Annotated in this window: 47 protein-coding genes and 2 tRNA genes (1 of these 49 running past the window's edge); 11 read left to right on the top strand and 38 right to left on the bottom strand. The window is 70.8% G+C overall.

The window, feature by feature from the left end; all coding sequences use genetic code 11:
- The 4 genes from ACZ4XD_RS27680 to ACZ4XD_RS27665 all read right to left on the bottom strand — a co-directional run.
- Positions 1-1,499 carry the 5' portion of a LytR C-terminal domain-containing protein gene (locus ACZ4XD_RS27680; RefSeq protein ID WP_468046455.1) on the bottom strand. 343 nt of this gene lie to the left of the window's left edge, so the window shows 1,499 of its 1,842 coding nt (coding positions 1-1,499); the start codon lies at positions 1,497-1,499; its stop codon lies off the left edge, out of view.
- A gap of 24 nt (positions 1,500-1,523) precedes the next feature.
- A complete protein-coding gene (gene nadD, locus ACZ4XD_RS27675) occupies positions 1,524-2,135 on the bottom strand; it encodes a nicotinate-nucleotide adenylyltransferase (protein WP_042154737.1) in 612 nt (203 codons plus the stop codon).
- Positions 2,136-2,187: 52 nt separating this feature from the next.
- Positions 2,188-2,397, bottom strand: a complete 210-nt coding sequence (locus tag ACZ4XD_RS27670; RefSeq protein WP_468046502.1) for a hypothetical protein — start codon at positions 2,395-2,397, stop codon at positions 2,188-2,190.
- Positions 2,398-2,468: 71 nt separating this feature from the next.
- Entirely contained in the window at positions 2,469-2,618 is a 150-nt protein-coding gene (locus ACZ4XD_RS27665) for a hypothetical protein (protein WP_167352495.1), read from the bottom strand.
- Positions 2,619-2,770: 152 nt separating this feature from the next.
- Here ACZ4XD_RS27665 and ACZ4XD_RS27660 point away from each other — a divergent pair, with 152 nt between their 5' ends.
- The gene (locus tag ACZ4XD_RS27660; protein ID WP_468046452.1) at positions 2,771-3,853 is read left to right on the top strand and encodes a M48 family metallopeptidase; all 1,083 of its coding nucleotides are present in this window, start codon (positions 2,771-2,773) and stop codon (positions 3,851-3,853) included.
- A 27-nt stretch (positions 3,854-3,880) separates the two neighbouring features.
- On the opposite strand, the gene ACZ4XD_RS27655 is transcribed toward ACZ4XD_RS27660, so the two are convergent.
- The 5 genes from ACZ4XD_RS27655 to proB all read right to left on the bottom strand — a co-directional run bounded on the left by ACZ4XD_RS27655 (position 3,881) and on the right by proB (position 9,025).
- The gene (locus ACZ4XD_RS27655) at positions 3,881-5,002 is read right to left on the bottom strand and encodes an SCO2583 family membrane protein (protein WP_468046450.1); all 1,122 of its coding nucleotides are present in this window, start codon (positions 5,000-5,002) and stop codon (positions 3,881-3,883) included.
- Between the two features lie 107 nt (positions 5,003-5,109).
- On the bottom strand, positions 5,110-5,760 hold the full coding sequence (locus ACZ4XD_RS27650) for an SCO2584 family spore wall biosynthesis protein (protein WP_468046448.1): 651 nt from the start codon (positions 5,758-5,760) through the stop codon (positions 5,110-5,112).
- A gap of 61 nt (positions 5,761-5,821) precedes the next feature.
- Positions 5,822-7,090, bottom strand: a complete 1,269-nt coding sequence (locus ACZ4XD_RS27645; RefSeq protein WP_468046446.1) for a glutamate-5-semialdehyde dehydrogenase — start codon at positions 7,088-7,090, stop codon at positions 5,822-5,824.
- A 72-nt stretch (positions 7,091-7,162) separates the two neighbouring features.
- The gene (locus ACZ4XD_RS27640; protein ID WP_468046444.1) at positions 7,163-7,654 is read right to left on the bottom strand and encodes a hypothetical protein; all 492 of its coding nucleotides are present in this window, start codon (positions 7,652-7,654) and stop codon (positions 7,163-7,165) included.
- A 252-nt stretch (positions 7,655-7,906) separates the two neighbouring features.
- The gene (gene proB, locus ACZ4XD_RS27635) at positions 7,907-9,025 is read right to left on the bottom strand and encodes a glutamate 5-kinase (protein ID WP_107070703.1); all 1,119 of its coding nucleotides are present in this window, start codon (positions 9,023-9,025) and stop codon (positions 7,907-7,909) included.
- Positions 9,026-9,459: 434 nt separating this feature from the next.
- Here proB and ACZ4XD_RS27630 point away from each other — a divergent pair, with 434 nt between their 5' ends.
- A complete protein-coding gene (locus tag ACZ4XD_RS27630; RefSeq protein WP_468046442.1) occupies positions 9,460-11,547 on the top strand; it encodes a hypothetical protein in 2,088 nt (695 codons plus the stop codon).
- Between the two features lie 145 nt (positions 11,548-11,692).
- Here ACZ4XD_RS27630 and obgE read toward each other — a convergent pair whose 3' ends face one another.
- The 9 genes from obgE to ACZ4XD_RS27585 all read right to left on the bottom strand — a co-directional run bounded on the left by obgE (position 11,693) and on the right by ACZ4XD_RS27585 (position 24,583).
- Positions 11,693-13,129 carry a GTPase ObgE gene (obgE, locus tag ACZ4XD_RS27625; protein WP_468046440.1) on the bottom strand — a complete coding sequence of 479 codons (1,437 nt, stop codon included), beginning with the start codon at positions 13,127-13,129 and terminating at the stop codon, positions 11,693-11,695.
- 172 nt (positions 13,130-13,301) lie between these two features.
- Positions 13,302-13,559: a 50S ribosomal protein L27 gene (rpmA, locus tag ACZ4XD_RS27620; protein ID WP_018088248.1), complete on the bottom strand. Its 258-nt coding sequence runs from the start codon at positions 13,557-13,559 to the stop codon at positions 13,302-13,304.
- A 14-nt stretch (positions 13,560-13,573) separates the two neighbouring features.
- Complete coding sequence (rplU, locus tag ACZ4XD_RS27615; RefSeq protein ID WP_006605648.1) at positions 13,574-13,894, bottom strand: 50S ribosomal protein L21; 321 nt, start codon at positions 13,892-13,894, stop codon at positions 13,574-13,576.
- 226 nt (positions 13,895-14,120) lie between these two features.
- Positions 14,121-17,933 (bottom strand): Rne/Rng family ribonuclease, encoded by a 3,813-nt coding sequence (locus tag ACZ4XD_RS27610; protein ID WP_468046437.1) that lies wholly within the window; start codon positions 17,931-17,933, stop codon positions 14,121-14,123.
- Between the two features lie 219 nt (positions 17,934-18,152).
- A complete protein-coding gene (locus tag ACZ4XD_RS27605; RefSeq protein WP_468046435.1) occupies positions 18,153-18,953 on the bottom strand; it encodes a TIGR03936 family radical SAM-associated protein in 801 nt (266 codons plus the stop codon).
- A 48-nt stretch (positions 18,954-19,001) separates the two neighbouring features.
- Positions 19,002-20,228: a hypothetical protein gene (locus ACZ4XD_RS27600; protein ID WP_468046433.1), complete on the bottom strand. Its 1,227-nt coding sequence runs from the start codon at positions 20,226-20,228 to the stop codon at positions 19,002-19,004.
- A gap of 54 nt (positions 20,229-20,282) precedes the next feature.
- Positions 20,283-20,837, bottom strand: a complete 555-nt coding sequence (locus tag ACZ4XD_RS27595; RefSeq protein WP_468046431.1) for a GNAT family N-acetyltransferase — start codon at positions 20,835-20,837, stop codon at positions 20,283-20,285.
- Between the two features lie 79 nt (positions 20,838-20,916).
- Positions 20,917-22,842, bottom strand: coding sequence for a TIGR03960 family B12-binding radical SAM protein (locus tag ACZ4XD_RS27590; RefSeq protein WP_042154762.1), 1,926 nt, complete (start codon positions 22,840-22,842; stop codon positions 20,917-20,919).
- An 88-nt stretch (positions 22,843-22,930) separates the two neighbouring features.
- Positions 22,931-24,583, bottom strand: a complete 1,653-nt coding sequence (locus ACZ4XD_RS27585; protein WP_468046428.1) for a CYTH and CHAD domain-containing protein — start codon at positions 24,581-24,583, stop codon at positions 22,931-22,933.
- A 182-nt stretch (positions 24,584-24,765) separates the two neighbouring features.
- Here ACZ4XD_RS27585 and ACZ4XD_RS27580 point away from each other — a divergent pair, with 182 nt between their 5' ends.
- On the top strand, positions 24,766-25,212 hold the full coding sequence (locus ACZ4XD_RS27580) for an ATP-binding protein (protein WP_468046426.1): 447 nt from the start codon (positions 24,766-24,768) through the stop codon (positions 25,210-25,212).
- Positions 25,213-25,219: 7 nt separating this feature from the next.
- On the opposite strand, the gene rodA is transcribed toward ACZ4XD_RS27580, so the two are convergent.
- From rodA to ACZ4XD_RS27530, 10 genes are all read right to left on the bottom strand, one after another.
- Positions 25,220-26,434 (bottom strand): rod shape-determining protein RodA, encoded by a 1,215-nt coding sequence (rodA, locus tag ACZ4XD_RS27575; RefSeq protein WP_468046424.1) that lies wholly within the window; start codon positions 26,432-26,434, stop codon positions 25,220-25,222.
- Positions 26,431-28,581, bottom strand: a complete 2,151-nt coding sequence (gene mrdA / locus ACZ4XD_RS27570) for a penicillin-binding protein 2 (RefSeq protein ID WP_468046422.1) — start codon at positions 28,579-28,581, stop codon at positions 26,431-26,433. The genes rodA and mrdA overlap by 4 nt, the downstream gene beginning before the upstream one ends.
- A gap of 48 nt (positions 28,582-28,629) precedes the next feature.
- Complete coding sequence (mreD, locus tag ACZ4XD_RS27565; protein WP_468046420.1) at positions 28,630-29,340, bottom strand: rod shape-determining protein MreD; 711 nt, start codon at positions 29,338-29,340, stop codon at positions 28,630-28,632.
- A 3-nt stretch (positions 29,341-29,343) separates the two neighbouring features.
- The gene (gene mreC, locus ACZ4XD_RS27560) at positions 29,344-30,276 is read right to left on the bottom strand and encodes a rod shape-determining protein MreC (protein WP_042154773.1); all 933 of its coding nucleotides are present in this window, start codon (positions 30,274-30,276) and stop codon (positions 29,344-29,346) included.
- A gap of 243 nt (positions 30,277-30,519) precedes the next feature.
- Complete coding sequence (locus tag ACZ4XD_RS27555) at positions 30,520-31,539, bottom strand: rod shape-determining protein (RefSeq protein ID WP_003985182.1); 1,020 nt, start codon at positions 31,537-31,539, stop codon at positions 30,520-30,522.
- Positions 31,540-31,833: 294 nt separating this feature from the next.
- The gene (ndk, locus tag ACZ4XD_RS27550; RefSeq protein ID WP_468046418.1) at positions 31,834-32,247 is read right to left on the bottom strand and encodes a nucleoside-diphosphate kinase; all 414 of its coding nucleotides are present in this window, start codon (positions 32,245-32,247) and stop codon (positions 31,834-31,836) included.
- Between the two features lie 112 nt (positions 32,248-32,359).
- Complete coding sequence (locus tag ACZ4XD_RS27545; RefSeq protein ID WP_468046416.1) at positions 32,360-32,725, bottom strand: DUF4233 domain-containing protein; 366 nt, start codon at positions 32,723-32,725, stop codon at positions 32,360-32,362.
- 2 nt (positions 32,726-32,727) lie between these two features.
- A complete protein-coding gene (gene folC, locus ACZ4XD_RS27540) occupies positions 32,728-34,242 on the bottom strand; it encodes a bifunctional tetrahydrofolate synthase/dihydrofolate synthase (protein WP_468046414.1) in 1,515 nt (504 codons plus the stop codon).
- A 153-nt stretch (positions 34,243-34,395) separates the two neighbouring features.
- On the bottom strand, positions 34,396-35,853 hold the full coding sequence (locus tag ACZ4XD_RS27535; protein ID WP_468046412.1) for a peptidoglycan D,D-transpeptidase FtsI family protein: 1,458 nt from the start codon (positions 35,851-35,853) through the stop codon (positions 34,396-34,398).
- A gap of 217 nt (positions 35,854-36,070) precedes the next feature.
- Positions 36,071-38,692, bottom strand: a complete 2,622-nt coding sequence (locus ACZ4XD_RS27530) for a valine--tRNA ligase (protein WP_468046410.1) — start codon at positions 38,690-38,692, stop codon at positions 36,071-36,073.
- A 164-nt stretch (positions 38,693-38,856) separates the two neighbouring features.
- Between ACZ4XD_RS27530 and ACZ4XD_RS27525 the strand changes: the two genes are divergently transcribed.
- Positions 38,857-39,816 (top strand): hypothetical protein, encoded by a 960-nt coding sequence (locus ACZ4XD_RS27525; protein WP_468046408.1) that lies wholly within the window; start codon positions 38,857-38,859, stop codon positions 39,814-39,816.
- Positions 39,817-39,884: 68 nt separating this feature from the next.
- Here ACZ4XD_RS27525 and clpX read toward each other — a convergent pair whose 3' ends face one another.
- From clpX to ACZ4XD_RS27500, 5 genes are all read right to left on the bottom strand, one after another.
- Positions 39,885-41,168 carry an ATP-dependent Clp protease ATP-binding subunit ClpX gene (gene clpX, locus ACZ4XD_RS27520; RefSeq protein ID WP_129279243.1) on the bottom strand — a complete coding sequence of 428 codons (1,284 nt, stop codon included), beginning with the start codon at positions 41,166-41,168 and terminating at the stop codon, positions 39,885-39,887.
- A gap of 170 nt (positions 41,169-41,338) precedes the next feature.
- Positions 41,339-42,016: an ATP-dependent Clp protease proteolytic subunit gene (locus ACZ4XD_RS27515; protein WP_468046498.1), complete on the bottom strand. Its 678-nt coding sequence runs from the start codon at positions 42,014-42,016 to the stop codon at positions 41,339-41,341.
- A 65-nt stretch (positions 42,017-42,081) separates the two neighbouring features.
- Positions 42,082-42,684, bottom strand: a complete 603-nt coding sequence (locus ACZ4XD_RS27510; RefSeq protein ID WP_030283915.1) for an ATP-dependent Clp protease proteolytic subunit — start codon at positions 42,682-42,684, stop codon at positions 42,082-42,084.
- Between the two features lie 288 nt (positions 42,685-42,972).
- Entirely contained in the window at positions 42,973-44,361 is a 1,389-nt protein-coding gene (gene tig, locus ACZ4XD_RS27505) for a trigger factor (RefSeq protein WP_468046406.1), read from the bottom strand.
- 233 nt (positions 44,362-44,594) lie between these two features.
- Positions 44,595-44,671 (bottom strand) — tRNA-Pro (locus ACZ4XD_RS27500).
- 184 nt (positions 44,672-44,855) lie between these two features.
- Between ACZ4XD_RS27500 and ACZ4XD_RS27495 the strand changes: the two genes are divergently transcribed.
- Together ACZ4XD_RS27495 and ACZ4XD_RS27490 are read left to right on the top strand one after the other, a co-directional pair.
- A tRNA-Gly gene (locus tag ACZ4XD_RS27495) sits at positions 44,856-44,926 on the top strand.
- Positions 44,927-45,049: 123 nt separating this feature from the next.
- On the top strand, positions 45,050-45,427 hold the full coding sequence (locus ACZ4XD_RS27490; protein ID WP_468046404.1) for an arsenate reductase family protein: 378 nt from the start codon (positions 45,050-45,052) through the stop codon (positions 45,425-45,427).
- 44 nt (positions 45,428-45,471) lie between these two features.
- Here ACZ4XD_RS27490 and ACZ4XD_RS27485 read toward each other — a convergent pair whose 3' ends face one another.
- Positions 45,472-45,666, bottom strand: a complete 195-nt coding sequence (locus tag ACZ4XD_RS27485) for a hypothetical protein (RefSeq protein WP_026169395.1) — start codon at positions 45,664-45,666, stop codon at positions 45,472-45,474.
- 606 nt (positions 45,667-46,272) lie between these two features.
- On the opposite strand from ACZ4XD_RS27485, the gene ACZ4XD_RS27480 reads away from it, so the two are divergent.
- The gene (locus ACZ4XD_RS27480) at positions 46,273-47,436 is read left to right on the top strand and encodes an acyltransferase family protein (RefSeq protein WP_468046401.1); all 1,164 of its coding nucleotides are present in this window, start codon (positions 46,273-46,275) and stop codon (positions 47,434-47,436) included.
- Between the two features lie 207 nt (positions 47,437-47,643).
- Here the strand turns inward: ACZ4XD_RS27480 and ACZ4XD_RS27475 are convergent, their stop codons facing one another.
- Positions 47,644-48,789 carry a SpoIIE family protein phosphatase gene (locus tag ACZ4XD_RS27475; protein ID WP_468046399.1) on the bottom strand — a complete coding sequence of 382 codons (1,146 nt, stop codon included), beginning with the start codon at positions 48,787-48,789 and terminating at the stop codon, positions 47,644-47,646.
- 126 nt (positions 48,790-48,915) lie between these two features.
- Here ACZ4XD_RS27475 and ACZ4XD_RS27470 point away from each other — a divergent pair, with 126 nt between their 5' ends.
- Positions 48,916-50,145, top strand: a complete 1,230-nt coding sequence (locus ACZ4XD_RS27470) for a GNAT family N-acetyltransferase (protein WP_468046397.1) — start codon at positions 48,916-48,918, stop codon at positions 50,143-50,145.
- Between the two features lie 39 nt (positions 50,146-50,184).
- On the opposite strand, the gene ACZ4XD_RS27465 is transcribed toward ACZ4XD_RS27470, so the two are convergent.
- Complete coding sequence (locus ACZ4XD_RS27465) at positions 50,185-51,006, bottom strand: Fpg/Nei family DNA glycosylase (protein ID WP_468046395.1); 822 nt, start codon at positions 51,004-51,006, stop codon at positions 50,185-50,187.
- Between the two features lie 70 nt (positions 51,007-51,076).
- The gene (locus ACZ4XD_RS27460; protein WP_042154804.1) at positions 51,077-51,562 is read right to left on the bottom strand and encodes a ribose-5-phosphate isomerase; all 486 of its coding nucleotides are present in this window, start codon (positions 51,560-51,562) and stop codon (positions 51,077-51,079) included.
- Positions 51,563-51,772: 210 nt separating this feature from the next.
- On the opposite strand from ACZ4XD_RS27460, the gene ACZ4XD_RS27455 reads away from it, so the two are divergent.
- Positions 51,773-53,227, top strand: a complete 1,455-nt coding sequence (locus tag ACZ4XD_RS27455) for an amino acid permease (protein WP_468046393.1) — start codon at positions 51,773-51,775, stop codon at positions 53,225-53,227.
- A 173-nt stretch (positions 53,228-53,400) separates the two neighbouring features.
- On the opposite strand, the gene ACZ4XD_RS27450 is transcribed toward ACZ4XD_RS27455, so the two are convergent.
- Positions 53,401-53,994 (bottom strand): biotin transporter BioY, encoded by a 594-nt coding sequence (locus ACZ4XD_RS27450; protein WP_468046391.1) that lies wholly within the window; start codon positions 53,992-53,994, stop codon positions 53,401-53,403.
- Positions 53,995-54,324: 330 nt separating this feature from the next.
- On the opposite strand from ACZ4XD_RS27450, the gene ACZ4XD_RS27445 reads away from it, so the two are divergent.
- Both ACZ4XD_RS27445 and ACZ4XD_RS27440 read left to right on the top strand, forming a co-directional pair.
- Positions 54,325-55,773 (top strand): amino acid permease, encoded by a 1,449-nt coding sequence (locus tag ACZ4XD_RS27445; RefSeq protein ID WP_468046389.1) that lies wholly within the window; start codon positions 54,325-54,327, stop codon positions 55,771-55,773.
- A 296-nt stretch (positions 55,774-56,069) separates the two neighbouring features.
- A complete protein-coding gene (locus ACZ4XD_RS27440) occupies positions 56,070-57,512 on the top strand; it encodes an amino acid permease (protein ID WP_468046387.1) in 1,443 nt (480 codons plus the stop codon).
- Positions 57,513-57,671: the final 159 nt, after the last annotated feature.

The following is a 57,671-nucleotide window of genomic DNA, read 5'->3' as shown; positions in this document are numbered from 1 at the left end:
TGGCTGAGCGTCCCGTTCGCCTGTACGGGCAGCAGGGTGGTCCGGTAGGCGCCGGTCTTCGCCAGCTCCGCCCGCTGCGCCAGCGAGCTGCCCAGCTGGGCCTCGGTGAGCGGCGGGTCGAGTACCTGGAGCAGCGTCTTCACCGTGGTGGTGGCGCCGTCGGCGTCGCTGGAGACCTTCTTCAGGGCGGCCTGCATGACCTGGCCGAACCGCTGGAGCTGCTTGGTCTGCGGCTCGCCCGGCTTCAGATAGGTGGCGTAGGCGACGGCGGCCTGGCCGCTGAGGTCCTGGGCGCTGCCCTGTTTGACGACCGGGGAGGCGCCCTTCTTGGCGCCGGGGACGGTGGCGTCGGTGTCCAGGGTGATCCCGCCGATCGTCTCGACGAGGTTCTCCAGGTACGGGGTGTCCAGCCGCCAGCTGGCCTTGAGGTCGGCGCCCAGGAGGCTGTTGAGGGAGTCCCGGGTCGGCTCGGTGCCCTCGTCCTTGACGGACTTGCCGAGCGTCGTGCTGGTGCCGTCGTCCTTGGGGACGAGGAGGCTGTTGGGCAGGAGGACGGTGGTGCCCTTGTGGGTGGTCTCGTTGTCCACCAGCAGGGCCGTCGAGCTGTTCCCGCTCTTGGTGTCCCGCAGATGGACGACGAGGACATCGCGCTTCTGCCCGGCGGCCGCCGCCGCGCCGGACTCCGGTCCGGCCACTCCCGGCAGCTTGCCCGCCCACCACAGATAGCCGACACCGCCGGCGACCAGCAGGGCCAGCACGACGGACAGCGCGACGATCCGGCTGCGGCCGCGCCGCTTGGCCTCCTCGCGCCGCTCGGTGCGGCTCTCGGTGAACTTCAGCCAGTCGATGACGTCTTCGGAGTCCTCGTCCGGCTCCTCGATGAAGGCGAACTGCTCGGTGCCGTAATCGGGGGCGTCGGCGGAGGGCGCGCCGGACCTGCCCGCGGCGTCCGATCCGTCGGCTTCCTCCGCCGGGGCGCGGCGCTGCGCGGGCGGCCGGGGCGGGCCGTCCTGGCGCTGCGGGGCGGCCTCCTCGTAGCGGGGCTGCTCCCCGTAGGAGACCTGCTCGTACGGGGACTGCTGGGCCTGCTGCGGGATCCACTCCTGCTGGTGCGACGGGTCCTGCTGGGGGCTGCCGTACGGGTCGTACTGCTGCGGATGGCCGGGCCGGTCCTGCACCTGGCCGCCGCCGTAGGGGTCGTAGCCGTACTCCGGCTGCGCCTGGTACGGCTGATGGCCGCCCTGGTACCCCTGGGCGGTCTGGCCTGCGCCCTGTTGGCCGCCGTACGGGTCATAGCCCTCATAGGCGGACGGGGCGGCCTGCTGCCCGTAGGCGTCGTAGTGCTGTGGGTACGACGGCTGTGCGGCGTCGTGGTACACCGGCTGCCCGTAGGCGTCGTAGGTGTAGCCCTGCTGACCCTGCTGCCCTTGCTGCTCCTGGGCATACGGGTCGTGGGCATACGGGTCCCGCGGCCCGTACGGATCCTGTCGGTCGCTCACCGGTGCCCCTTTCCGTCAGCCCCGTCAGCCGTCGTTGCGGTACAGCTGCTTTTTGTCGATGTAGCGCACCACACCGTCCGGCACCAGGTACCAGACCGGATCCCCCTGGGCGACGCGCGCCCGGCAGTCGGTCGAGGAGATGGCCAGTGCCGGCACCTCGACCAAGGACACCGCCCCCGCGGGCAGCCCGGGGTCCGCGAGGACATGGCCGGGCCTGGTCACCCCGATGAAGTGGGCGAGTGAGACCAGCTCCGCGGCATCGTGCCAGGTCAGGATCTGGCTGAGCGCATCGGCGCCGGTGATGAAGAACAGATCCGCGTCACGGTGCTCCGTCCGCAGATCACGCAGCGTGTCTATCGTGTACGTCTTGCCGCCGCGGTCGATATCGATCCGGCTGACGGAGAACTGCGGATTCGACGCGGTCGCGATGACCGTCATCAGATACCGGTCCTCGGCCGGGGACACCGTCTTGTGGCTCTTCTGCCACGGCTGTCCCGTGGGCACGAAGATGACCTCGTCGAGGTGGAACTGGCTGGCCACCTCGCTGGCGGCGACCAGGTGTCCGTGATGGATCGGGTCGAACGTCCCGCCCATCACTCCGAGTCGCCGCTTCACGGGCCCTGTGTGCTCTCCCATGCGTGCAGACCCTACTGGGCGACGTGCGATGCCGGGTGCCGGGTGGCGGGGCTCAGCGGTCCCGGTTGAAACGGGTGGTGATCCAGAGCAGGAGAAGCAGGATCAAAAGGGCGCCGCCACCGGTCACGAAGGGGTTGAGGCTGGCATGCCCGCCCTCGTGGCCGGGTTCGGCGGCGAGGGTGGCCAGGGACTGTGCGGTGGTGTGCAGGCTCATCGTCAGCAGGACCAATCCGGGCTGGGGTCGGGCGGAGACTTCCACCACATCGTAAGCGTCAGCTCGGCGGGGGCCCACGGCGACTCCGCCCGGAGGCACCCCGGGCGGCCGGCGGAGGGTCAGTCCTGCCCGTAACCGCGCAACAGGAACCAGGCGAGCAGGGCGGCACCCACGACGCCGACGATGATCACTGCGCGCAGGATCCATCCGGGTCCGCCGTCCCTGGCGGTCTCCTGGGCTGCGGCGAGCAGCACGCTCGGATACGGCATGACGATGCGCTCCCTCTGACGCGGTCCGTGCGGCCATGTGTACGGACCTGTGCGGGTATTGGTGCGATCGCCAGCGTACGCCCGAGCATCCATTCTCCTGTCGGTGGCGTCCTCTACTCTGAACACACGCAGTCGAACAGGGGGAGGCCCCAATGACGGAGAGCCCAGACGGCAGCGCGAACGTACCGAGCCGGGACCGGCGGCGATTCCCCGGCATCTCGTCGCGGTCGTACGAGCACCCGGCGGACCGCTCGGCGCTGGTGGCGTTGCGCAAGCTGAGCGGGTTCGACACCGTCTTCAAGACGCTCAGCGGCTTGTTGCCGGAGCGCAGCCTGCGGCTGCTGTTCCTGTCGGACTCGGTGCGGGTGAGCGACCAGCAGTTCGCGCACCTCAACGACATGCTGCGCGACGCCTGCTACATCCTGGACCTGGAGAAGGTCCCGCCGATGTATGTGAATCAGGACCCGCAGCCCAACGCCATGTGCATCGGTCTCGACGAGCCGATCATCGTGGTGACGACCGGCCTGGTCGAGCTGCTGGACGAGGAAGAGATGCGGGCGGTCATCGGCCACGAGGTCGGGCACGCGCTGTCCGGGCACGCGGTCTACCGCACGATCCTGCTGTTCCTGACGAATCTGGCGATGAAGGTCGCCTGGATCCCGCTGGGCAATGTCGCGATCATGGCGATCGTGACGGCGCTGCGCGAGTGGTTCCGCAAGTCGGAGCTGTCGGCGGACCGTGCCGGGCTGCTGGTCGGACAGGATCTCCACGCCTCGATGCGCGGTCTGATGAAGCTGGCCGGCGGCAATCATCTGCACGAGATGAATGTCGACGCCTTCCTGAAGCAGGCGGACGAGTACGAGTCCGGCGGCGATTTGCGCGACTCCGTGCTGAAGATCCTCAACCTGCTGCCGCGCAGCCACCCGTTCACGACCGTGCGGGCGGCCGAGCTCAAGAAGTGGGCGACCAGCCGCGACTACCAGCGGATCATGGACGGCCACTACCCGCGCCGGGACGAGGACAAGGACACCTCGGTCTCCGACTCGTTCCGGGACTCCGCCGCCCACTACGCCGACTCGATGCGCAACAGCAAGGACCCGCTGATGGGCCTGGTGCGCGATATCGCGGGCGGCGCGGGCGACTTGGGCGGCAAGCTGCGCGACACGGTCTTCCGGGGCGGCGGGCGTCCCGAGGGCTCGGGCGGCGCCAACGGAAGCGGTGGAGCGGGCGCCTAGGTCCCGTCCCGGGACGTCCAGGTCCTCCTAGCGCATCGGATGGCTCGGCTTCGGCTGGGCCGAGGGTGCCAGCTCACCGCAGAGGGAGGGGTTGATCCGCTCCCTGGCGTAGGGGTCGGTGCCCGTGGGCCGGTCGTTGCCGGCGTGCTGTCCCGCGAACAGCGGGCGCAGCGCGTCGGCCGGCTTCGACGAGCAGGTCAGCGGCCCGGCCTGAAGGCTGCTCTGGAGCACCTCCAGGCGGTGGTCGCTGAGGTTGTCGCGGGTCAGCCGGAAGTGCACCTCACGGCGGACGGTGACCAGCGAGGCGGCGCCGGGCGTGGGCTTGCCGACGTCCTGGCCCGATGCCGCGGCCGGCGCACCCGGGGCGGGCCGGACCGCGTAGACGAAGGTGTAGTCGGCGGTCACATCGAGCGCGTCCGGGCTCAACTCCGAGGCGGAGAGCGTGCCGTCGACCCGGACGTTCCGGTCGGCGAGCCGGGTCTGCGGGTCGAAGCGGACCAGCCAACCGGTGGCCGCGTCATGGCCGTTGTTGCCGGGGTGCGCCAGGCTGCGGTCGAACTGGTCGAGTTGGCGGGTGTCGAGCAGCAGCCGCACCGGCCGTACGGATCCGCCGGTGAGGGTGTCCGGGTCCAGCGAGGAGCGGACGAGATAGTCCTTCGCGATGGTCAGCGCGGAGACGATCTGGCCGTCGGAGAAGTGCTCGGTGCGGGCGACGGGGGGCAGATTGACGCCCGCGGCGCCGATCCGGTAATTCGCCGCGGGGCTGTGCGCGAAGAGATCCGCCGGGGTCGCGCCGGGCACCTTCCCGGACGGCGCCAGCGGCACCACCGCGGAGCGCAGCGGCTGCGCCCGGACCGTCTCGGGGGTCTTGTAGGGGTGGCGTACGCCCATGTAGACGGCGGTGCCGAAAGCGAGCACGATCAGCAGCACCAGCAGGATGGCCTGCCGGGAGCCGCCCAGCCGCCGCCAGGCGTGCCGCGTCTTGACGGCCGGCGAATGATGCTCCCCGAGCCGCTCGTCCGCGGAGAACTCCTGAAGCCGCGCAGCCCGAACGAACGATTCGTCGAAGACGACGGATCGGTATTCGTCCTCACCGCCTCCCGGGGCGCCGTTGGGCGTCCCTTCCGGAGGGTCACCAGGCCCGGTCATACAACAAGAGTAGGTCTGCGGGGGCGAACGTAAACGCCGGGAGGCCGGGCAACTTCGCCGGACGAAGCGGTTTCGGGCGCCCGATTTGCGGGAAGTGTGCCGCGCCGTCAGTGCGGTCTGGGGACCGCCGAGAACGACGGCCTCAGGGGCTCCACGGCCGGCGGCGACGGCAGGCCGGGGCGCGCCGTCCCGACGCTGTCCGTACGGCTCGTGACAGGGGCGTCCATCCCGCTGGAGGTGGGCGCCGGGGCCGGGCTCTGGGTCCGCCCGGCGGAGCCCCGGTAGACGGCGCTGAAGGCCAGCGCGACCAGCCCGATGCCCATCACCACGGCCAGCACCCAGGCGACCGGCCGGTGCCAGCGGGTGCTGCTGCGGTAGGGACGCAGCGCACCGCCGTAGGGGCCGTACGGGTCATGCGGCGGATGGTCGCCGTACTCCCCGTCCCCGTACTCTCCGTAATCGGCGTAGCCCTCGTAGTCATCGGCTTCCCGGCCCCGGCGGCGGCCGCGTCCGTCCGGGTCGTCGCCCTCGGGGCCGAAACCGGGCCCGGAGCGGGCCGCCTCGGCCTCGGCGCGCGCCTCGGCGGCGGCCAGCATCCGCTCGACCGCGGAGGGCTCATGAATACGGGCGGACCGGACGAATTCCTCGTCGAAGACCACGGAGGCGAATTCTTCGTCCGCTTTTCCGTGGCTCCCGTGGTGGTGCTCGTCGGGCTCTTCACCGTCCGGGAACGGCTTGCCCCCCACGTCGTCCGGCACCCGTCCAGGTTAGCCCCGGCCGGTCATTTTGGGCAGGGAGAACGGGGAATCCGGGGGACGTTCAGCGGGTGTGGCCGTCGCCCGTGACGATGTACTTCGTGGAGGTCAGTTCCGGCAGTCCCATGGGGCCGCGGGCGTGCAGTTTCTGCGTCGAGATGCCGATCTCCGCACCGAAGCCGAACTCGCCGCCGTCGGTGAAGCGGGTGGAGGCGTTGACCGCGACGGTGGTCGAGTCGACCAACTGGGTGAAGCGGCGGGCGGCGGCCTGCGAGGTGGTGACGATCGCCTCGGTGTGGCCGGAGGTCCAGCGCCGGATGTGCGCCACCGCCGCGTCCAGGTCGGGCACCACGGCGGCCGCGATGTCGTACGAGAGGTACTCCGTCGCCCAGTCCTCGTCGGTGGCGGGGGCCACCAGCCCGGGGCCGGCCTGCTGCCAGACGGCGTCGCCGTGCACGATCACGCCGGCCTGGGTCAGCGCCTCCAGGGCGCGCGGCAGGAACTTCTCGGCGATCCCGGCGTGCACCAGCACCGTCTCCGCGGCGTTGCAGACGCTGGGCCGCTGGGCCTTGGAGTTGACGAGGATCTCGACGGCCATGTCGAGGTCGGCGGCCTCGTCGACGTAGACGTGGCAGTTGCCGGTGCCGGTCTCGATGACCGGGACGGTGGACTCCTCGACGACCGTACGGATCAGGGACGCGCCGCCGCGCGGGATCAGCACGTCCACCAGGCCGCGGGCGCGCATCAGCTCCCGTACGGAGTCACGGCTCTCGCCGGGCACCAGCTGCACCGCGTCGGCGGGCAGCCCGGCGCTCTGGACGGCGTCGCGCAGCACGTCCACCAGGGCGCTGTTGGAGGCGTACGCGGAGGACGAGCCGCGCAGCAGCACGGCGTTGCCGGACTTCAGGCACAGGGCGGCGGCGTCCACCGTCACATTGGGCCGGGCCTCGTAGATGATGCCGATCACGCCCAGCGGGACCCGGACCTGCCGCAGGTCGAGGCCGTTGGGCAGGGTCGAGCCGCGCACCACCTCGCCCACCGGGTCGGGCAGTGCCACGACCTGGCGGACATCGGCGGCGATGGCCGCGATCCGCTCGGGGGTGAGGGTGAGCCGGTCCACGATCGACTCGGCGGTGCCCGCCGCCCGCGCCTTGGCGATGTCCTGGGCGTTGGCGGCGACGATCGCCTCGGTCCGCTCCACCAGGGCGTCGGCGATGGCGAGCAGCGCTGCGTCCCGGGCCGTACGCGGCAGTGGCGCCAGGACGGCGGCTGCCTCCCGCGCGCGGCGGGCGGTCTCGAGGACGGGCGAGGAGTGCGATGCGCTGCTGGTCATGGCCGCAGCCTAGCCGGGTGGCAGGCCGCGGCCACGCCCTATCTCACAGCGCGGGACGCGGATGGCCGGTGGTCAGAACGGGTGGACGCCGACCGGGGAGGCCGGCGGCGGGCCGTACCCCTCCGCGAGGCGCTGGTGATACGTCTCACGGTCGATGACTTCCAGGCCGACGATCTCCCACGGCGGCAGCTTGGCCGTCGAGCGGTGCTCGCCCCACAGCCGCAGCGCGACCGCGGCGGCGTCGTGCAGGTCCCGCGCCTCCTCCCAGTAGCGGATCTCGGCGTGGTCGGTGGCGTAGCGGCTGGTCAGCAGGAACGGATGGTCGTGGGCGAGCTGTTCCAGCGCCCGCCGGACCTCGTTCAGCGGGGCCTTGGCACCGGAGACGCTGAGCGTGATGTGCCACAGCCGGGACGCCTCCCGGCGGCCGCCCTCCGGTGCCTGCTGCGCGGCCCCGGGACGCTCCGCGCCCGGCTCGTCCCGGCCCGCGTCCTCGCCGGTCCCGACGCTGGTCAGTGTGCGCTCCGCCGTCCCTCGGGGCGGTGCCCCTGGGCGCCCTCGTCTCACCGGCGGCCTCCTGTGATGAGAATCGCTCCGCTCTTGGGGGTGCGGAGTCGTCGTACGTCGGCGGGTGCGCGTGCGCGCTGCGGGCGCCGCTCCCCTACGGCGCCCCCGCAACAAAGTTGACCAGCCCGCGGCCCGTCGCGGGGGCGTTTTCCCCAAGGTCTCCATGGAAACGCCGGTCTTCACCCCAGGCCGGAGGGGCGGTTTTCGGCCGCCGGGGAACGTCGCGCCGGGGCGGGCCCAGGAGTACGGCCCTCAGGAGTGCAGCAGCACCAGATCGTCGCGGTGCACGACCTCCCGCTCATAGGCGGGGCCCAGCTCACGGGCGAGATCGCGGGTCGAACGCCCCATCAAACGGGGGATTTCCCGGGCATCGAAATTGACCATGCCGCGGGCCACCGCACGGCCCTCGCCGTCCCGCAGCTCGACCGGGTCGCCGGCGGAGAATTCGCCCTCCACGGAGGCGATACCGGCCGGCAGCAGCGAGGAACGGCGCTCGACGACGGCCCGTACCGCCCCGTCGTCCAGAATCAGCGCCCCGCGCGGGGTGGAGGCGTGCGCGAGCCACAGCAGCCGGTCGGCGGAGCGGCGGCCGGTGCGCAGGAAGTGGGTGCCGGTGGAGCCACCGGCCAGGGCGTCCGCGGCGTGCACGGCGGAGGTCAGGATGACCGGGATACCGGCCGCGGCCGCGATCCGGGCCGCCTCGACCTTGGTGACCATGCCGCCGGTGCCGACGCCGGCCTTGCCCGCGCTGCCGATGGAGATGCCTTCCAGGTCCTTGGGCCCCTGGACCTCGGCTATCCGGGAGGTGCCGGGGGTGGCCGGATCGCCGTCGTAGAGGCCGTCCACGTCCGAGAGCAGGATCAGCAGGTCGGCGCGGACGAGATGGGCGACCAGGGCCGCCAGCCGGTCGTTGTCACCGAACCGGATCTCGTCGGTGGCGACGGTGTCGTTCTCGTTGACGATCGGTACGGCGCCCATGGCCAGCAGCTGGTCGAGGGTCCGGTAGGCGTTGCGGTAGTGGGCCCGGCGGCTGGTGTCGTCGGAGGTCAGCAGGACCTGGCCGACGCGGCGGCCGTAGCGGGCGAAGGAGGCGGTGTAGCGGGCGACCAGCAGGCCCTGGCCGACGCTGGCGGCGGCCTGCTGCCGGGCCAGGTCGCGGGGCCGCTTCGCGAGCCCCAGGGGCGCCAGACCGGCCGCGATGGCGCCGGAGGAGACCAGCACGATCTCCTTGTCCTGGTGCTTGGCCAGCACATCCACCAGGGCGTCGACGCGGTCCGCGTCCAGTCCACCCGCGGCCGTGGTCAGCGAGGACGAGCCGACCTTCACCACGATCCGGCGGGCGTCCTTCACGTCCTGCCTTGCGCCTGCCACCTGCATACCCCTGTACTCGCCGATCCCACCGCCGTACGGGGGACTCTGCCCGGCCCGCACCACGGCCCTACGGGCGCAATCTACGGCAGAGCGGGCCGCGGGCGCTTCGTGATATTGCCTGGCGGACGGCGTGTGAGACGGGGCAGGGCGGTCCGGGCGGGTGGAGAAGTGGCGCAGAATAGGGGCCGCGGTCCCCGTTCGCCCGATACCCGGCGGGGTTTTCCTTAAGAGAGAATCCGCGCCCGGCGGGTTGCGTTCGATTGATCCGCTTTCGCGGTGATGAGAGCCACAGCAGATTGTCACCAGGGCCAACAAGGTCATACGGTCGGGTGTCCATCGGTCCCGTTTCGCCGCTCCGGCGGCGTCGCAGCGCGGGACCCGGCCGCCCCCCTCGGCCTCTCCCTGACCTTTCGTGCTGCCAGGAGCCCTCCCCCGTGCCTTCCGCCGGAATCGTCCCCCGCCGAGCCGTACAGCTCGCGGCCCTCTTCGCGATGATGGTCGCGTTCACCGCGCAGCTCCTCGGTGCGCTGCTGCCCGTCATCCCGCTGTTCATCGCCGCCTCCGTGGTCAACCTGGGTCTCGACCTGGTCCTCCAGCACAAGCAGCCCGGCCTGCTCGCGGTGCTGGGCCGGATCCGGTTCGACGTCACGGTGCGCCAGTTGCTGCGCGACATGCTGATACTGGTCGGCCTGCTGCACATCGACGGCATCAATCCGCTCGAGGAGCAGGCGCCGCTCACCATCACGCTGCTCCTCTTCTACGGCACCCACTTCGTGTGCCAGGCGGTCGCGGTGCTGGTCCGCCGGACCCGCAGCCTGCCGTTCGTCACCCGCAACATCGACGCGAGCGCGCTGCGGCTGACGGACGCCCCGCCGCGCATCCTCTCCCGCCAGACGGGCCGGCGCCTGCTGCGCTTCTCGGTGCCCACCACGACGGGCATGATGCTCACCGCGATCACCACCGACGCCTTCTGGGGCGGCATCGGCCTGGCCGTCTCCCTGGCCCTGTCCGCCGGCGGCACGCTCTACCTGGGCACCTGGCTGCTGCCGAAGAAGCGGGTGGCCAACGAGAAGCAAGCCCTGGAGTGGCTGGACAACTGGCTGGCGGAGTACCAGCCGACGGTCGGTATGTACTTCTCCGGCGGCTCCTCGTCCGCCTACCAGGCCAACATGTGGCTGAGCACCCTCGCCGACCTGGACGGCAACCCGATCATCGTGCTGCGTGAGCGCTTCATGGTGCAGAAGATCGAGGCCACGGACGTCCCGATCGTCTGCATCCCCAAGGTCGCCAACCTGATGCGGCTGGAGCACTCCACGCTCAAGGTGCTGCTGCACCCGGCGAACTCCGGCAAGACCTCGCAGATCCTGCGCATCCCGTCCATCAAGCACGCCTTCACCAACCACGGCGAGAGCGACAAGCTGTCCTCCTGCAACCCGTACGCGAAGGCGTACGACGAGGTGTGGGTGGCGGGCCCGGCGGCCCGTGACCGCTACCAGCTCGCCGACATCGGCGTCGAGGACAAGGACGTCATCGAGGTCGGCCGCCCCCAGCTGGCCCCGATCCAGCCGTACACGGGCGCCCCGGCCGGCCGGCCGACGACCGTGCTGTACGCCCCGACCTGGGAGGGCTGGGACGGCAACCCCGGCAACACCTCGGTGATCCTGGCGGGCGAGAACATCGTCCGCGAGCTGCTCGCCGACGAGAACGTGCGGCTGCTGTACAAGCCGCACCCGATGACCGGTTCCGTGGACCCGCGGGCGGGTGCCGCCAACAGCCGCATCCAGGCGATGATCACGGAGGCGAACGCCCGGCTCAGCGGGGCCCGTCCCGGCCCGGAGGCCGCCGCCGAACTGGCCCGCCGTACCGAGGAGCTGAACGCGCTGACCACCTCCGCGTTCCGCAGGAGCGCGGACGAGCTGGAGCGGATGCGGCTCCAGGGCACCCCGGAGGAGGGCCGTGCCGCCGCCGTCGCGGCCGCCGTCACCGCCTGGGAAGAGGCGTACTGGAACTCCTTCCCCGAGTGGGAACACCGCATCATCACCACCGCCCGCCCCGGCATCTTCAGCTGCTTCAACCAGGCCGACGTGCTGATCAGCGATGTCTCCAGCGTCGTCTCCGACTACCTGACCAGCGAGAAGCCGTACGCGGTCGCCAACACCTCGGGGATGAGCGAGGACGACTTCCGGGTGAACTTCCCGACCGTGCGCGCGGCGACGATCCTCACGCCGGAGGCGGCGGAGGTGGCCGTTCTCCTCGACGCGGTCCGCAATCCGGAGAAGGACACCCTGGCCGCGGAGCGCGCCGAGCTCAAGGAGCATCTGCTGGGCCCGTCGGACCCGCCGTCGTCGGTCCGCTTCAACCAGGCGGCGCTGGCGCTGTGTACCAAGGCCGACGAGCGGCGCATCCGGATGGAGAACCGGCTGTCCGGTATCCCCGGTCAGCGCTCGCAGGAGGACGTGGACGCCTCCGAGACGGCCGAGAACCAGGCCAACGGCGCCCCGGACACCCCCGCCGCCGTCTGAGCCCGCAGCGGGCCGTCCACGGCCCCGGCTGCGACGACGCACACGGGGAAGGCCCCCGGGAGGATTTCCTCCCGGGGGCCTTCCCCGTTTCCGTGGTGCGGTGCCAGCCGGGCGGACCCGTGGGCGCGGGCCCTCCGAAGGCCCGTCAGAAGGGCCGGAAGCGCTCGTACTCCTCGGCGGCCTCGTCCCGCTCCGCGTCGCGGTCCCGGCGGCGCTGCGCGGCCGGCCGGGGCGCCTCCAGACGGTGGTCCTCGCCACGCCGGCCCAGCATCTCCGCACCGGCCGCCATGGTCGGCTCCCAGTCGAAGACGACCGCGTTGTCCTCGGGGCCGATCGCCACGCCGTCCATGGCGCGCGCGCCCGCCTTGAGCAGTGCGTCCTCGACGCCGAGGCGGTTGAGCCGGTCGGCCAGATAGCCGACGGCCTCGTCGTTGTTGAAGTCGGTCTGGCGCACCCAGCGTTCGGGCTTCTCGCCACGGACGCGGTAGAAGCCCTCGCCCTCCTGCGTCACCGTGAAGCCGGCGTCGTCCACGGCCTGCGGCCGGATCACGATCCGGGTGGCCTCCTGGACGGGCTTCGCGGCCCGGGCCTTCGCGACGATGTCGGCGAGGGCGAAGGACAGCTCCTTCAGGCCCTGGTGGGCGACGGCCGAGACCTCGAAGACGCGGTAGCCGCGCTCCTCCAGGTCGGGACGGATCATGTCGGCGAGGTCCTGGCCGTCGGGGATGTCGACCTTGTTGAGGACGACCACCCGCGGCCGGTTCTCCAGACCGCCGTACTGGGCCAGCTCCTCCTCGATGATGTCGAGGTCGGAGACCGGGTCCCGGTCCGACTCCAGGGTCGCGGTGTCGAGGACGTGCACCAGGACCTCGCAGCGCTCGACATGGCGCAGGAACTCCAGGCCCAGGCCCTTGCCCTGGCTGGCGCCCGGGATCAGGCCCGGCACGTCGGCGATGGTGTAGACCGTCGAACCGGCCGTCACCACACCGAGGTTGGGCACCAGCGTGGTGAACGGGTAGTCCGCGATCTTCGGCTTGGCGGCGGAGAGCACCGAGATCAGCGACGACTTGCCGGCGCTCGGGTAGCCGACCAGCGCCACATCGGCGACGGTCTTCAGCTCCAGCACGATGTCGCGGGCCTCGCCGGGCTCGCCGAGCAGCGCGAAGCCGGGGGCCTTGCGGCGGGCGGAGGCGAGGGCGGCGTTGCCGAGGCCGCCGCGGCCGCCCTGGCCCGCGATGAAGGTGGTGCCCTGGCCGACCATGTCGGCGAGGACCTCGCCGTTGCCGTCGAGCACGACCGTGCCGTCCGGCACCGGCAGGACCAGGTCCTTGCCGTTCTTGCCCTCGCGGTTGTCGCCGGCGCCGGGCTGGCCGTTGGTGGCCTTGCGGTGAGGGTGGTGGTGATAGTCGAGGAGGGTGGTGACGTCCTGGTCGACGACCAGGATCACATCGCCGCCACGGCCGCCGTTGCCGCCGTCCGGGCCGCCGAGCGGCTTGAACTTCTCACGGTGAACGGAGGCACAGCCGTGGCCTCCGTTACCCGCGGCGACGTGCAGCTCGACGCGGTCCACGAAGGTGGTCATGGTGGGGGTGCCTCCAGATAACTGCGGGATGTCGCGGTACTACGCGGATGTCTCTGTGCTGCTGATTTCTTTGTCTTAACGCGCCAAGGGCGGACCGGCCTTCCCGCTCTCACGGGAAAAGGCGGTCCGCCCTCGGAATGCTGCGATGCGTGGAGCTACGTCCGGGCCGGAATTACTCGGCGACCGGAACGATGTTCACGACCTTGCGGCCACGGTGGGTGCCGAACTGCACCGCACCGGCAGCAAGGGCGAACAGGGTGTCGTCGCCGCCGCGGCCGACGCCCGTGCCCGGGTGGAAGTGGGTGCCACGCTGGCGGACCAGGATCTCACCGGCGAGGACGGCCTGACCGCCGAAGCGCTTCACGCCGAGCCGCTGAGCATTGGAATCGCGACCGTTCCGAGTGGACGATGCGCCCTTCTTGTGTGCCATGTCTCCTCAGTCCCTTACTTCGCCGGAGCGTCGATGCCGGTGATCTTCAGCGCCGTGTGGAGCTGGCGGTGGCCGATCCGCTTCTTGTAACCGGTCTTGTTCTTGTACTTCTGGATCCGGATCTTGTCGCCCTTGTGGTGGTCGACGACCTCGCCCTGGACCTTCACGCCGGCCAGGACCCACGGGTCGCTGGTGACCGAGTCGCCGTCGACAACCAGCAGCGTCGAGAGCTCGACGGTGTCGCCGACCTTGCTGGTGGAAATGCGGTCAACCTCGATGACGTCGCCAACAGCAACCTTCTGCTGGCGTCCGCCGGTGCGCACGATCGCGTACACGCGGAACTCTCTTTCGCTAGAAACGGATCCTCTGATGCCAGCCGCTCACACGGGCTCGGGATAGGGCCCATGGAATCCGAGTGGACGAGCGGCCTCCCTCGGCGGACCGAGAGGTGTGTGCTCAGGGGTTTGGTGTCACAGACACCGACGGTCAAGGTTACGGGGCCTTGACCAGGGGGTCAAACCGGCCCCGGACCGCTGACGGCCCGGGGCACGGCCTTCCTGCTCAGTCCTCCGCGGAAACGGACACCGACGCCACCGAGGGCTGCTCGGCGGCAGCGGTCTTCTTGGCCGCCGCCTTCTTCGTCGTCGTCTTCTTCGCGGTGGTCTTCTTCGCCGTGGCCTTCTTGGCGGTGGTGGTCTTCTTCGCCGCCGTCTTCTTGGCCGTGGTCTTCTTCGCCGTGGTCTTCTTGGCCGCGGCCTTCTTCGTCGTCGCCTTCTTCGCGGTCTTCTTGGCCGCGGGCTCCGCCTCCGCCCCGGCGCCCTCGGCGGGCTCCGCGGGCTCGGCCGGTGCCGGCTCGGTGACCGGCTCCGCCGCGGGGGCGGTGATCACGACGGTCGCCGTGGAGTCGTCGGACACCTGCGGGGCGGCCACCTTACGGGTCACCCGGCGGCGCGGACGGGCCGGCGCGGGCTCCGCGACCGGTGCCTCAGCGGGCGCCTCGGCGACCGGCTCCGGAGCGGGCTCCGGCTCGGGGGCCGCCACCGGCTCGGCAGGCACGACGATCTCGGCAGCCTCCGTGGCCTTCGGGGCGCCCGCCGGAGCGGACACCTTCCGGCTCGCCCGGCGGCGGCCACGGCCACGCCCGGCGGCCGCCTCGGCCTCGGCCGGGCTGCTGAACCACTCGTCGGCCTCGGCCACCGCGGGCTGCAGCTCGGCCTCCGTCACGGCGACCGGCTCCAGCTCCGGCGTGGCACCGTCCGGGGTGGGCGCGGCGACCTCGGCCTCGTGGACATGCGGCTCGGCCTTCTCGGCCTTGCCCTTCTTCTTGCGCTTGCCACCGCCGCCGGCCGTCGTCGGCTGGTCCATGTGGACGATGACGCCACGGCCGTTGCAGTGCACACACGACTCGGAGAAGGACTCCAGCAGGCCCTGACCGACCCGCTTACGGGTCATCTGGACCAGGCCGAGCGAGGTGACCTCGGCGACCTGGTGCTTGGTGCGGTCCCGGCCCAGGCACTCCAGCAGACGCCGCAGCACCAGGTCCCGGTTGGACTCCAGCACCATGTCGATGAAGTCGATCACGATGATGCCGCCGAGGTCGCGCAGCCGCAGCTGGCGCACGATCTCCTCGGCCGCCTCCAGGTTGTTCCTGGTGACCGTCTCCTCCAGGTTGCCGCCCTGGCCGGTGAACTTGCCGGTGTTGACGTCGACCACGACCATCGCCTCGGTCCGGTCGATCACCAGCGAACCGCCGCTGGGCAGCCAGACCTTGCGGTCCAGCGCCTTCATCAGCTGCTCGTCGATGCGGTATGTCGCGAAGACATCGACGTCCGAGGTCCACTTCTGGAGCCGGTCGACGAGGTCCGGGGCGACATGCGCGACATAGCCGTGGATGGTCTCCCAGGCGTCGTCACCGCTGACGATGACCTTGGAGAAGTCCTCGTTGAAGATGTCGCGGACGACCCGGACGGTCATGTCCGGCTCGCCGTAGAGCAGGGTCGGCGCGCTGGAGCTGCTGCTCTTGGCCTTCTTCTGAATCTCTTCCCACTGGGCCTGCAGTCGCTGGACGTCGCGCGCCAGCTCTTCCTCGCTCGCGCCCTCCGCCGCGGTGCGCACGATGACGCCCGCGTCCTCGGGGACGATCTTCTTGAGGATCTGCTTCAGCCGCGCCCGCTCGGTGTCGGGCAGCTTGCGGCTGATACCGGTCATCGAGCCCTCGGGCACGTAGACCAGGTAGCGGCCGGGGAGCGAGACCTGGCTGGTGAGCCGGGCGCCCTTGTGACCGATCGGGTCCTTGGTGACCTGCACCAGCACGGACTGGCCGGACTTCAGCGCGGTCTCGATCCGGCGCGGGCCGTTGGCCATGCCCAGCGCCTCGAAGTTGACCTCACCGGCGTACAGCACGGCGTTGCGGCCCTTGCCGATGTCGACGAACGCGGCCTCCATCGACGGCAGGACGTTCTGCACCTTGCCGAGGTAGACATTGCCGACGTACGAGGTCGCCTGCTCCTTGTTGACGAAGTGCTCGACGAGCACGTTGTCCTCGAGGACGCCGATCTGGGTGCGCTCGCCGCTCTGGCGGACGACCATCACCCGCTCGACGGCCTCGCGGCGGGCCAGGAACTCCGCCTCGGTGATGATCGGCACCCGGCGGCGGCCCTGCTCGCGGCCCTCGCGGCGGCGCTGCTTCTTGGCCTCCAGACGCGTCGACCCCTTGATCGACTGCACCTCGTCGGCGCTGGTGCCCTCGTCCTTCTTGCGGGGCTCACGGACCTTGACGACCGTGCGCTCCGGGTCATCGGCACCGCCGGCCTCGACCTCGGCGGCCTCACCGGTACGGCGACGGCGGCGACGGCGACGGCGGCTGCTGCTCGAACCGCCGGCCGACTCCTCGGCCTCCTCCTGCGGCTCGGCCTGCTCCTCGGCCTCCTCGGGCTCCGCCTCCGCAGCCTCCCGCTCATCGGCGGCCTGCTCGTCGGCGCCCTCGGCGGCCTCACCACGACGACGGCGGCGGCCACCACGGCGGCGGCGGCGCGAGGGGCGGTCGGCGGACTCGTCCTCGCCGCGGCCCTCGGCCTGCTCGGCCTCCGGCTCGGTCTCGGCGGCGGCTTCGTCGGCCGCCGGCTCCTCGGCCGGGGCGGCGGCGACCTGCTCGGGCTCGGCCGCGGCACCCCGACGGCGACGGCGGCGCGCACCCGCGGCGGGCTGCTCCTCCACGGCCGGCTCGGCCGGGGTCTCCTCCTGGCGGGCCGCGGCAGCGGCGGCGGCCGCGGTCTCCGGTGTCTGGAACATCGGCTCGGTGAAGACCGGCGCCTGGAAGACGGCGGTCGGGGGGCGCTGCGCACGGCGGCGGCCGCGCTGCGGTGCCTCCGCCGCGGGCTCCTCCTCGGCACGGGGCGCCTCGGCGGCCGGCTCCGCGGCACGCTCGCCACGGCGGCGCGACCGGCGGCGGGGCGCCTCGGCGGTCGCGTCCTCGGCGGCCGGCGCCGGCGCGGGCTCCTCGGCCACGGGCTCCGCTGCCGCGGGCTCCTCGGCGGTCTCGGCGGCCTGCGGCGCGTCCGAGACGGCGGTGGTCTTACGGGTGGCGCGGCGACGCGTCCGGGCGGGCTTGGCCTCCTCGGCGGGGGCGGGCGCCGCTTCCTCGTCCTCGGCGGCCGGGGCGGCGGGGGCCGTGTCCGTGGCGGCGGCCTCGTCGGCGGCGCTCGCCTGGGGGGCGCCGGCCGGAGCGGTGACCTTACGGGTGGCCCGGCGGCGGGTGCGGCGCGGTGCCGCCTCCTCGGTCTCCTCGGCGGCGGCCGGAGCGGTCTCGACGACGGGCTCGGCTGGGGCGGACGCCTCGCCGGGCGCGGATGCCTCGGCGATCACCGGCTCCGGGGCGGCCTCGCTCTGCGGGGTACCGGCGGGGGCGGTCACCTTGCGGGTGGCCCGGCGGCGGGTGCGGCGCGGCGCCGCCTCCTCCTGCGCTGCCTCGGCGGGCGTCTCGACAGCGGTGGCCGGGGCCTCGACCGTCTCGGCCTCGGCCTCTTCCTCGGCGGTCTCGGTCCCGGCGGCCGGCTGCGGGGCGCCGGCCGGGGAGGTGACCTTACGGGTCGCCCGGCGGCGGGTACGGGCCGGCTTGGCCTCGTCGCCGGTGGTCACCGCGGCCGCGGTGGTCTCCTCGGCGAGGGCCGGATCGGCCGCGGGCGCGGCGGTGGCCTCGGTGCTCACCACCGCGGCCTCGGCGGCGGCACCGGCCACCGGCGGACCGGCCGGCCGGGAGGCCGCACGGCGCCGACGGCGCGGCGGCAGCGTGTCACTGGGTGAGTGGTTGTTGTTGTCGTCAGCACCGCGATCCTGGGAATGCGTGGATCCGGTGGGCTCAATGGGCTCGAGCATGCGGGCGGTTCTCCCGTCACGCTCCCGGGCGCCGCGCCTGATTCCGGTCGCGGTCCGCGTGATGAGCGCGGTCCCGCTGTCCGGGGCGTGGGCGCCGCACGGGAGCTGTCGTCTCGCTCGTCGGCCCCGGTAGGGCGGGACCGGCGAAAGTCTCCTGGTCAGTGCGTCTGCCGGACCGGGGTGGCTCCCTGGTTGATCGGCGACGCGACGACGGCGGTCCTACGCAGTACCTTCCCCGGCTGCCGGGGAGGCCCCACTCGTCACCTTCGCGGCACTCAGCCCGGCGGCCGTGGGTGGGGCGGCCGTGGCAGCGTCGCGGTCGGGCGCTAGCGGGTCAGTCACCGCGCCGGTCTCCTCATCGAGCAGCCCCTGCGCCAGCCTGGTCACCGCAGCGGGGACCGGCGGCGCCAGGTCGGCCGTAGCTCGGAGGCCGGACAGGACGTCGTCGGGTCGAACGGCAGGTGTCAGATGCCGAACAACCAGCCGCAGTATCGCACAGGCATTGCCGTCGGGCCTATCGCCCTCGCGACCGGCGGCTTCCAGACGCGCCACCGCGGCCCGTGCGTCAAAGGTCCGCATACCGCTTTTCGTCCGGCGCTCGACCTGCACCTCTTCCGCGGCGAGGAACGCCTCGACGGCGTGCCCGGCGGTCTCCGGCGTGACGCCGTCGAGCCGGATCTCCCACACCGAGGCCTCCAGCCGGTCGGCCAGGCCACTGGTGCGGGACTCCACGGCGTCGATCACATCGAGCCCGTCCGGCAGCGACTCGTTGAGGAGTTCGCGCAGCTTGTCCGGATCGCGGCGCTCGGCGAGCTGGATCTCCAGATACTCGGCCTCGCTGCCCGTACCGGTCGGGGCGGCGTTGGCGTACGACACCTTGGGGTGCGGGGTGAAGCCCGCCGAATAGGCCATGGGGACCTCGGCGCGGCGCAGCGCCCGCTCGAAAGCGCGCTGGAAGTCGCGGTGGCTGGTGAACCGGAGGCGGCCGCGCTTGGTGTAGCGCAGTCGGATGCGCTGCACCGCCGGTGCGGGCGGCGGGCCTTCGGGCTGTCGCTTGCCCAGTGTCGTTCAGTCCTTCGTGAGTGCGGTCGTACTGCTACCAAGAGTACGTGTCCCGGGGGCTCCCGGTTCCCGGCGGGGCGGAACGGCGGCCGCGGCCTGCGGCTCCCTGGGGGCGCCGAACAGGGCCCGGCGGAGCTCCCTGCGGGTCTGCCGGACGGTCTCGCGGGCGGTGCGCAGCGCCTGCCGGACGGGGCGCCAGATGCCGTTACGGATGCCGTGGCCGAGCGGGGTGAGCACGGTGCGGTAGACCCAGCGCACCGGCTCGACGAAGAGCCACCGCAGCACCGTGCCGAGGAACCGGCCGACGGCCCCGGAGATGATCCCGGCGACCCGCCAGCAGTGCCCGAACGCCGCCCCGACCTCGCGGACGACGACCGTCACCACGGCGGCCAGCGCCCGCCCGACAGGCAGGAGCACATACCGCCACAGGGCGACCAGCGGCACGACCAGGATCCACCGGACGAGGGTGGCGAGTACGGTGCCGAGGCCGCGCACCAGCCAGGCGATCCCGTGCCCGAGCGGCGTCAGCGCCGACGCGTACAACCACTGAGCGGGCACCACCACCAGATACCGCACCAACCACGCCGCCACCACAGCAACGCCTCGACCCACCGGCGCCACCACAAACCGCCACAGCGCCACCCACGGCCACACGAACAACGCCTTGCCCAACCACAACAGCGCGACGCCCAACCCCCGCAGCAACCAGGCAATACCGCGCCCCACCGGCGTCAACACCGACGCGTACAACCACCGGGCCGGCACCACCACCACATACCGCACCAACCACGCCACCACCACAGCAACGCCCCGACCCACCGGCGCCACCACAAACCGCCACAACGCCACCCACGGCCACACGAACAACGCCTTGCCCAACCACAACAGCGCGACGCCCAGACCACGCACCAGCCAGGCAATCCCCCGGCCAAGAGGCGTCAGCACATACCGGCCGAACCAGACCGCCGGCGCGACGACCAGCGTGCGCCAGGCCCAGGCCACGGGGATCACGACAAGGGTGTGCCACAACCAGGCGAGGCCGCGGCCGAGGGGGCGCAGCGCGGTCCGGTGGACGGCGCGGCCGAGGGCGGCGAGCGCGTCCCACACCAGGCGCACCGGCACCACGAGCACCAGCACCACGATCCGTACCGGAAGCCGGACCGCGGTGGTCAGACAGCCCTCGCCCGGCTCATATCGCTCGGGCACCCGCCGGTCCTTGTCCATGGGCTCCATAGGGCCCTCCCCCTTGTACTTCTGTACTTCGGTACATCAGATGCGCCGTGACGGCTACGGCCCGGCGGTGGCCGCGGCCGGATGGAACCAGTAGCGCAGCTTGTCGTCCCGCCGGTCCTCGAAGATCCCGCCGCAGGCCTCGATGACCTTACGTGAGCCGGTGTTGGAGTCGTCGCAGGTGACCAGCACCGGGTCGATACCCAGCTCGTGATGGGCGACCGGCAGTGCGGCGCGCAGCATCGCGGTGGCATGGCCACACCGCCGGGCACCGGGACGCACCCCGTAGCCGATATGGCCACCCCAGGTGAGGAGCGAGGGGGTGAGCTGGTGACGGAAGGTGACCCGGCCCAGATAGGTGTCGCCGTCCACCCACCAGCGGGTGGTCCTGGGAACCACGCCGTCGACACGCTCCTCGCTCGCCACCCCGCCGGCCTGCTCGACGTACTCAGCGAACCCCTCAGCGGTCGGCCAGCGACTGGCCCAGCTCCTCAGCTCCTGGGCCATGTTGGAGTGCGCGACCGTCCCGGCACCGTCGGCCCGGAACTCGTCCATCGCCGCGAGGAAGGAGGCATGGACGGCGACGGTGGGCGCGATGAGCCGTGGTGACATCGCCATATTGTGCGGGAGTACGCGACGGCCCGGCCACCCGCGGGTGCGGGGGCCGAGCCGAAGTGGCGTACGGGAAGCGCTACTTGACGACCGTCAGCGGCAGCAGCTTCTTGCCCGTCGGGCCGATCTGGATCTCGGTGTCCATCTGGGGGCAGACGCCGCAGTCGAAGCACGGGGTCCAGCGGCAGTCCTCGACCTCGGTCTCGTCGAGGGCGTCCTGCCAGTCCTCCCAGAGCCAGTCCTTGTCGAGACCGGAGTCCAGGTGGTCCCAGGGCAGGACCTCCTCGTACTCCCGCTCACGGGTGGTGTACCAGGCGACGTCCACGCCGAAGGCGGGCAGCGTCTCCTCGGCGGCCTTCATCCAGCGGTCGTAGGAGAAGTGCTCACGCCAGCCGTCGAAGCGGCCACCGCCCTCGTAGACGGCGCGGATGACCGAGCCGACGCGGCGGTCGCCGCGCGAGAGCAGGCCCTCGACGATGCCGGGCTTGCCGTCGTGGTAGCGGAAGCCGATGGAGCGGCCGTACTTCTTGTCGCCGCGGATCTTGTCGCGGAGCTTTTCGAGCCGGGCGTCGGTCTCCTCCGCCGACAGCTGCGGCGCCCACTGGAAGGGGGTGTGCGGCTTGGGGACGAAGCCGCCGATGGAGACCGTGCAGCGGATGTCGTTCTGCCCGGAGACCTTGCGGCCCTCGGCGATGACCTTGACGGCCATGTCGCCGATCTGGAGCACGTCCTCGTCGGTCTCGGTCGGCAGACCGCACATGAAGTAGAGCTTCACCTGCCGCCAGCCGTTGCCGTAGGCCGTGGAGACGGTCCTGATCAGGTCTTCTTCGGAGACCATCTTGTTGATGACCTTGCGCATCCGCTCCGAGCCGCCCTCGGGCGCGAAGGTCAGACCCGAGCGACGGCCGTTGCGCGTCAGCTCGTTGGCAAGATCGACGTTGAAGGCGTCGACCCGGGTCGACGGGAGCGACAGGCCGATCTTGTCTTCCTCGTACCGGTCGGCGAGCCCCTTCGCGATATCGCCGATCTCGGTGTGGTCCGCGGAGGACAGCGACAGCAGGCCGACCTCCTCGAATCCCGTGGCCTTCAGCCCCTTGTCCACCATGTCGCCGATGCCGGTGATGCTTCGCTCCCGTACGGGGCGCGTGATCATGCCGGCCTGGCAGAAACGGCAGCCGCGGGTGCAGCCACGGAAGATCTCGACCGACATCCGCTCATGGACGGTCTCGGCCAGGGGGACGAGCGGCTGCTTGGGGTAGGGCCACTCGTCGAGGTCCATGACGGTGTGCTTGGACACCCGCCACGGGACGCCGGAGCGGTTCGGCACGACGCGGGAGATCCGCCCGTCGGCGAGGTACTCGACGTCGTAGAACTTGGGGACGTAGACGCTGCCGGTCTTCGCGAGGCGGAACAGCAGCTCATCGCGGCCGCCGGGCCGGTCCTCGGCCTTCCAGGCGCGGATGATCTCGGTGATCTCCAGCACCGCCTGCTCACCGTCACCGACGACCGCGCAGTCCAGGAAATCCGCGATCGGCTCGGGGTTGAAGGCCGCGTGGCCGCCGGCGAGGACGATCGGGTGGTCTTCCGTGCGGTCCTTGGCCTCCATGGGGATACCGGCCAGGTCCAGGGCGGTGAGGAGGTTGGTGTACCCCAGCTCGGTCGAGAAGGAGACACCGAGGACGTCGAAGGCGCCGACGGGGCGGTGCGCGTCGACCGTGAACTGCGGGACGTCGTGCTCACGCATCAGCGCTTCGAGGTCCGGCCACACGCTGTACGTGCGCTCGGCCAGCACGCCCTCGCGCTCGTTGAGGACCTCGTAGAGGATCATGACGCCCTGGTTGGGCAGACCGACCTCGTACGCGTCCGGGTACATGAGCGACCAGCGGACATCGCACTCGTCCCACGGCTTGACTGTGGAGTTGAGCTCGCCACCGACGTACTGAATGGGCTTCTGCACGTGCGGGAGGAGGGCCTCCAGACGCGGGAAGACCGACTCGACAGGCATCGTGGTGATCTTTCATCAGCGGGCAGGGGTGACCCTCAAGCCTAACGTGCTCCGCGCGAAGCCCTTGACGCCCCGGCTCCGGCGCAGGTCACGGCCGCAGCGCGGCCCGGTGCTTACGGCGCGATGCCTTCCGCCACACGTCCGGCAGGGTCCGCTCCCGGTCCGCGGCCAGGGCCTCCTCGCGCCCGTACAGCAGCCCGAAGGTGAAGCCCCCCTCACCGGCGCGCTGGGCCTGGGTCGTCAGCTCGCGCAGTGCGCCGCGGGCCACCACGCTGTCCTGGTGGTCGCCCAGCAGCTGCTGCACCCGCTTGGTCCGCTTGGCGAACTTCTTCGCCGGCCGGCCGAGCGCCGGGCGGGCCGCTTCCGCCGCGTACCGGGTGCGCTTGGCCGCCTTGCGGGCGCCGTGCAGCGCCTCGTCCCGCTCCTGCCCGGCCGGTGCGGCCAGCGCGGCCTCCGTACGGCGGGCCAGCCGCCGGTAGTCCTTGAGCACGGCCCCGGCCGCGACCTCGGGCGCCGGGCGGCCGGCGGCCCGGCGCAGCGGCGGCTCCTCCAGGAGGGCGTGCAGGGTCTTCAGCAGTGCCAGGTAGCGCGGCCCGTCCAGGACGTCGAGCAGCCGGTCCCGCGCGCCGGCCCGGCGCCGTTCGGACCAGATCCGCAGCCGGGCGTCCACGGGGCCGAGCCGTAGCGTCCCGGGCACCTCGGCCAGCCCCTCCCGCAGCCGCTCGGTCAGCACCTCTCGGTCCCGCTCCACCCCCAACTCGGCCGCCAGCCACTTGAGTTCGACGCCGATCGGGCGGGTGGCGGCGCGGTCGAGCACCTTGGTGTACGAGCGGAAGGCGCTGCGCAGCCGGCGGGTGGCGACCCGCATCCGGTGCACCGCGTCCGGCAGGTCCCGCCGTACCGCGGGGTCCAGCTCGATGATCAGCCGCACCTGCTCGCGGGCATAGCGCAGCACGACGTCACCGGCGGTCTGCCCCTTCTTCCCGCCCTTCCCGGCGCCCTTCTTGCCCTTGGCCTTGGCCTTGCCCTTGGCCTTCGCCTTGGCGGCCTTGCCGGAGCCATGCGTGGGCAGCCCGTCCGGCCCGGGGAGGTGCGGCGCGACCCCGTCGCGGCCCTGGCCCGTCTCGGCCAGCGCCCGTTCCAGCTTCGACGCCGCGGAGGCGGGGCGCACCCCCGCCGCGGTCAGGACCCGGCCGAGCTCGTCCAGCAGCCCGGCGCCACCGTCCCCGACCAGCTCCACCTCGATCTCGCGCCAGCGGGCCCCGGGGCGCCCCGCTCCGGCCGTCCCGGCGTCGACGGCCCCGGCCGCCGGCCAGGCGCGCACCGCGTCCTCCGCCACCTCGGCGAGCGGGGAGCCCGCGGCGTCCTGCAGCACCCGGACCGTGCGCCGGGTCCGCAGCCGTACGACGGCGACCAGTTCCCCGTCCAGCACCCGGGAGCGTACGAGCGCGGTCAACTCCGGGGGCGGCGTCTCGGACAGCGGCGCCCGCAGTTCGTCCCGCACCCCGGGCGCGACCGGCAGTTTCAGATGCCAGCCCGCGTCCCGGCCGCCGGTGCGCCGGCGCAGCGTGACGCCGGCGGCGGCGAGGCGCTGGTCGGCGGTGTCGTAGTAGACGGCGTCGAGATCCTCGGTGCCCGCTTCCACCACGGCGGTGACCCGGTCGACTCCGGCCAGGTCGGGCAGCTGGGTCTTGTCGTCGGCTTCGTACTTCCGCTCGATTTCCCGCACGGTGTCCGCCATGCATCGAATCTAGTCACCCCTTCCGGCCGGGACCACCCGCCAGGACGGGGAAGCCGTCACGGGGCCGGAAACCGCCGGAGCGGGTAGCACTCGCCGTATCGCGTGACTTACCGTGTGTGACGAGCCCGCCACGCAGAGTGGCAATGGGCGCGTACTCGACCCCTTCGGGGAGGGAGACACCCGTGCACCCCCAGACCGCACCCGTCACCCGGCCGGCCATCCGCGTCGCGGCAGGCGCCCGCCCGCATCTCCTGAGCACGCCGAGCACCCCCCGCGCTCCGAAGGCCGCCCGCGACTTCGTCCGCGCGGTGCTGCGCCGCACCCCGCTCGCCCCGCTCACCGACGCCGCCGTACTGCTCACCTCGGAGGCGGTGACCAGCGCCCATCTGCGGACGCCACGGTCCGCGGACATCCTGCTGCGGCTGCTGACCGCCGGGCACGGCCTGCGGATCAGCGTGCACGAGGAGGCGCCGGTCCGGATTCCCCGGCCGGCCGCGGTGACCGGTGAGCGGGACGCCGATCTCGGGCTGCTGCTGGTCGGCGAGCTCTCCGACGACTGGGGCACCACCCCGTTCGGCGGGCTGCCGCGGTCCCCCTCGCTCTGGTTCGAACTGCACCTCAAGCACTGACGCGAGGTCAGCGGGAGGCGGACAGCGGGCGCTGCACCCGGATCGACTGGAGCAGCCCGATCGCGATCCAGACCGCGAACATCGAGGTGCCTCCGTAGGAGACGAAGGGCAGCGGCAGGCCGGTGACGGGCATGATCCCGAGGGTCATGCCGATGTTCTCGAAGGACTGGAAGGCGAACCACGCGATGATGCCGGCGGCCACGACCGTCCCGTAGAGCTCGGTGGACTCCCGGGCGATCCGGCAGGCGCGCCACAGGACCACCCCGAGCAGCACGATGATCAGGCCCGCGCCCAGGAAACCGAGTTCCTCACCGGCGACGGTGAAGATGAAGTCCGTCTGCTGTTCGGGGACGAACTGACCGGTGGTCTGGCTGCCCTGGAAGAGACCGGATCCGGTCAGCCCGCCGCCGCCGATCGCGATCCGCGCCTGGTTGGTGTTGTAGCCGACGCCGGCCGGGTCGAGGCTCGGGTTGGCGAAGGCGGCGAAGCGGGCGATCTGGTAGTCGTCGAGCAGTCCGAGCTGCCAGACCGCGACACAGCCGACGACACCGGTGCCGACCAGTCCGAGGATCCAGCGGTTGGAGGCGCCGGAGGAGAGCAGCACCCCGAGGATCACGGCGCCGAGCACCATCACCGAGCCGAGGTCGGGCATCAGCATGATGACGACGACGGGGACGGCGGCCAGCGCCAGGGCCTGGACGACGGTGCGGTGGTCGGGGTGCGGCCGGTCCCCCGCGTCGACCCGGGACGCCAGCAGCATCGCCATGCCCAGCGTGATGGTGATCTTCGCGAACTCGGCGGGCTGGAGGGAGAAGCCGCCGGGGATCGCCAGCCAGGACCGCGAGCCGTTGATGGTGGCGCCCAGCGGGGTCAGCACCAGCAGCGCCAGCACGACCGAGAGGGCGTAGAGGACCGGGACGGCGCCGCGCAGCGTGCGGTGGCCGAGCCAGATCGTGCCGCCGGCGAGCGCCAGGCCGATGCCGACGTTGAGGAGGTGGTGCAGGAAGAAGTAGTACTCGTCGCCCTTGTTGAGCTCGGTGCGGTTGCGGGTGGCGGAGAAGACCAGCAGCGAGCCGATCAGCGACAGCAGCAGGCAGGACAGCAGCAGTATCCAGTCCAGCTTGCGCAGCACCGAATCGCGCGCCGTGAGCTTGCCCCAGGTGCCGAGCTCAGGGGTGTAGCGCCGGATCGAGAACGCCCGGGAGGTGTGGCTGGTCGTCATCGTGGGCTCTCCGATGCGGACGGCGACGGCGACGGCGGGGCATACGGCTTGATGGGCTGGGACTGGATGGCGCCATCATTTTCGATCTTGGGCAGCTTCGCCTCCGGCCTCGGGAGCAGCGCGGCCTTGGGGTCGATGCCGCCCTTCTCGTCGACGCCGTACAGCGCGTTGTAGATGTTGCGCACGGCGGGGCCGGAGGCGCCGGAGCCGGTACCACCCTGGGAGATGGTCATGACGATCGTGTAGTCCTTGGTGTACGTCGCGAACCACGAGGTCGTCTGCTTGCCGTAGACCTCGGCCGTACCGGTCTTGGCGTGCATCGGGATCTTGTCCTGCGGCCAGCCGCCGAACCGCCAGGCGGCGGTACCGCGGGTGGCGACACCGGCGAGGGCACCGTCCATCTGATGGAGGGTCTTCTGCGTCACCGGCAGCCGGCCGTGCGACTGGGGCTTGACCCGCTGGATGTGCTTGCCGTCGGGGCTGATGACGGCCTTGCCGACGGTCGGGTTGTAGAGCGTGCCGCCGTTGGCGATCGCACCGTAGATGGTCGCCATCTGGATCGGAGTGACGAGGGTGTCGCCCTGGCCGATGGCGTAGTTGATCGAGTCGTAGGCGTGCAGCTTCATGCCCTCCAGGCAGCCTTCCCGGGCGAGCTTGGTGCCGAAGTCCTTCTTCTTCGGCCAGGCCTTGGCCTGTTCGCACCAGCCCGCCTTGTTGGCCTTCCAGAAGGCGTTCTTCCACTTGCGGTCGGGGACCCGGCCGGTGACCTCGTTCGGGAGGTCGATGCCGGTCTCCTTGCCGAGGCCGAACTGGTGGGCGGTCTTGTAGAACCAGTTCTTGGCGTCCTTCTTCGGCTTGTCCCCGCCGTCCTTCCGCCACTCGTCGTGCGAGAGCCGGTAGAAGACGGTGTCGCAGGAGACCTCCAGCGCCCGGCCGAGGCTGATCGCGCCATGGCTCTGCGACTCGAAGTTCTTGAAGGTCTGGCCGCCGATGCTGTACGAGCTGGTGCAGGGGTAGTGGCCGTTGAAGTCATAGCCCGCGTTGACCGCGGCCGCGGTCGAGATGACCTTGAAGATCGAGCCGGGGGCGGCCTGCCCCTGGATGGCGCGGTTCAGCAGCGGGTAGTTGGAGTCCTTGCCGGTGAGGCGGCCGTAGTCCTTGCCCGAGATCCCGCCGACCCAGGCGTTGGGGTCGTAGCTGGGGTTGGAGGCCATCGCCACCACCCGGCCGGTCTTCGCCTCCATGACGACGACGGCGCCCGAGTCGGCCTTGTAGTTGGTGCCCGTGTTCCTGTCGTGCTCCTTACGGGCGTCCTTCATGGCCTGGTCCAGCTGCTTCTCCGCCAGGCCCTGCACCCGGGCGTCGATGCTGGTGACGACGCTGGCGCCGGCCTTGCCCTTCTCGCTCTTCGCCTGCCCGATGACCCGGCCGAGGTTGTCGACCTCGTAGCGGGTGACGGCGGCCTTGCCGCGCAGCGCGTCGTCGTACGTCCGCTCCAGACCGGACCGGCCGATCTGGTCCGAGCGCAGCAGCGGTGAACGGCTGTGCTCGGCCTTCTTGATCTCCTCGTCGGTGACCGGCGAGAGATAGCCGAGGACCTGGGCGGTGTTGGCGTCGCCCGGGGCGGCGTAGCGGCGGACGGCGGTCGGCTCGGCGCTGATGCCGGGGAAGTCCTCGGAGCGCTCGCGGATCTGCAGGGCCTGCTGGGTGGTGGCCTCGTCGGTGATGGGGATCGGCTGGTACGGCGAGCCGTTCCAGCACGGCTGCGGCGTCTTGGCGTCGCAGAGCCGGACCTTGTTGCGGATCTCCTTCTCGGACATGCCGAGCACCTTGGCCAGCCGGCCGAGCACGGCCTTGCCGTCGTCCTTCATCTTCAGCAGCTCGGTACGGCTGGCCGAGACCACCAGACGGGTCTGGTTGTCGGCCAGCGGCACCCCGCGCGCGTCGAGGATGGAGCCGCGGGTGGCGGGCTCGATGACCTGCTGGACGTGGTTGTTCCTGGCCTCGGTGGCGTACTCCGTGCCATTGCGGATCTGCAGATACCAGAGCCGGCCGCCGAGGGTGAGCAACAGCGAGAAGACCAGGATCTGGATCGCGATGAGCCGGACGCTGACCCGGGAGGTCCGGGATTCCGGGAGATTACTCATGGCGCGCCGCGCCTCCATGAGGGGTCGTGGTCGAAGGACGAGGGAGCGTCACAGCCGCTTGACCCCCTTGATGCGGCCCACCTTGTCGCGGGCCGACTTGCCGAGCAGACCGCCGCGCTGGCTGCCGATCCGGGCCCCCGAGCGCACGGACTTCATGGCGCCGCGGCTGGCCTTGAGGCCGGTGCCGGTGGTGAGCCAGCCGTATCCGGAGGTGCCGGAGCCGCTCGGGCCGGTGGTGCCGTCGCCGGTCAGCGGCTCGCCCTCGGTTCTGCGCGCCAGCGCCATCACCAGGGGAACCACGAACGGGGCCAGCAGCAGGTCGTAGAGGGTGGCGCTGAGCAGCAGTCCGACGATGCCGACGTGCCGGGCGGCGGTGTCGCCGACCAGGGCGCCGACGCCCGCGTACATCAGCGTCGAGACGATCGCGGCGCCGATGACGACGATCAGCGGCAGCGTCGCCGAGCGGTGCCGGCCGGTCTCCGGCTTGGTCAGGCCGGCCGCGTAGCCGATGACGCACAGCACCAACGCATAGCGGCCGATGGCGTGGTCGGACGGCGGGGCGAGGTCGGCCAGCAGTCCGGCGAAGAAGCCGACGAGCGCGCCGCCGACATGGCCGTAGACCAGCGCCAGGCCGACCACCACGAGCAGCAGCAGGTCGGGTACGGCGCCGGGCAGTTGGAGTCTGGCGAGGATGGTGACCTGGATGACGAGGGCGACGACCACCAGCGGGGCCGAGAGCAGAATCCGGTTGATGCGCATCGGTCAGCTCCTGGGAGGGACGCTCGCGGAGGGGGTGGCCGTGACGGTGACCGTCGGCGTGGGCTTGGGCTTGGCGGGCCGCGGCGGCAGCACGGTGTCGCGCGGGTCCTCGCGGGGCGGCTGGACGACGACGCCGACGATGTCGAGCTGGGAGAAGGCGACGAACGGCCGGACCTGGAGGTTGCGGGTCAGATCCCCGTTGAACGGCTCGACCCGGACGACCCTGCCGACGGGCACACCGGGCACGAACGGCTTGTCCTTGCTGGAGCCGAAGGTGACCAGGCGGTCGCCCTTCTTGATGTTGGCCCGGCCATTGAGAAGCTGAACGCGCAGCGAGCGGACGCCCTGCCCGTTGGCGAAGCCGATCTCGTTGGTCTTCTCCATGCGGGTGCCGACGGTGAAGTCGGGGTCGGCGGCCAGCAGGACGGTGGAGGTGTCGGCGCCGACGGTGGTGATCCGGCCGACCAGACCGTCGCCGTTGAGCACGGTCATGTCGCGGCGGATGCCGTCCCGGCTGCCGGCGTCGATGGTGACGGTCCAGGAGAAGCCCTGGGCCGAGCCGATGGCGATGACCTGGGCGCCCTTGATGGCGTACTGGCCGGTGCCGGCGGTCTTGAGGATCTTGTCGAGCTCGGCGGCGCGGCTGCGGTTCCGGTCGGAGGAGCCGAGCTTGGCCTTCAGCGCCTCGTTCTCGTGCTCCAGCTTGCTGATCCGGTTGTGCCGCCGGCCGGAGTCCCGTACGGCACCGACCGCGTTGCCGACCGGGTCGACGACGCGGGCGACACCGCTTTCGACCGGGCCGAAGGCGGAGGCGGCGGCTTGCCGGGCACCATCGAGCGGGGACTGTTCGCCGCCGCGGATATCGACCGTGATCAGCGCGAACGCGATCGCGACCAGCAGCACCAGCAGCAGCCGGCTCTCTCGTGTGTCCCTCACGTGCGGCGGCCGTGTCCTTCCTCGTAGGACCGGCCGGCTGCGGGCCCCGCCGGTCTCGTTCGGGAGTTGAGCGTTGTGCCTGTGTGACGGTGCCGGCCGGTGAAGCGTCAGGGCACCGTGTCTGTCGGGGTGTTGCGCCCGTGTGCCGGCCGGTCCGGCGGACGGACCGGCCGCTGGTGCCGGGGGCCCGGCCCCCGCGGCCGCCGAGCGGCGGCCGCGGCGCGGGCCGGTTCCCCGGCCTTGCTACCTGCGCGGCTGGGAGTCGAGGACCTGCTGGAGCGCCTCGAACTCCTCGACGCACTTGCCGGAGCCCAGCGCGACGGAGTCGAGCGGGTCCTCGGCGATGTGGATGGGCATACCGGTCTCGCGGCGCAGCCGCTCGTCGAGGCCGCGGAGCAGGGCACCGCCACCCGTGAGCACGATGCCGCGGTCCATGACGTCACCGGACAGCTCCGGCGGGCACTTGTCGAGGGTCGTCTTGACCGCGTCGACGATGGAGTTGACCGGCTCCTCGATGGCCTTGCGGACCTCGGCGGCCGAGATCACCACGGTCTTCGGCAGACCGGAGACCAGGTCCCGGCCGCGGATCTCGGTGTGCTCGTCCTGCTCCAGGTCGTAGGCCGAACCGATGGTGATCTTGATGCTCTCGGCGGTGCGCTCGCCCAGCAGAAGGCTGTACTCCTTCTTGATGTGCTGGATGATCGCGTTGTCGAGCTCGTCGCCGGCCACCCGGATGGACTGCGCGGTGACGATGCCGCCGAGCGAGATGACCGCGACCTCGGTGGTACCGCCGCCGATGTCCACGACCATGTTGCCGGTGGCCTCGTGGACCGGCAGACCGGACCCGATCGCGGCGGCCATCGGCTCCTCGATGATGTGGACCTGGCGCGCGCCGGCCTGGGTCGAGGCCTCGATCACCGCACGGCGCTCCACTCCCGTGATGCCGGAGGGGACGCACACGACGACCCGCGGACGGGCCAGATAGCGCCGCTTGTGAATCTTCAGGATGAAGTAGCGGAGCATCCGCTCGGTGATCTCGAAATCGGCGATCACGCCGTCTTTCAGGGGCCGTACGGCGACGATGTTGCCGGGCGTGCGCCCGATCATCTTCTTCGCCTCAGCACCCACCGCGAGGATCCCGCCGGTGTTGGTGTTGATGGCCACGACCGACGGCTCGTTGAGGACGATTCCGCGGCCCCTGACGTACACCAGCGTGTTGGCGGTCCCGAGGTCGACAGCCATGTCACGGCCGATGAACGACATGTTGTTCCCCATGAGGATACGTCTGGCCTTCCCAACTGGAGCGAATGCTTACTGGAGGTCGGCAGGAGGTGATGCGCTGTGAGGCGCGGAAGCCTCCATCGTAGTTCGTAGTGCGCCCACTCGAACACGTCGGGAGGCTGTTCCGCCATTGTCAGCCGTACACGCACCCGCCCCCCTCAATGGTGACGTCGTGTCGCGGTGATGCGTTCCCCCGATCGTGTCGTATACACCAAGGGGCGACCGATGATTTCTTCGGTCGCCCCAGGTCACGGGGGGTGTACAGCTGATGAAGTGTCAGGAAATGCCGGGGAAGAAAATCTTGATCTCACGCTCGGCGGACTCTTCGGAATCCGACGCATGGATCAGATTCTCCCGGGTGATCGTTCCGAAGTCCCCACGAATGGACCCACTCGGCGCGGCAATCGGGTCAGTCGGACCGGCGAGCGCCCGTACGCCCTCGATCACCCGCTCGCCCTCGACGATCATCGAAACGACCGGACCGGAGGCCATGAAGGCGACCAGCGGCTCGTAGAACGGCTTGCCGACGTGCTCGCCGTAGTGCTGCTCCAGGATCTCGCGGTCCAGGCTGCGCAGCTCCAGCGCACTGATCGTCCAGCCGGCCTTCTTCTCGATCCGGCCGATGATCTCGCCGACCAGACCGCGCTGGACGGCGTCAGGCTTGAGAAGGACGAGGGTGCGCTGGCTCACGGAGGGACTCCCTGGATATGAACAACGGTCAGCGGGTGCATTGAGGCTACATGGGGTACACGGCGCCACGGGGCGCAGCCCCCGGCCTCCGGGACGCCCCGGGGAACGGGCTCTAGGCGGGCTTGCCGGCCGGTTCGTCGGCAGCCTCGGACTGCGCCGCCCAACGGGCCTTCGCCTCATCGATCTTGCGGCCGAAGTGCACCGACGCCCACCACAGGGCGGCGAAGACCGCACCCAGGAAGAACATCGTCGGCACCACGAAGCCACTGGCGATCAGGGCGGCCTGGAGGGCCCAGCCGAGCTGGACGCCACCCGGACGGGTCAGCATCCCGCACAGCAGCAGGCTCAGCAGCATCCCGATTCCGCTGACCAGCCAGATCGTGGCCGGGGACAGCTCGGTCATCTGCATCGCGACCAGACCGGCGAAGCCGATCACGAAGAATTCGCCTATCAGAGTGCTGGCACACAGCGTGCGCATGCTCAGGCCCTCCCCATCAGCAGCCGGGCCTCGCCGACCGTGATCACCGAGCCGGTCACCAGCACACCGGCGCCGGAGAACTCGCCCTCTTCCTCGGCGAGGGTGATCGCCGCCTCCAGGGCGTCGTCGAGCCGCGGCTCCACCTGGACCCGCTCGGCACCGAAGACCTCAACGGCGACGGCCGCCAGCTCGTCCGGATCCATCGCACGATGGCTGGAATTACGGGTCACCACGATCTCGGCGAAGATCGGCTCGAAGGCCTCCAGGAAGCCCCGTACGTCCTTGTCCCCGCTGGCGCCGACCACGCCGACCAGGCGGCTGAACCCGAACGCCTCGGTGACCGCCTCGGCCGCGGCCCGCGCACCCGCCGGGTTGTGCGCCGCGTCCAGCACCACCGTCGGGCTGCGGCGCACGACCTCCATCCGGCCGGGCGAGGTGACGGCGGCGAACGCGGAGCGGAGGGTGTCGATGTCGAGCGTGCGGGCGTGCTCCGAGCCGACGCCGAAGAACGCCTCGACCGCGGCGAGCGCCACCGCGGCGTTGTGCGCCTGATGGGCGCCGTACAGCGGAAGGAAGATCTCCGGGTACTCGCCGCCCAGGCCGCGCAGCGTCAGCATCTGCCCGCCGACGGCCACCTCACGGGAGAGCACCCCGAACTCCATGCCCTCGCGGGCGACCGTGGCATCCACCTCGACCGCGCGCTTGAGCATCACCGACGCCGCGTCCACCGGCTGCTGGGCCAGCACGACCGTGGCGTCCTTCTTGATGATCCCGGACTTCTCGCCGGCGATCTGCTCGGGCGTCTCGCCCAGCCGGTCGGTGTGGTCCAGCGAGATCGGGGTGACCACGGCGACATCGCCGTCGATGACGTTCGTCGCGTCCCAGGTGCCGCCCATGCCGACCTCGACGACCGCGACGTCCACCGGGCTGTCCGCGAAGGCCGCGTACGCCATCGCCGTCAGCACCTCGAAGAACGACAGGCGGTACTCCTCCCGGCTGTCGACCATCTCCACATACGGGGCGATGTCCCGGTACGTCTCGATGAAGCGCTCGGCGGGGATCGGGCCGCCGTCCAGGCTGATCCGCTCGGTGATCGACTGGACATGCGGGCTGGTGTAGCGGCCGGTGCGCAGGTCGAAGGCGGACAGCAGGGCCTCGATCATGCGGGCGGTGCTGGTCTTGCCGTTGGTGCCGGTGATGTGGATGGAGGGGTAGGCCCGCTGCGGGGAGCCGAGGATGTCCATCAGCGCGGCGATGCGCTGCACCGACGGGTCCAGCTTGGTCTCGCCCCAGCGGCCCGCCAGCTCCTCCTCGACGGCGCGCAGCGCGCGGTCGACCTCGGGGTCGGCCGGCCGGGCGGGGATCCCGTCCCCCTGCGGCGGGCCGGCCTGCGCGCGCAGGGTCCGGCTGCCGGCCTCGATCACCGCGAGATCGGGGTCACGGTCGGTCTCCGCCTCGACCAGTTCGTCGAAGGCGTCGTTCGGGTCGGGGTCGTCGTTCTGGGGGCGCTCGCTCACGCCGACCAGTCTACGAGGCACGTGTGACAGCGGTGCGCTGCGTCGCCCTCCCCGGCACCGCACTGCGGCCGGGGGCGGCCGGCCCGGGCCGCGCCCCGGCGTGCGCCCCTGCGCCGGGGGCCGGGAACGGGGCGGGGACGGGGGCCGGGCCGGCTACGACGGCAGCGCCGCCTTCATCATGGCCCGCGCGATCGGACCCGCCAGCCCATTGCCGGAGACCTCGTTGCGGGCGGCGTGCCCGTCCTCGACCATCACGGCCACCGCCACCCGGTGCCCCTTGCCGTCCTCGGCGTACGAGACGAACCAGGCATAGGGCGTCCCGCTGTTGTCGACGCCGTGCTGAGCGGTGCCGGTCTTGCCGCCCACGGTCAGTCCGCCGATCTTCGCGCCGGAGCCGGTGCCCTTGTCCACGACCGTCTGCATCGCCGACCGCAGCTGCTGCGCCGTGCGCGCCGACATGGCCTTGTCATCGCGGTAGGTCTTCGGCTCGTTGCCCTGGACGGTGTTGCCGCCGCCGTCGGTCAGCTTGTCGACCAGCTGCGGGGTCTTCAGCTCGCCGCCGTTGGCGAGGGCCGAGCTGACCATCGCCATCTGGAGCGGGGTCGCCTGGTCGTCGAACTGGCCGATTCCGGACAGCGCGGTCTGCGCCTCGTCCATGTTCCCGGGGTAGACGCTCTTGCCGGCCCGCACCGGGGTGTCCACCTTGCCGTCGTTGAAGCCGAACTTCTCGGCCTGCGCCTTCACCTTGTCCTTGCCCAGGTCGACGGCCATCTTCGCGAAGACGGTGTTGCAGGAGTACTGGAGCGCGGTGCGGATGTCCGCGTTCTTGCAGGGCGCGGCCCGGTTCTCGTTGGTGAGCTCGGTGCGGGTGTGCGGGAGCGTGTACGGGTCGGGGCTGTCGGTGGGCTCGTCCACCGAGGAGTACAGGCCGTTCTCCAGCGCGGCCGCGGCGACCACCAGCTTGAAGGTGGAGCCGGGCGGCAGCGGCTGCCGCAGCGCCCGGTTGACCTCGGGGTCCTCGGTGTCGCCGGACATCTTCCGCCATGCCTTCTGGTCGGCGCCGTCGGACCCGGCGAAGGTCCCCGGGTCGTACGACGGGGTGCTCACCATGCCGAGGATCCGCCCGGTGGCCGGGTCCATGGCGACGGCGGCGCCCTTCTTGCCGCCCAGCGCCCGGTAGCCGGCCTTCTGCACCGCGGCGTCGATGGTGGTGGCCACGTCGCCGCCCTTGGCCCGCTGGCGGGTCAGCGCGTCGGCGGGCGTCTGGAGCCGGCTGTCGGAGCCGTCCAGGAGGTCGCCGTAGAGGCTCTCCAGCTGATTGCTGCCGAAGATCTGCGAGGTGAAGCCGGTGACCGGCGCGTACAGCGGGCCGTCCTTGTAGGTGCGCTTGTACTTCAGCGTGTCGGAGGTGGCGGCGGAGCCGGTGACCGGCTCCCCGTCGACGAGGAGGTTGCCCAGCGGCGCCGAGTACTTGCCGATCGTCACCCGCGGATTGTGCGGGTCCTCCTTGTAGTCGCTCGCCTTCGCGCCCTGGAGCCAGGTCACCCAGCCCATCAGCGCGACGATCAGGGCCAGACAGAAGACCGCGGCCCGTCGCAGGGGTTTGTTCATCGGGCGCGGCTCCTCAGGTACGGGACATGCGGGGCTGCCGCCACTACGGCATTCCGGACCACCGTGCCTCGGCCAGATGAGAGCGCGATGAGAACGCCCGGAACACCGCCCGTACCCTCGCTGGGAGCCGCCCGGCCGCGGACGGTGCCCCACAACGGCGCAGGCCCCCCGCCCGTACGGACGAGGGGCCTGCGAGGTCCTGCGAGGTCTGCCGCCGTTACGCCTTCGGCAGGGCCGCCAGCTGCGCGGTGATCCGGACGATGTCCGCCTCCGCGGCCTCCAGCCGGCCGCGGATCTTGTCCACGACCTTCTCCGGCGCCTTGGCCAGGAACGCCTCGTTGCCGAGCTTGGCGGTGGCCTGCGCCTTCTCCTTCTCGGCCGCGCCCAGGTCCTTCGTCAGGCGCTTGCGCTCCGCCTCGACGTCGATGGCACCGGACAGGTCCAGGGCGACCGTGGCGCCCGCGACCGGCAGCGAGGCGGTGGCGCTGAACTCGTCACCGGCCGGCTGAAGCCGCAGCAGCGAGCGCATCGCGGCCTCGTGCGCGGCCAGCGCCGTACCGGACAGCTCCAGCTGCGCGGGGACCTTCTGGCCCGGCTGGAGCCCCTGGTCGGAGCGGAACCGGCGGACCTCGGTCACGACCTGCTGAACGGTCTCGATCTCGCGCTCGGCCGCCGCGTCCCGGAAGCTGGAGTCCTTCGGCCAGTCGGCGATCACGACCGACTCGCCACCGGTCAGTGCCGTCCACAGGGTCTCGGTGACGAACGGGACGACCGGGTGCAGCAGCCGCAGGGTGACGTCCAGGACCTCGCCCAGCACCCGGCGCGAGACCTCGGCGGCCGGGCCGCCCGCCATGAAGGTCGTCTTGGACAGCTCGACGTACCAGTCGAAGACCTCGTCCCAGGCGAAGTGGAAGAGGGTGTCCGACAGCTTCGCGAACTGGTAGTCGTCGTAGTAGGCGTCGACCTCGGCGACGACCGAGTTCAGCCGGGACAGAATCCACCGGTCGGTCGCCGACAGCTGCTCGGCGGGCGGGAGTTCGCCCTCCACCGTCGCACCGTTCATCAGCGCGAACCGGGTGGCGTTCCAGATCTTGTTGGCGAAGTTACGGGAACCCTGGACCCAGTCCTCTCCGATCGGGACGTCGACACCGGGGTTGGCACCGCGGGCGAGCGTGAACCGGACGGCGTCCGAGCCGTAGGAATCCATCCAGTCCAGCGGGTTGACCGCGTTCCCGAAGGACTTGGACATCTTCTTGCCGAACTGGTCACGGACCATGCCGTGCAGCGCGATGGTGTGGAACGGCGGGGTGCCGTCCATCGCGTACAGCCCGAACATCATCATCCGGGCGACCCAGAAGAAGAGGATGTCGTAGCCGGTGACCAGGACCGAGTTCGGATAGAACTTCTCGACGCTCGGGGTCTGCTCCGGCCAGCCGAGCGTGGAGAACGGCCACAGCCCGGAGGAGAACCAGGTGTCGAGGACATCGGTGTCCTGGTGCCAGCCCTCGCCGCTCGGCGGCTCCTCGTCCGGTCCGACGCAGACGACCTCACCCTCCGGCCCGTACCAGACCGGGATCCGGTGGCCCCACCACAACTGCCGCGAGATGCACCAGTCGTGGAGGTTGTCGACCCAGCCGAAGTAGCGGGACTCCATCTCCTTGGGGTGGATCTTGACCTTGCCGTCGCGGACCGCGTCACCCGCGGCCTGCGCCAGCGGGCCGACCTTGACCCACCACTGCATCGACAGCCGCGGCTCGATGGTGGTCTTGCAGCGCGAGCAGTGCCCGACGGAGTGGGTGTACGGGCGCTTCTCGGAGACGATCCGGCCGTCGGCGCGCAGCGCGCCGACGATCGCGGAACGGGCCTCGAAGCGGTCCAGGCCCTGGAAGGGGCCGTGCGCCGTGATGACACCGCGCTCGTCGAGCACGGCGAGGTTGGGCAGCCCGTGCCGGCGGCCGATCTCGAAGTCGTTCGGGTCGTGGGCCGGGGTGACCTTGACCGCGCCGGTGCCGAACTCCGGGTCGACGTGCTCGTCGGCGACGACCGGGATCCGGCGGCCGGTCAGCGGCAACTCGATCTCGGTGCCGATGAGATGGGCGTACCGCTCATCCTCCGGGTGGACGGCGACCGCGGTGTCACCCAGCATCGTCTCGGCCCGGGTGGTGGCGACGACGATCGACGCGTCGCCCTCCCCGTACCGGATGGAGACGAGCTCGCCGTCGTCCTCCTGGTACTCCACCTCGATGTCCGAGATGGCGGTCAGACAGCGCGGGCACCAGTTGATGATGCGCTCGGCGCGGTAGATCAGCTCGTCGTCATGGAGCCGCTTGAAGATCGTCTGGACGGCCTTGGACAGGCCCTCGTCCATCGTGAACCGCTCACGCGACCAGGCGACACCGTCGCCCAAGCGCCGCATCTGGCCGGAGATCTGTCCGCCGGACTCGCTCTTCCACTGCCAGACCCGCTCGACGAACGCCTCACGGCCCAGGTCGTGCCGGGAGACGCCCTCCTTGGCCAGCTCCCGCTCGACGACGTTCTGGGTGGCGATACCGGCGTGGTCCATGCCCGGCTGCCAGAGGGTCTCGTAGCCCTGCATGCGCTTACGGCGGGTGAGCGCGTCGATGAGGGTGTGCTCGAAGGCATGCCCCAGGTGCAGGGAGCCGGTGACGTTCGGCGGCGGGATGACGATGGTGTACGGCGGCTTGTCGCTCTTCTCGTCCGCCTCGAAGTAACCCCGCTCTACCCAGCGCTCGTACAGCGGCCCCTCTACATCGGCCGGCGTGTACTGAGTCGGCAGTTCGGGGGCGCTGTGCTTGCTCTGCTGAGAGTTCTCGGTCACGCCGGACAGTGTACGGGCGCGGATGTAGCAGCTTCGAATCGGTTTCGCCCCCGGGGCAACGGCTGTCAGCGGCGTCGTACAGGATGTCGGCAGCGCTTCAACAGCACCCAGAACTTCACACGCAGAACTCAACTGAATTCAGTTGTCACGAGGGGAACCGCACCATGAGCTTCAACCAGCCGCCTCCCGGCCCGTACGGCCAGCAGCCCCCGCAGCCGGGCCCGTACGGCCAGCCGCAGCAGCCACCGGCCCCCCAGCCCGGTTACGGCTACCCGCAGCAAGGCGGCCAGGTGCCTCCGCAGCAGGGCTACGGCTACCCCCAGCAGGCCGGCCAGGCGCCCCCTCAGCAGGGCTACGGCTACCCCCAGCAGGCCGCCCAGCCCTACGGCCAGCAGGCCCCGTACGGCGGCCAGCAGACGCCCTACGGCGTGATTCCGCAGGGCCCGGAGGAGAGCGGCGGCAACGGCAAGAAGATCGGCCTGATCATCGGCGCGGTCGCGGTCGTCGCGGCGATCGGCGTGGGCGCGTACTTCGTCTTCGGCTCGGGCGGGGATGTGAAGCCGTACACCATCTCGCTGCCGGAGAAGCTGCTGAGCGCGCAGTACAGCAAGGTGCCGGACCGCTCCGGCGGGAAGCCGCAGAAGGACTTCTCCGATGACAAGGAACTGCGGGCGATGGGGATCACCGACGCCACCGCTGTTCAGGGCGGGTACATGAACGCCGCCAAGCAGCAACTCGTGGTGGTGGGCGTCTACGGCACGGTGAACGACCCGGAGACCGCCGTGGACCAGACGTTCGCCAAGCTGGAGGAGAACCAGAAGAAGGACCCGAACGCCGCGCGGGCCAAGATCGAGACGGTCACGCCGGTCACCGAGTTCTCGCCGGAGGGCTTCGACGGCGCCGTGATGAAGTGCAAGGTGCAGAAGGCGACGGTCACCATGAGTGGCGTCAGCGCGTCCCAGCAGGTCTCCGTCTGCATCTGGGGCGACAACAGCGCGATCGGCATCGTGCAGTCCCAGCCCGCCCCGGCGACCAACGGTCCGGCCGGCTCCGAGCCGCTGACCGCCGAGCAGCTCTCCGAGAAGACTGCCAAGGTCCGCGACGAGGTCCGCAAGGAGAAGTAGGCCCCCACACACCACCGCCCGGCAGCTTGGACGCTGCCGGGCGGTTCGGTATCAACTACGGGCGCGTCTTACGCGCTCTTCTCCTGCGGCTCCCCCGACTCGCCGCGGTTGCGCGGGACCAGGGTCGGGTTGACGTTCGAGTGGACGACGTCCTCGGTGATGACGACGCGGGCCACGTCCTTGCGGGACGGGATCTCGTACATCACCGCCTGGAGGACCTCCTCCATGATGGCGCGCAGACCGCGGGCGCCGGTGCCCCGGAGGATGGCCTGGTCGGCGATGGCCTCCAGGGCCGGGCGGTCGAAGTCCAGCTCCACGCCGTCGAGTTCGAAGAGGCGCTTGTACTGCTTGACGAGCGCGTTGCGCGGCTCGACCAGGATCTGGAGCAGGGCCTCGCGGTCGAGGTTGTGGACCGAGGTGAGGACGGGGAGACGGCCGATGAACTCCGGGATCATCCCGAACTTCACCAGGTCCTCCGGCATCACGTCCTGGAGCTGGTCCTTGGACTCGATCTCCCGCTTGGAGCGGATCGTGGCGCCGAAGCCGATGCCCTTGGCGCCGGACCGGGCCTCGATGATCTTCTCCAGCCCGGCGAAGGCACCGCCGACGATGAAGAGGACGTTGGTGGTGTCGATCTGGATGAATTCCTGGTGCGGGTGCTTGCGGCCGCCCTGGGGCGGGACCGAGGCGGTGGTGCCTTCCAGGATCTTCAGCAGCGCCTGCTGGACGCCCTCGCCGGAGACATCGCGGGTGATCGACGGGTTTTCGCTCTTCCGGGCGACCTTGTCGATCTCGTCGATGTAGATGATGCCGGTCTCGGCCTTCTTGATGTCGAAGTCCGCGGCCTGGATCAGCTTGAGGAGGATGTTCTCGACGTCCTCACCGACATAGCCGGCCTCCGTCAGCGCCGTGGCGTCGGCGAACGCGAAGGGGACGTTGAGCATCCGGGCCAGGGTCTGCGCGAGCAGCGTCTTGCCGGAGCCGGTGGGCCCGAGCAGCAGGATGTTGGACTTGGCGAGCTCGATGCCCTCATCGCCGCGGCCGGGGCCGTTCTCGCCCGCCTGCACCCGCTTGTAGTGGTTGTAGACGGCGACCGACAGGGCCTTCTTGGCGGGCTCCTGGCCGACGACATAGCCGTTCAGGAACTCGTAGATCTCCCGCGGCTTCGGGAGCTCCTCCCACCGCACCTCGGAGGTCTCGGCGAGCTCCTCCTCGATGATTTCGTTGCAGAGGTCGATGCACTCGTCGCAGATGTACACACCAGGTCCCGCGATGAGCTTCTTCACCTGCTTCTGGCTCTTCCCGCAGAATGAGCACTTGAGCAGGTCGCCGCCGTCACCGATGCGTGCCACGAGGTGCTTCCCCTTCGCCTGGGATCCGTATTGCTCCACGGACCCGGGTGCTTGCCTATCGACGGTACCTTGCCGGGCCCCCCGTACGGGCCCCCCTTGGACGGACTCGGTTCACTCCGTCCCGAACCGGTCCAAGGGGGCAACGCTCCGGCTCATTTCGCGAAAGATCGCTAGCCGATCGAGACCGACGACTTCCGCGTCGAGACGATCTGGTCGACCAGACCGTACGCCAGGGACTCCTCGGCGGTCAGGATCTTGTCACGCTCGATATCGTCCCGGATCTTCTCGATCGGGGTGGTGGAGTGCTTGGCCAGCAGCTCCTCCAGCTGCGAACGCATCCGCAGGATCTCGTTGGCGGCGATCTCCAGGTCGGAGACCTGGCCGCGGCCGGTCTCGCTGTAGGGCTGGTGGATCAGGACCCGGGCGTTCGGCAGCGCCATCCGCTTGCCGGGGGTGCCGGCGGCGAGCAGCACGGCCGCGGCGGAGGCCGCCTGGCCCATGCAGACCGTCTGGATGTCCGGCTTCACGAACTGCATCGTGTCGTAAATGGCGGTGAGCGCCGTGAAGGAACCGCCCGGGGAGTTGATGTAGATCGAGATGTCCCGGTCCGGGTCCATCGACTCCAGGCACAGCAGCTGCGCCATGACGTCGTTGGCCGACGCGTCATCGATCTGCACGCCGAGGAAGATCACGCGCTCCTCGAACAGCTTCGCGTACGGGTCGTACTCGCGCACACCCTGCGAGGTGCGCTCGACGAAGCGCGGGACGATGTAGCGGGACTCGGCGCGCGGGCCGGAAAACTCGGACTCGGCGCCCTGGTAGAGGCCGCTGCCGGGGAAGTTGTTCATCGTGGTGTTCACCGTCCTGGTGGCGATCAAGTGGGCTGGGGGCTGAAGGGCGAGTGGTACGGGGCTCAGGCGCCCGTGCCGCCCCCGCCCGGAACGCCGGCGGCGGAGGTCATGACATCGTCGATCAGGCCGTATTCCTTGGCCTCATCGGCGGAGAACCAGCGGTCGCGGTCGGAGTCCTGGGTGATCCGCTCGACGGTCTGACCGGTGTGGAAGGCCGTCAGCTCCGCCATCCGCTTCTTGGTGTGCAGCAGCCGCTCGGCGTGGATCTTGATGTCGGACGCGGAGCCGGCCAGACCCGCGGAGGGCTGGTGGATGAGGATCTCGGCATTCGGCAGCGCGAAGCGCTTGCCCGGGGTGCCGGCGCTCAGCAGGAACTGTCCCATGGAGGCGGCGAGGCCCATCGCGATCGTCACCACGTCGTTCTTGATGTACTGCATGGTGTCGTAGATCGCCAAGCCGGCCGAGATCGAGCCGCCCGGGGAGTTGATGTAGAGGAAGATGTCCTTGTCCGGGTCCGCGGCGAGGAGAAGCAGCTGCGCGGTGATCTTGTTGGCGATGTCGTCGTCGACCGGCTGGCCGAGGAAGATGATCCGCTCGCCGAGCAGCCGGTTGTAGACCTGGTCGCCGAGGCCACCGAAGGTCGGCTCAGCGGCGGCGGAAGGCATCGGGATCGTCACGTGTCCACCTGCTCGTTGTCGGACGGCTCCAGGCCGTCTCAGCGTCGTCTTCTGGGGCGCGGGGATCGGCGCCGTGTGTCGCCCCGGCGCGGTTTCAGGGACTCCCCTGCCCTCGTATCTACGGACCCTAACGCGCAGGTCGGACAACGCCATCCCGCATCGATAACTGTTCGCTGTGAGCGCAGGCTCACCGGCCCGGTACGAGTACGGGCCCGAACACGCGGACGTGCGTGTTCGGGCCCGTAATCAGCGGTCTTCGCGCGAGGCGACCGGGGCTCAGGCCTCGGGCTTCTCGTCGGCGGCCTCGACCTCGGTGCCCTCGGCCTCGGCGACGACGGTCTCGGCGGTCTCGTCCTCGTCGTCGAGGTCGATGACCTCGCCGTTGCTGTCCTTGACCGTGGCGGCCTCGACGACGACCGCGAGGGCCTTGCCGCGGGCGACCTCACCGACGAGCATCGGCACCTGGCCGCCCTCGACAACGGCCTGGGCGAACTGGTCGGGGGACATGCCGGAGGACTGCGCGCGGCGCATGAGGTGCTCGGTGAGCTCCTCCTGGCTGACGTTCAGCTTCTCCTTGTTGACCAGCTCGTCCAGGATGAACTGGGTCTTGATGCCCTTCTCGGCCTGCTCCTTGGTCTCGGCGTCGAACTCCTCCTCGCTCTTGCCCTGGATCTCCAGGTACTTCGCGAGGTCGAGGCCCATCTGGCCGAGCTGGTGGTTGACCAGGTTGTGCTTGCGGGTCTCGATCTCGTCCGCGAGCAGCTTCTCCGGCATCGGCACCTCGACGAGCTTGAGCAGCTCGTCCAGGACCTTCTCCTGCGCCTGGGTGGCCTGGTCGTACTTCTTCATCTGCTCAAGGCGCTTGCGGCTGTCCGCGCGCAGCTCCTCGAGGGTGTCGAACTCGCTCGCCAGCTGCGCGAAGTCGTCGTCCAGCTCGGGCAGTTCGCGGGACTTGACCTCGGTGACCTCGACCTTGACCTCGGCCTCCTTGCCCTCGGCGGAGCCGCCCTTGAGCTCGGAGGTGAAGGTGGCCTCGCCGCCGGCCGCGACGCCGGTGACGGCCTCGTCGATGCCGTCGAGGAGCTCACCGGAGCCGACGGTGTAGGTGACGCCCTCGGCGACACCGTCCTCCAGGACCTCGCCGTCCACCTTGGCCTCGAGGTTCAGCGTCAGGACGTCGCCGTCCTGGGCGGCGCGCTCGACCGGGGAGGTCGTGGCGAAACGCTCCCGCAGCTGCTCGACGGACTTGTCGATGTCCTCGTCCGACACCTCCACGGCGTCGACCTCGACCTCGATGCCGGAGTAGTCCGGGATCTCAAGGGCGGGACGGATGTCGACCTCGGCGGTGAAGGCCAGCAGCTCGCCGTCCTTCAGCTCGGTGATGTCGACCTCGGGCTGGCCGAGGACGTTGAGCTCACCCTCGTTGACCGCCTCGGTGTAGAACTTCGGGAGCGCGTCGTTGACGGCCTCCTCCAGCACGGCACCGCGGCCGAACCGCTGGTCGATGACGCGCGCCGGGATCTTGCCCTGGCGGAAGCCCTTCACCGTGACCTGCTGGTTGATCTTCTTGTACGCCGCGTCGAGGCTGGGCTTGAGCTCCTCGAAGGGCACCTCGACAGTGAGCCGAACCCGAGTCGGGTTCAGGGTCTCCACGGCGCTCTTCACGGTTCGGTCTCCTTGGGGCTGACTTCTGGGGTTCTGCTTGAGATCTTCCCGTATCCGGCTGTTCCGGTACCGGCCGATCACGCCCGGTACACAGACACACGGGCACGCAGCTTGCATAGTAACCGCAAGGAGGATGACGCCCACAACGCGATCTTGAACAGCGGCCGATCGTGCGGCGGCGCGGGAGTGGGCCGGGGTGGTGCCCGACGGTGCCGTCGGGCACGCCTGTCTACTGGTCGGGGTGGCCGGATTCGAACCGACGACCTTCCGCTCCCAAAGCGGACGCGCTACCAAGCTGCGCCACACCCCGTCGGTGCGACACGTAGGGTACATGGCCGACGGCGCTCCGGCTGCCAGTTATCGGGGCGTGCGGTGGCGGGACATGGGGGCGTACGCGGCGACGCGCACCGTCCTCGGGAAGGGATGTGCGGCGCACCGCCGCGACCCGCTAGGATGCACTGCGTGCCGAGGTCCGTGCGACCTGTGGCGCTTGCGCGGGCGTAGCTCAATGGTAGAGCCCCAGTCTTCCAAACTGGCTACGCGGGTTCGATTCCCGTCGCCCGCTCGCATGAGGAAACCCCAGGCCGGCCGGCCTGGGGTTTTCCGTTTCCGGAGCGTTTCCGGAGCGCGCCGCCGGATGCCGGCACACCTCTTCGCTCCGCGGCCGCGGGTCAATAAGGTGGGCCGCATGGAGATCTGGCTCAATCCCGCGTGTTCCAAGTGCCGTTCCGCCGTGGAGATCCTCGACGAGGCGGGCACCCACTACACCGTGCGCAAATACCTGGAGGACCCGCCGAGCGCCGGTGACCTGCGGGACGTGCTGACGCGGCTGGGCCTGGAGCCCTGGGACATCACCCGGCCCCAGGAGGCCGAGGCCAAGGAGCTGGGGATCGGGGACTGGGAGCGCACCGACGCCGCGCGTGAGCGGTGGATCGCGGCGCTGGCCGCACACCCCCGGCTGATCCAGCGGCCGATCATCACCGCGGACGACGGCTCGGCGCTGGTCGGACGCAGCGAGGACGCCGTACGCGAGGCGGTGGCGCGGGCCGGGGGCGAGACCCCGTAGGGCGGGATATGTGAGAGGCGCCTGGCGGAGGGCCGGCGGACCACCTAGAAGGTGATGTGGTTGATGGTGTCCGCCAGGGAGTTGAGGAACTTGTTGATCGACGGCGCCACGCCCGTGGAGGCGAGGAAGAAGCCGAACAGTATGGCGACGAGCGCCGGGCCCCCCTTGAGCGACTTCCCCCTGATCAGCACGATCATGATGATCCCCAACAGCAGCACAACTGACAGCGAAAGAGCCACAACTGATCACACCCTCGGTCGGAACGCCTCACCGGCCCGGGGGCATGCCGCGCACACCCCCCTGCACTCATCGTGCCACCAACTCCATGCCCATCGCAGGCCGGTGACGAATCATCGGCCAACGCTTTGCCCGATTCCGGCCGCTGGTGGCCGGGGGGTTACCGCGGGGTGACGTACAGGTGGCGAGCGGGCGGCGGTGCGGGGCCGCGTGGAGCCGGGACGCAGTCGGCACGGGGCCGGGGAATTTCCCCGGCCTGACACTTCGTCGGTAATTTCTGCCGATCATTCCTCCGCGGCATTCTGATCATTTTCCAAGGCCGCGGGAATAGGGAATTCGTGGCATCCGTCACTGCTTTACGGGCCGCTTCGAAGGCTTATTAGCGTTCGGACATAAGACTAAGGAATGGGACATTCCCCCAGAGTCGTTTGCGGGGGATACGGCCCGATTTGGAGGGATGAAAGGGGGCGAATCGGGCAGTGTAGCGGAGGTTCTGCCCCGGTGATTGCGGATTTTATCCGGGCGCTCTCCGGAACGGCACCCAACGAAATAACGAAGGGGCCACACACGGTTTTACGCGCCCGCCGACCGCCGCTATCGTGCCTCAAATGTTTCCCGCTGCCCCGACACCCCGACGCGCCCTGCCCCCTGCCCAGCGGGCGGCGGGTACGGACCGGACCGGGCCCACGGCTCAGCCGTCCGGTGTGCCGGAGGGCGCGGCGGCGCCCGCCCCGAAGACCGGTGGCCGTAACCCGTTCTTCGACAACGCGAAGTACCTGGCCATCGTGCTGGTGGCGATGGGGCACGCGTGGGAGCCGCTGACCGACAAGAGCCGGGCGGCCGAGGCGTTCTACATGACCGTCTACACCTTCCACATGCCGGCCTTCATCATCATTTCCGGTTACTTCTCGCGCAGCTTCGACATGCGCAAGGACCGGTTGCAGCGGCTGGTCACGGGGGTCGCGGTCCCCTACATCCTCTTCGAGACCGCCTATGCCTTCTTCAAGCGCTGGGCGGACGACGATCCCGGGCACCCCATCAGCCTGCTCGACCCGTGGTTCCTGACGTGGTTCCTGGTGGCCCTGTTCATCTGGCGGCTGACCACCCCGCTGTGGCAGGTCGTGCGCTGGCCGATTCCGCTCGCGGTGGCCATCGCCGTACTCGCCTCCGTGTCACCGGACATCGGCGACGATCTGGACCTCCAGCGGGTGCTCCAGTTCCTGCCGTTCTTCGTCCTGGGGCTGGCGCTGCGTCCTGAGCACTTCAAGCTGGTGCAGCGGCGGGCGGTGCGGATCGCCTCGCTGCCCGTCTTCGCCGCGGCGCTGGTGATGGCCTACTGGGCGGCGCCCCGGATGTCCTCGGCGTGGTTCTACCACCGGGACAGCGCCCAGGAGCTGGGCACCACCTGGTGGATCGGCGCGGTGATGACGCTCGCGCTCTTCGGCTGCTCGATGGTGATGGTGGCCTGCTTCTTCGCCTGGGTGCCGACGCGGCAGACCTGGTTCACGGTGCTGGGCGCGGGAACCCTCTACGGCTATCTGCTGCACGGCTTCCTTGCCAAGGGCTCGCGGTTCTGGGGCTGGTTCGACGACTACGCCTGGCTGCACACCCCGCTCGGCGAGATCGCGGTGACGCTGATCGCGGGCGGCATCGTGACGGCCCTGTGCACCCCGCCGGTCCGCCGGGTGTTCCGCTTCGCCATGGAGCCGACGATGGCCTGGGCGTTCCGGAAGGACCCGGCCGATACGGCACGGGCCCGCGTCAGCGCCTGAGAGCCCGTGCTTTCCGGCCGGAGCTCGACACGGTCGGTTCACGCCATGCCGGGGGGCGGCGCACCGGCCCCCGCGGCGCGCTGGGAACGGCCGCGGAAACGGCTGAAGTACGCCCTCGGGGAGAGCGGCCGACGGGCCGCGGCCCCCTCCGGCGCCGTCCCCGTTACGCTCCGGCGCCGTCCCCGTTACGCTCCGGCGCCGTCCCCGTTACGTGTCCCGGCAGATGAGCAGCAGCGCCCGGTCGTCGTTGACGTCCTTGGCGACGGCCTCGATCAGATGCCAGGCGGCGCCCGCGAAGCCGCCGGTGACATAGCGGTCGGCCTCGCCGGTCAGCCGGTCGATGCCCTCCGCGATATCGCGGTCGGCGGCCTCGACCAGGCCGTCGGTGAACAGCATCAGCACGTCGCCGGTCCGCAAGGTGCCCTTGACCGGGTGGAACTGGGCGCCGTCGTAGACGCCGAGCAGCGGCCCGTCCCCGGACTTCTCCTCCCAGCGGCCGGTGCCGGCGCTCAGCTGGAGGGCCGGCAGATGTCCCGCTGAGAGGAGCTCGTAGTCGCCGGATTCCAGGTCGAGGACGAGGTGGATGGAGGTCGCGAACCCCTCGTCCCAGTCCTGGCGCAGCAGATAGCCGTTGGCGGCGGGCAGGAAGCCGTGCGGCGGCAGCGAGCCGAGCAGACCGCCGAAGGCGCCGGACAGCAGCAGGGCCCGGGAGGCCGCGTCCATGCCCTTGCCGGAGACATCGGTCAGCACCACTTCGAGGATGGTGCCGCCGTGGGTGCGGGAGGCCACCACGAAGTCGCCGGAGAAGGACTGTCCGCCGGCCGGGCGCAGCGCCATCTCGTGGTGCCAGCCCTGCGGCAGCTTGGGCAGCTTGCTCTGGACGCGGATGCGTTCGCGCAGGTCGAAGAGCATGGTGCCGCCGCGCCGCCAGGGCACCCCGACCCGGCTGCGGAACTGCGCGATGAGCAGCCCGAAGAGCCCGACCGCGGCGACGACCAGGACGGTGCCCGGAGTGATCCGTTCCGGCCCCTCCTCGTACGGGCCGAACAGCGCGGACTCGACGACCAGCGCGGTCGCCGAAGCGCCGTACAGGACGAGGAGATTGGCCGGCCGCAACAGCAGTCCGCCGGCGATGACCGGGAGGACCAGCGCCGTCGGGGCGATCCATTCCGGCCACCAGAGTGTGCCCGCGGCGATGGCGGGTATGGCGATGAGCAGGGCGGCCAGCGCGAACCGGTCGGAGCCCTCGCCGCGGAAGTAGTCGACACCGGCCTTGCGCACGCCGATGCGGGCCCGGTGCAGTCCTTTGTGCATCCGGGCCGTCAGGGTTTCCGTTCCCTGGCCGCTGGTCATCGCTCTGGGACCTTATCCACCCGTTCGGCGGTGCGTCGATTCGCCGCACGTCGGCCCGGAAAATTCCTGGGAAACCCCGTTCGAAATGCGGTCGCGCCGCTGTGGAGCGTGCGCTAGGGATGTTGTATGGCCACGGAATTACGGATGTTGCGGGACGCCGAATGGGACGCCTGGTCGGACACGCTGAACCGGGCGTTCGGCGAGCCGCCCCCGAGCCCTGAGCAGCGGGCCCTCCGGCGGGAGCTCACGGAGACGGGCCGCTCGTTCGGCGTCTGGGACGGCGCGGACTGTGTCGCCACGGCGGGGGCGTTCTCCTTCGGCCTCACCGTGCCGGGCGGCGCCGAAGTACCGGCGGCCGGGGTCACGATGGTCAGTGTGCAGCCGACGCACCGCCGCCGCGGACTGCTGCGGGCCATGATGCGGCACCAGTTGGCGGACGTCCGGGAGCGCGGGGAGCCGCTGGCGGTGCTGACGGCCTCGGAGCCGGCGATCTACGGCCGGTTCGGCTACGGTGCGGCGGCCCTGGACATGCAGCTGACCGTGGACACCGTCCGGCTGGCCGCCCCCGAACTGCCCGGCGTGGACGAGGTGCGGCTGCGGCTGGTGGATCCGGCGGCCGCGGTGGCGGAGTGCGAGCGGGTCTACGCCCGGCTGGTGCCCGCCCGGCCGGGGATGCTGGCGCGGCGGCCCGGATGGGACCGGCTCGCGGCGCTGGACCCGCCGGGCGAGCGGGCGGGGGCCGGGGAGCTCCAGTGCGTGCTGGCCGAGGTGGACGGCGAGGTGCGGGGCTATGCGCGCTATGCGGTCAAGGCGGTCTGGGAGGACGCCGGACCGGCGGGCGTGGTGCGGGTGCGGCACGTGGAGGCGCTGGATCCGGTGGTGTACGCGGCGCTGTGGCGCTTTCTCTTCGGGATCGATCTGACGTCGTCGGTGTCGGTGCGCACCCGGCCGGTGGACGATGCGCTGCCGCATCTGGTCGGGGATCTGCGGCGGTGCGGTGCCGTGCTGCGGGAGTCGCTGTTCGTCCGGCCGGTGGAGGTGGGCGCGGCGCTGGCGGCGCGGACGTACCGGACACCGGTGGATGTGGTGCTGGAGGTCGCGGACCCGTTCTGCCCGTGGAACGAGGGGCGCTGGCGGCTGACCGGCGACAGGACGGGCGCGGTCTGTGCGCGGACCACGGACCCGGCTGAGCTGGCGCTGTCCGTACGGGAGCTGGGGTCGGCGTATCTGGGCGGGTTCACCCTGGTGTCACTGGCCGCGGCGGGCGCCGTCCGGGAGCTGCGGCCCGGTGCGCTGGCGGCGGCTTCGGTGGCGTTCGGGTCGGATGTGGCGCCCTGGTTGCCGCACGGGTTCTGAGGCTTCCCGTCCGGTGCGGCCGCCAGGGCGACGGGACCGTCAGCCGCCGCCGGTGCCCGGCTGACAGCCCGGGCACCAGAAGAGGTTGCGGGCGGCGAGGCCGGCGGTGCGGATCTCGCTGCCGCAGATGTGGCAGCCCTGGTGGGCGCGGCGGTAGACGTAGACCTCGCCTCCGTGGTCGTCGACCCGGGGCGGGCGGCCCATGGCCTCCGGCAGATGCTCCGGGCGGACGGTGTCGATCCGGTTGTGCCGGACGCCCTCGGCCATCAGGAACACCAAGTCGGCCCAGAGGGCGTCCCATTCGGCGCGGGTGAGGTCACGGCCGGCGCGGTAGGGGTCGATCCGGTGACGGAAGAGGACCTCGGCGCGGTAGACGTTGCCGACGCCGGCGATGATCTTCTGGTCCAGCAGCAGCGCCGCGATCGTCGTCCGGCTGCGCGAGATCCGCTGCCAGGCGCGGCTGCCGTCGTCCTCGGGGCGCAGCGGGTCGGGGCCCAGCCGGTCGTGTATCGCGGTCTTCTCGGCGTCGGTGATCAGCGCGCAGGTGGTGGGGCCGCGGAGATCGGCGTACGCGGTGGGGTTCGCCAGCCGCAGGCGCACCGTGTCGGTGGGCGGCGGGGCGGGGGCCGTGCCGAAGCCGAGCTTGCCGAACAGGCCGAGGTGGACGTGGACCCAGCGGTCCCGGCCGAAGCCGAGGAAGAGGTGTTTGCCGTGTGCCTCGGCGGTCGTCATGACCTGGCTGTCGACGAGCGCCGCACCGTCCGCGAACTTGCCCTGCGGACTGCTCACCCGGACCGGTTCGCCCTCGAAGCGGGAGCGGTGGTCCAGGGCGAGGCGGTGGATCGTATGCCCCTCGGGCACGGAGGTCCTCCAGTGGGCGCGCCCGCCCGCCCCGGCGGCCGGGGCGGGCGGGCGACGGGATGAACGGGGGTCAGCCCTGCGGGTGGTGGGCCGGGATGGCGGGCAGCTCGCCGGTGGTCTCGTAGGCCGAGAGCATCTCGATCCGGCGGGTGTGCCGCTCCTCACCCGAGTAAGGGGTGGCGAGGAAGATCTCGATGAACTTGGTCGCCTCTTCCTCGGTGTGCATCCGGCCGCCCACGGAGATGACGTTGGCGTTGTTGTGCTCGCGGCCGAGCTTGGCGGTCTCCTCGCTCCAGGCCAGCGCGGCCCGGACGCCCTTGACCTTGTTGGCGGCGATCTGCTCGCCGTTGCCGGAGCCGCCGATCACGATGCCGAGGCTGTCCGGGTCGGCGGCGGTCTTCTCCGCGGCGCGCAGGCAGAACGGCGGGTAGTCGTCCTGGGCGTCGTAGATGTGGGGACCGCAGTCGACGGGCTCGTGGCCATGGGCCTTGAGCCACTCGACGAGGTGGTTCTTGAGGTCAAAACCGGCATGGTCGGAACCGAGGTACACGCGCATGCGATGAGTGTGACACGGCCGCCGCCGGGTAGGCGCGGCTGGGTCTGCCCAGCGGCCCTGTACAGAAAGCCACCCCGCGCCTTCTGTACGCAAGCGCATCGCGTAACCATCCAGGGTTTCACACAACAATCCGGCCGCAGACCTTCCAATCCACGGTTAACGAAGATCTAATGCGAGGGATCCATCCGAGAACCACGAAGGACGGTGCACATGGGCGCGCACCCGCCTACCACCAAAGTGGTCCCCACTGCCGGTGACCCCGGCAGCGGCGTGACCGGGGGGCAGTCACAGGACGGGCTGCAAGCAGGACTCAAGAACCGCCATCTGTCGATGATCGCCATCGGCGGGGTCATCGGCGCCGGACTGTTCGTCGGCTCCGGCGCCGGGATCGCGGCCGCCGGTCCTGGCATCCTGCTCTCGTACGCGCTGACCGGCCTGCTGGTCGTGCTCGTGATGCGGATGCTGGGTGAGATGGCCGCGGCCTCTCCCACCTCGGGGTCGTTCTCCGCCTACGCGGACCGGGCGATGGGCCGCTGGGCCGGTTTCACGATCGGCTGGCTGTACTGGTTCTTCTGGTCGGTCGTGCTGGCCGTCGAGGCGACCGCGGCCGCCGCGATCCTCACCGGCTGGGTGCCGGCCGTCCCGCAGTGGGCCTGGGCGCTGCTGGTGATGATCGTGCTGACCGGCACCAACCTGGTCTCGGTCGGCTCGTTCGGTGAGTTCGAGTTCTGGTTCGCCGGGATCAAGGTCGTCGCGATCGTCGTCTTCATCGTGGTCGGCGCGCTGGCGATATTCGGGCTGCCGCCGGGCGGTTCCCCGGTCGGCACGGAGAATCTGACCGGGCACGGCGGCTTCCTGCCGAACGGTCCGGGGGCGGTCCTCTCCGGCATGCTGCTGGTGGTCTTCTCCTTCATGGGCAGCGAGATCGTCACGCTGGCGGCGAGCGAGTCGCCCAACCCGGTGCAGGCCGTGCGCAAGGCCGTGAACAGCGTCATCTGGCGGATCGCGCTCTTCTACCTCGGCTCGATCGCGGTGATCGTGACGCTGCTGCCGTGGGACTCCAAGGCGGTGGCGAAGAGCCCGTACGTGGCCGTGCTGGAGTCGCTGGACATCCCCTACGCGGGGACCGTGATGGACGTCGTGGTGCTGACCGCGGTGCTGTCGTGTCTGAACTCCGGGCTCTACACCGCCTCCCGGATGGCGTTCTCGCTCGGCCAGCGCGGCGATGCGCCGAAGTCGTTCGCCACCGTCAACAAGGGCGGCGTCCCGGCGGTCGCGACCTGGGCCTCGGTCGCCTTCGGTTTCATCGCGACGATCTTCAGCTACACCTCGAAGGACACCATCTTCGAGTTCCTGCTGAATTCGTCCGGCGCGGTGGCGCTGTTCGTCTGGCTGGTCATCTGCTTCTCGCAGCTGCGGATGCGCCGGACCATCGAGCGGGAGACGCCGGAGCGGCTGACGGTGCGGATGTGGCTGTACCCGTGGCTGACGTACGCGACGATCGGGCTGATCCTCTTCGTCATCGGCTACATGTTCTACGACCCGGACGGCCGCAAGCAGATGGTGCTGTCGGTGGTCGCGGCCGTGGTGGTGCTGGCGGTCGGACTGATCCTGGACCGCCGCCGCCCGCGGGAGCGGGACGCGGTCGAGGCCGAGCGCGTGTAGCGCCGTACGACGGCAGAGAAGAGGGCGGGGCCCGCACCGATCGGTGCGGGCCCCGCCCTCTTCGTATCGGGCACCTCAACCATCAATTGAGGACCCCCACGGCGATCAACCACCTCCGCGAGAGCGGCTGGGGGTACCTCCCAGCGGTAGCTGGGGGAGGTTTAGCCGCAAAATCAGCGGCGTCCCGCCAGCTTCCAGGCCGTGGGCAGCGCGCCCATCGCCAGCGCGGCCTTGAGGGCGTCGCCGATGAGGAACGGGACCATGCCGGCGGCGACCGCCTCGCCGAGGGACATTCCGGTGCTCAGCGCCAGGTAGGGGACGCCGACGGCGTAGATCAGGGCCGTTCCGGCGGCCATGGTGGCGGCGGTGCGCAGCACTCCGCGGTCGCCGCCGCGGCGGGCCAGCGCGCCGACGACGGTGGCGGCCAGCAGCATGCCCACGATGTAGCCGAAGGTGGCACCGCCGGCGCCCGAGGCACCGCCGGCGAACCACGGCATGCCCGCGATCCCCGCCAGGGCGTACAGCGCCAGCGACAGCAGACCGCGGCCCGCCCCGAGGGAGGCGCCGACCAGCAGGGCGGCGAAGGTCTGGCCGGTGACCGGGACCGGGGAGCCGGGGACCGGGACGGCGATCTGGGCCGCGACGCCGGTGAGCGCGGCTCCGCCGAGCACCAGCGCGGCGTCGCGGACGCGGGCGCGGGACGCGGTGGCGGCCGGCAGCAGATCGGCGAGGACGGCGCCGGGACGGTGGAGAGCGGCAGTGCTCATCGGAACTCCGCGAGTGTGAGGACGGATATGGGACGGGACGCGATGACGTTAGTCCAGCGGACGGCCGGCGATCATCGTGTAGCGGCGACAAAGCCGTAGCGGCCCGCTTGGAGAGTTCCGAACAACTCCTACCCTGCCCGGGCCCGTTGGGGCGTGTGGCGTCTTTGCAGGTCACGTGATGCTCATCACGGCCGGGGGCGCGTCGTGAGGCCGGTTTTGTGGTAGCGCGCGAGGTGCGGCGACACTGGGTCCGCCCCGCGGTGACCTGTGGAGTTCCCCCAAACGCGCCGGCGGCCCCCGCCGCCTCGGCCCTTGCGAGAGTACGAGTCCATGCACGACGCAACGACCCAAGCCGGTGAGCCCGCCCTCGGTGCGGGCGCCGGCGCGAAAGAGCCGCTGTCCGCGGGGCTCAAGCAGCGCCATCTGACGATGCTGGGCCTGGGCGGGGTGATCGGTGCGGGCCTGTTCGTGGGCTCCGGCGCCGGGATCGCGGTGGCCGGCCCGGGGATCGTGCTGTCGTATCTGATCGCGGGCGCGCTGGCGATGCTGGTCATGCGGATGCTCGGCGAGATGTCGGCGGCGATACCGGCCTCCGGTGCGTTCTCGGTGCATGCGGAACGGGCGCTGGGGCGCTGGGCCGGGTTCAGTGTGGGCTGGCTGTACTGGTTCCTGCTGGTCGTGGTGCTCGCCGTGGAAGCCACCGGGGCGGCGCAGATCGCCCATGGCTGGGTGCCGGCGGTGCCGCAGTGGGGCTGGGTACTGATCTTCATGATCGTCTTCACCGTCGCCAATCTGTCCGCGGTGAAGAACTTCGGCGAGTTCGAGTTCTGGTTCGCGGCGCTGAAGGTCACCGCGATCGTGCTGTTCCTGGCGCTGAGCCTGCTGGCGGTCTTCGGCGTGCTGCCGGACACCGAGCCGGTCGGCCTGGCGAACCTCACCGGGCACGGCGGCCTGCTGCCCCACGGCTGGGGCGGGGTGATCTCCGGTGTCCTCGCGGTGGTGTTCGCGTTCGGCGGCCTGGAGGTCGTCACCATCGCCGCGGCCGAGTCGGACGACCCGGCGCGTGCGGTGGGCCGGGCGGTGCGCAGCGCGGTGTGGCGGATCCTGTTCTTCTACGTCGGTTCGATGCTGGTGATCGTGACGCTGCTGCCCTGGTCGTCGATGCAGCCGGGCAAGAGCCCGTACGTCGCGGTGCTGGACAGCATCGGGGTGCCGGGCGCCGGCCAGATCATGAACATCGTGGTGTTCGTGGCGCTGCTCTCCGCGCTGAACGCCAATCTCTACGGCTCGTCGCGGATGGTCTTCTCGCTCGCCGAGCGCGGCGAGGCGCCGCGGGCGCTGCTGAAGGTGTCCGGATGGGGGTCCCCCCGCTCGAACGAAGTTGAGAGTGGGGGAGGGGTGCCGCGCCGGGCCGTGCTGGCGTCGGTGACCTTCGGGTTCCTCTCCGTGCTGCTGAATCTGAAATGGCCGGATTCGGTCTTCCTGTACATGCTCAACGCGGTCGGCGCGGTGCTGCTGTTCGTCTGGGGGCTGGTCGCGGTCTCCCAGCTGCGGCTGCGTCCGCGTATCGAACGCGAGGCGCCCGGGAAGCTGACCCTGCGGATGTGGGCGTTCCCGTATCTGACCTGGGCGGCGCTGCTCGCCATGGGCGGCGTGCTGGTGCTGATGCTGACCGACGACACGGCCCGGCCACAGCTGCTGTGGTCGGCCGGGGCGACCGGCGCGGTGCTGCTCGTCGCGGGCGTCCGGGAACTCCGCGCGCGCCGCGCCGGGCGCTGAATCCCCCAGCGCCGTCGGTGACACCGTGTCGCATCCGACGATGAATCAGACACACACCGTCACGATCACGTCTGAATACCGAACATTCGCTGCACAACTGTTGCCCTGAGCGGACACCGGCACTCAAACTGAGCCCGCTTTGCCGAGAACCCCGGAGTTGTGCCGTCGGCAGGCCCTTCGCGACCTGCTGCCCCGGCGGGGGTCCAGGGGGCCCGGCAGCACCGTCGCACCGGTCGCGGCCCCGGGAGAACGCAGTAACGCCTTGCTCCGCTCTCACCTACTGGGACAGGTACGACATGAATCGGACACCCTCGTCCGCCGCCCCCGCGCGGGAGCAGACCGACGCGGCTCCGGGCGCGGGCCCCGAAGGCGGCTCCACGCTGTCCAACGGGCTCAAGCAGCGCCACCTCTCGATGATCGCCCTGGGCGGGGTGATCGGCGCGGGCCTGTTCGTCGGCTCGCGCGAGGGCATCGCGGCGGCCGGCCCCTCGATCGTGCTGGCCTACGCCATCTCCGGCGCCCTGGTCATGCTGATCATGCGGATGCTCGGTGAGATGGCCGCGGCCAATCCGGCCTCCGGCTCCTTCTCCGTGCACGCCGAGCGCTCCATAGGCTCCTGGGCCGGGTTCACGGTCGGCTGGATGTTCACCGCGCTGCTGTGTGTGGCGGTGGCCGCCGAGGCGATGGGCGCCGCGGACGTCATGGTCCAGTGGTTCCCGGGCTCCGAGCCCTGGATGTGGGTCCTGCTCTTCATGGTGATCTTCACCGGGACCAACCTGGCCGCGGTCAGCAACTTCGGTGAGTTCGAGTTCTGGTTCGCCGCCCTGAAGGTCGCGGCGATCGGCATCTTCCTGGTCCTGGGCGTGCTGGCCATCTTCGGCCTGCTGCCCGGCACTTCCGCGCCCGGCGCCACCCACCTCACCGGTGACGGCGGCTTCCTGCCCAAGGGCGTCGACGGCCTGATGGTCGGTCTGCTGGCCTCGGTGTTCGCCTACGGCGGTCTGGAGACGGTGACCATCGCGGCCGCCGAGTCCAAGGACCCGGTCCGCGGCGTCGCCCGCGCGGTGCGCACCGCGATGTGGCGGATCGCCCTCTTCTACGTCGGCTCGATGGCCGTCATCGTCACGGTCATCCCCTGGAGCGCCCCCTCCATCGCCAAGAGCGGTCCGTACGTGGCGGTCCTGGACTACCTGGAGATCCCGGCGGCGGGCCAGGTCATGAACGTCGTCATCCTGGTCGCCCTGCTCTCCGCGGTGAACGCCAACCTCTACGGCTCCTCGCGGATGGCGTACTCGCTCATCTCCCGCGGCCAGGGCCCGGCCTTCCTGGGCAAGGTCAGCGGCGGCGTGCCGCGCCGTGCCGTCCTGCTGTGCGCCGCCTTCGGCTTCTTCGCGGTCGTGCTGAGCTTCCTGTGGCCCGACACGCTCTTCCAGTGGCTGCTGAACATGGTCGGCGCGGCCGTCCTGGTGGTGTGGGGCTTCATCGCCGTCGCCCAGCTGCGGATGCGCCGGACGCTGGAGCGCGAGGCGCCCGAGAAGCTCGTGGTGAAGATGTGGGCCTTCCCGGTCCTGACCTGGGTGGCGCTGGCGGGCATCGTCGTCGTGCTGCTGCTGATGCTGCGCGATGAGAACCAGCGCATCCAGCTGCTGTTCACCGGCGGCTTCGGCGTGGTGCTGACGGCGATCGGCCTGATCCGGCAGCGGGCGCTGGGCCGGGGCGCGGGCCTGTCCAAGGAGTAGCGCTCCCCCACTCCCCACACGGCGGGGGGGGGGGGGGGGGGGGGGGGGGGGGGGGGGGGGGGGGGCTCGGGGGGGGGGGGGGGGGGAGAGGGAGGGGGGGGGGGGGAAAGTGGGGGGAATCTCCTTGTTTTCCGTTGTTCTTCCTTTCCCCCCGGCGTG

The sequence above is a fragment of the Streptomyces sp. NPDC029466 genome, from assembly GCF_055574515.1.
The sequence above is the reverse complement of the archived record's forward strand: the minus strand, read 5'-3'. Positions and strand labels throughout refer to the sequence as shown.

Bases quoted from the DNA above. Each gene is read 5' to 3' on its own strand.
- nadD (WP_042154737.1), bottom strand. From the start codon at position 2,135: ATGGGAGAGCACACAGGGCCCGTGAAGCGGCGACTCGGAGTGATGGGC.
- ACZ4XD_RS27665 (WP_167352495.1), bottom strand. From the start codon at position 2,618: ATGCCGTATCCGAGCGTGCTGCTCGCCGCAGCCCAGGAGACCGCCAGG.
- ACZ4XD_RS27660 (WP_468046452.1), top strand. From the start codon at position 2,771: ATGACGGAGAGCCCAGACGGCAGCGCGAACGTACCGAGCCGGGACCGG.
- ACZ4XD_RS27655 (WP_468046450.1), bottom strand. From the start codon at position 5,002: ATGACCGGGCCTGGTGACCCTCCGGAAGGGACGCCCAACGGCGCCCCG.
- ACZ4XD_RS27645 (WP_468046446.1), bottom strand. From the start codon at position 7,090: ATGACCAGCAGCGCATCGCACTCCTCGCCCGTCCTCGAGACCGCCCGC.
- obgE (WP_468046440.1), bottom strand. From the start codon at position 13,129: ATGACCACCTTCGTGGACCGCGTCGAGCTGCACGTCGCCGCGGGTAAC.
- rpmA (WP_018088248.1), bottom strand. From the start codon at position 13,559: ATGGCACACAAGAAGGGCGCATCGTCCACTCGGAACGGTCGCGATTCC.
- ACZ4XD_RS27610 (WP_468046437.1), bottom strand. From the start codon at position 17,933: ATGCTCGAGCCCATTGAGCCCACCGGATCCACGCATTCCCAGGATCGC.
- ACZ4XD_RS27600 (WP_468046433.1), bottom strand. From the start codon at position 20,228: ATGGAGCCCATGGACAAGGACCGGCGGGTGCCCGAGCGATATGAGCCG.
- ACZ4XD_RS27595 (WP_468046431.1), bottom strand. From the start codon at position 20,837: ATGTCACCACGGCTCATCGCGCCCACCGTCGCCGTCCATGCCTCCTTC.
- ACZ4XD_RS27590 (WP_042154762.1), bottom strand. From the start codon at position 22,842: ATGCCTGTCGAGTCGGTCTTCCCGCGTCTGGAGGCCCTCCTCCCGCAC.
- ACZ4XD_RS27585 (WP_468046428.1), bottom strand. From the start codon at position 24,583: ATGGCGGACACCGTGCGGGAAATCGAGCGGAAGTACGAAGCCGACGAC.
- rodA (WP_468046424.1), bottom strand. From the start codon at position 26,434: ATGACGACCAGCCACACCTCCCGGGCGTTCTCGATCCGGCGCTACACC.
- mrdA (WP_468046422.1), bottom strand. From the start codon at position 28,581: ATGAGTAATCTCCCGGAATCCCGGACCTCCCGGGTCAGCGTCCGGCTC.
- mreD (WP_468046420.1), bottom strand. From the start codon at position 29,340: ATGCGCATCAACCGGATTCTGCTCTCGGCCCCGCTGGTGGTCGTCGCC.
- ACZ4XD_RS27555 (WP_003985182.1), bottom strand. From the start codon at position 31,539: ATGTCGTTCATCGGCCGTGACATGGCTGTCGACCTCGGGACCGCCAAC.
- ACZ4XD_RS27545 (WP_468046416.1), bottom strand. From the start codon at position 32,725: ATGCGCACGCTGTGTGCCAGCACTCTGATAGGCGAATTCTTCGTGATC.
- ACZ4XD_RS27535 (WP_468046412.1), bottom strand. From the start codon at position 35,853: ATGAACAAACCCCTGCGACGGGCCGCGGTCTTCTGTCTGGCCCTGATC.
- ACZ4XD_RS27525 (WP_468046408.1), top strand. From the start codon at position 38,857: ATGAGCTTCAACCAGCCGCCTCCCGGCCCGTACGGCCAGCAGCCCCCG.
- ACZ4XD_RS27515 (WP_468046498.1), bottom strand. From the start codon at position 42,016: ATGAACAACTTCCCCGGCAGCGGCCTCTACCAGGGCGCCGAGTCCGAG.
- ACZ4XD_RS27510 (WP_030283915.1), bottom strand. From the start codon at position 42,684: ATGCCTTCCGCCGCCGCTGAGCCGACCTTCGGTGGCCTCGGCGACCAG.
- ACZ4XD_RS27490 (WP_468046404.1), top strand. From the start codon at position 45,050: ATGGAGATCTGGCTCAATCCCGCGTGTTCCAAGTGCCGTTCCGCCGTG.
- ACZ4XD_RS27480 (WP_468046401.1), top strand. From the start codon at position 46,273: ATGTTTCCCGCTGCCCCGACACCCCGACGCGCCCTGCCCCCTGCCCAG.
- ACZ4XD_RS27475 (WP_468046399.1), bottom strand. From the start codon at position 48,789: ATGACCAGCGGCCAGGGAACGGAAACCCTGACGGCCCGGATGCACAAA.
- ACZ4XD_RS27470 (WP_468046397.1), top strand. From the start codon at position 48,916: ATGGCCACGGAATTACGGATGTTGCGGGACGCCGAATGGGACGCCTGG.
- ACZ4XD_RS27460 (WP_042154804.1), bottom strand. From the start codon at position 51,562: ATGCGCGTGTACCTCGGTTCCGACCATGCCGGTTTTGACCTCAAGAAC.
- ACZ4XD_RS27455 (WP_468046393.1), top strand. From the start codon at position 51,773: ATGGGCGCGCACCCGCCTACCACCAAAGTGGTCCCCACTGCCGGTGAC.
- ACZ4XD_RS27450 (WP_468046391.1), bottom strand. From the start codon at position 53,994: ATGAGCACTGCCGCTCTCCACCGTCCCGGCGCCGTCCTCGCCGATCTG.
- ACZ4XD_RS27445 (WP_468046389.1), top strand. From the start codon at position 54,325: ATGCACGACGCAACGACCCAAGCCGGTGAGCCCGCCCTCGGTGCGGGC.
- ACZ4XD_RS27440 (WP_468046387.1), top strand. From the start codon at position 56,070: ATGAATCGGACACCCTCGTCCGCCGCCCCCGCGCGGGAGCAGACCGAC.